General features: G+C 50.5%; 59 protein-coding genes (1 of these 59 cut by a window edge). 38 read left to right on the top strand and 21 right to left on the bottom strand.

The genetic code is table 11. The features are described 5' to 3' along the window. Window positions 1-551: the 5' portion of an arsenical resistance protein ArsH gene (gene arsH / locus RT120_RS18135; protein ID WP_262671742.1), read on the bottom strand. Its footprint begins 148 nt before the window's first position; only the first 551 of its 699 coding nucleotides appear in the window; its start codon is at window positions 549-551; its stop codon lies beyond the left edge, outside the window. A gap of 85 nt (window positions 552-636) precedes the next feature. Between arsH and RT120_RS18130 the strand changes: the two genes are divergently transcribed. The 4 genes from RT120_RS18130 to RT120_RS18115 all read left to right on the top strand — a co-directional run bounded on the left by RT120_RS18130 (window position 637) and on the right by RT120_RS18115 (window position 3437). Continuing rightward, window positions 637-957: a transcriptional regulator gene (locus tag RT120_RS18130; protein ID WP_023479906.1), complete on the top strand. Its 321-nt coding sequence runs from the start codon at window positions 637-639 to the stop codon at window positions 955-957. 42 nt (window positions 958-999) lie between these two features. Continuing rightward, on the top strand, window positions 1000-2289 hold the full coding sequence (locus RT120_RS18125) for an arsenic transporter (RefSeq protein WP_023479682.1): 1290 nt from the start codon (window positions 1000-1002) through the stop codon (window positions 2287-2289). 12 nt (window positions 2290-2301) lie between these two features. Further along, window positions 2302-2727, top strand: a complete 426-nt coding sequence (arsC, locus tag RT120_RS18120) for a glutaredoxin-dependent arsenate reductase (RefSeq protein WP_023479704.1) — start codon at window positions 2302-2304, stop codon at window positions 2725-2727. Between the two features lie 107 nt (window positions 2728-2834). Continuing rightward, window positions 2835-3437, top strand: a complete 603-nt coding sequence (locus tag RT120_RS18115) for a site-specific integrase (RefSeq protein ID WP_023479883.1) — start codon at window positions 2835-2837, stop codon at window positions 3435-3437. A gap of 326 nt (window positions 3438-3763) precedes the next feature. Here RT120_RS18115 and RT120_RS18110 read toward each other — a convergent pair whose 3' ends face one another. Beyond that, complete coding sequence (locus RT120_RS18110) at window positions 3764-3952, bottom strand: hypothetical protein (RefSeq protein WP_023479866.1); 189 nt, start codon at window positions 3950-3952, stop codon at window positions 3764-3766. A 208-nt stretch (window positions 3953-4160) separates the two neighbouring features. Here RT120_RS18110 and RT120_RS18105 point away from each other — a divergent pair, with 208 nt between their 5' ends. After that, window positions 4161-4355 (top strand): hypothetical protein, encoded by a 195-nt coding sequence (locus RT120_RS18105; protein WP_312984808.1) that lies wholly within the window; start codon window positions 4161-4163, stop codon window positions 4353-4355. 638 nt (window positions 4356-4993) lie between these two features. Here RT120_RS18105 and RT120_RS18100 read toward each other — a convergent pair. Continuing rightward, a complete protein-coding gene (locus RT120_RS18100) occupies window positions 4994-5221 on the bottom strand; it encodes a hypothetical protein (protein WP_106995986.1) in 228 nt (75 codons plus the stop codon). 312 nt (window positions 5222-5533) lie between these two features. Beyond that, window positions 5534-5752: a cold shock domain-containing protein gene (locus RT120_RS18095; protein WP_106995985.1), complete on the bottom strand. Its 219-nt coding sequence runs from the start codon at window positions 5750-5752 to the stop codon at window positions 5534-5536. Between the two features lie 280 nt (window positions 5753-6032). On the opposite strand from RT120_RS18095, the gene cspF reads away from it, so the two are divergent. From cspF to RT120_RS18080, 3 genes are all read left to right on the top strand, one after another. Further along, window positions 6033-6245: a cold shock-like protein CspF gene (gene cspF / locus RT120_RS18090; RefSeq protein WP_106995984.1), complete on the top strand. Its 213-nt coding sequence runs from the start codon at window positions 6033-6035 to the stop codon at window positions 6243-6245. Window positions 6246-6320: 75 nt separating this feature from the next. Continuing rightward, window positions 6321-6491, top strand: coding sequence for a YnfU family zinc-binding protein (locus tag RT120_RS18085; protein ID WP_312077865.1), 171 nt, complete (start codon window positions 6321-6323; stop codon window positions 6489-6491). Window positions 6492-6646: 155 nt separating this feature from the next. Beyond that, window positions 6647-15229, top strand: a complete 8583-nt coding sequence (locus RT120_RS18080) for a GH36-type glycosyl hydrolase domain-containing protein (RefSeq protein ID WP_312805869.1) — start codon at window positions 6647-6649, stop codon at window positions 15227-15229. A gap of 19 nt (window positions 15230-15248) precedes the next feature. Here the strand turns inward: RT120_RS18080 and RT120_RS18075 are convergent, their stop codons facing one another. Continuing rightward, window positions 15249-15482 (bottom strand): hypothetical protein, encoded by a 234-nt coding sequence (locus RT120_RS18075; RefSeq protein ID WP_032992301.1) that lies wholly within the window; start codon window positions 15480-15482, stop codon window positions 15249-15251. A gap of 153 nt (window positions 15483-15635) precedes the next feature. Here RT120_RS18075 and RT120_RS21785 point away from each other — a divergent pair, with 153 nt between their 5' ends. From RT120_RS21785 to lpxP, 3 genes are all read left to right on the top strand, one after another. Next, window positions 15636-15812, top strand: coding sequence for a YnfU family zinc-binding protein (locus tag RT120_RS21785; protein ID WP_213076229.1), 177 nt, complete (start codon window positions 15636-15638; stop codon window positions 15810-15812). Between the two features lie 79 nt (window positions 15813-15891). Next, window positions 15892-16164 carry a hypothetical protein gene (locus RT120_RS18070; RefSeq protein ID WP_280713838.1) on the top strand — a complete coding sequence of 91 codons (273 nt, stop codon included), beginning with the start codon at window positions 15892-15894 and terminating at the stop codon, window positions 16162-16164. Between the two features lie 202 nt (window positions 16165-16366). Then, entirely contained in the window at window positions 16367-17275 is a 909-nt protein-coding gene (gene lpxP, locus RT120_RS18065; RefSeq protein ID WP_280713837.1) for a kdo(2)-lipid IV(A) palmitoleoyltransferase, read from the top strand. A 273-nt stretch (window positions 17276-17548) separates the two neighbouring features. Here the strand turns inward: lpxP and RT120_RS18060 are convergent, their stop codons facing one another. From RT120_RS18060 to RT120_RS18030, 7 genes are all read right to left on the bottom strand, one after another. Then, window positions 17549-18613 (bottom strand): alpha/beta fold hydrolase, encoded by a 1065-nt coding sequence (locus tag RT120_RS18060; RefSeq protein WP_312984805.1) that lies wholly within the window; start codon window positions 18611-18613, stop codon window positions 17549-17551. Between the two features lie 107 nt (window positions 18614-18720). Next, window positions 18721-19305 carry a flavodoxin gene (locus tag RT120_RS18055; protein ID WP_180256384.1) on the bottom strand — a complete coding sequence of 195 codons (585 nt, stop codon included), beginning with the start codon at window positions 19303-19305 and terminating at the stop codon, window positions 18721-18723. Window positions 19306-19314: 9 nt separating this feature from the next. Then, entirely contained in the window at window positions 19315-20076 is a 762-nt protein-coding gene (locus RT120_RS18050; RefSeq protein ID WP_312984801.1) for a carboxymuconolactone decarboxylase family protein, read from the bottom strand. Next, the gene (locus tag RT120_RS18045) at window positions 20054-20533 is read right to left on the bottom strand and encodes a cupin domain-containing protein (protein WP_312984800.1); all 480 of its coding nucleotides are present in this window, start codon (window positions 20531-20533) and stop codon (window positions 20054-20056) included. Before RT120_RS18045 ends, RT120_RS18050 begins: the two co-directional genes overlap by 23 nt. A 64-nt stretch (window positions 20534-20597) precedes the next feature. Beyond that, on the bottom strand, window positions 20598-22055 hold the full coding sequence (locus tag RT120_RS18040) for a heavy metal sensor histidine kinase (RefSeq protein ID WP_312984798.1): 1458 nt from the start codon (window positions 22053-22055) through the stop codon (window positions 20598-20600). Between the two features lie 14 nt (window positions 22056-22069). Beyond that, window positions 22070-22750: a heavy metal response regulator transcription factor gene (locus tag RT120_RS18035; RefSeq protein WP_021571249.1), complete on the bottom strand. Its 681-nt coding sequence runs from the start codon at window positions 22748-22750 to the stop codon at window positions 22070-22072. 14 nt (window positions 22751-22764) lie between these two features. Then, complete coding sequence (locus RT120_RS18030; RefSeq protein WP_312984797.1) at window positions 22765-23931, bottom strand: aldo/keto reductase; 1167 nt, start codon at window positions 23929-23931, stop codon at window positions 22765-22767. Window positions 23932-24205: 274 nt separating this feature from the next. On the opposite strand from RT120_RS18030, the gene RT120_RS18025 reads away from it, so the two are divergent. Continuing rightward, window positions 24206-25231 carry an alpha/beta hydrolase gene (locus tag RT120_RS18025; RefSeq protein ID WP_223163989.1) on the top strand — a complete coding sequence of 342 codons (1026 nt, stop codon included), beginning with the start codon at window positions 24206-24208 and terminating at the stop codon, window positions 25229-25231. 259 nt (window positions 25232-25490) lie between these two features. Then, on the top strand, window positions 25491-26171 hold the full coding sequence (locus RT120_RS18020; RefSeq protein ID WP_312984796.1) for a nitroreductase: 681 nt from the start codon (window positions 25491-25493) through the stop codon (window positions 26169-26171). A 7-nt stretch (window positions 26172-26178) separates the two neighbouring features. On the opposite strand, the gene RT120_RS18015 is transcribed toward RT120_RS18020, so the two are convergent. From RT120_RS18015 to RT120_RS17995, 5 genes are all read right to left on the bottom strand, one after another. After that, window positions 26179-27381 (bottom strand): multidrug effflux MFS transporter, encoded by a 1203-nt coding sequence (locus RT120_RS18015; RefSeq protein ID WP_312984795.1) that lies wholly within the window; start codon window positions 27379-27381, stop codon window positions 26179-26181. A 156-nt stretch (window positions 27382-27537) separates the two neighbouring features. Beyond that, window positions 27538-28149, bottom strand: coding sequence for an inovirus Gp2 family protein (locus RT120_RS18010; RefSeq protein WP_312984794.1), 612 nt, complete (start codon window positions 28147-28149; stop codon window positions 27538-27540). Window positions 28150-28476: 327 nt separating this feature from the next. Continuing rightward, on the bottom strand, window positions 28477-28626 hold the full coding sequence (locus RT120_RS21780) for a putative zinc ribbon protein (protein WP_409515069.1): 150 nt from the start codon (window positions 28624-28626) through the stop codon (window positions 28477-28479). A 243-nt stretch (window positions 28627-28869) separates the two neighbouring features. Continuing rightward, a complete protein-coding gene (locus RT120_RS18000; RefSeq protein WP_312984793.1) occupies window positions 28870-29403 on the bottom strand; it encodes a secretoglobin family protein in 534 nt (177 codons plus the stop codon). Window positions 29404-29510: 107 nt separating this feature from the next. After that, on the bottom strand, window positions 29511-29717 hold the full coding sequence (locus RT120_RS17995; RefSeq protein ID WP_312984792.1) for an AlpA family transcriptional regulator: 207 nt from the start codon (window positions 29715-29717) through the stop codon (window positions 29511-29513). Between the two features lie 422 nt (window positions 29718-30139). Between RT120_RS17995 and RT120_RS17990 the strand changes: the two genes are divergently transcribed. The 12 genes from RT120_RS17990 to RT120_RS17935 all read left to right on the top strand — a co-directional run bounded on the left by RT120_RS17990 (window position 30140) and on the right by RT120_RS17935 (window position 37495). After that, on the top strand, window positions 30140-31270 hold the full coding sequence (locus RT120_RS17990; RefSeq protein ID WP_312984791.1) for a hypothetical protein: 1131 nt from the start codon (window positions 30140-30142) through the stop codon (window positions 31268-31270). Window positions 31271-31390: 120 nt separating this feature from the next. Beyond that, window positions 31391-32254: a GTPase family protein gene (locus RT120_RS17985; protein WP_312984789.1), complete on the top strand. Its 864-nt coding sequence runs from the start codon at window positions 31391-31393 to the stop codon at window positions 32252-32254. Between the two features lie 95 nt (window positions 32255-32349). Next, on the top strand, window positions 32350-33183 hold the full coding sequence (locus RT120_RS17980) for a DUF932 domain-containing protein (RefSeq protein WP_312984788.1): 834 nt from the start codon (window positions 32350-32352) through the stop codon (window positions 33181-33183). A gap of 201 nt (window positions 33184-33384) precedes the next feature. Further along, entirely contained in the window at window positions 33385-34089 is a 705-nt protein-coding gene (locus RT120_RS17975; RefSeq protein ID WP_312984786.1) for a WYL domain-containing protein, read from the top strand. Beyond that, on the top strand, window positions 34086-34700 hold the full coding sequence (locus RT120_RS17970) for a hypothetical protein (RefSeq protein WP_312984785.1): 615 nt from the start codon (window positions 34086-34088) through the stop codon (window positions 34698-34700). Before RT120_RS17975 ends, RT120_RS17970 begins: the two co-directional genes overlap by 4 nt. A gap of 88 nt (window positions 34701-34788) precedes the next feature. Continuing rightward, the gene (locus RT120_RS17965; RefSeq protein ID WP_312984784.1) at window positions 34789-35199 is read left to right on the top strand and encodes a hypothetical protein; all 411 of its coding nucleotides are present in this window, start codon (window positions 34789-34791) and stop codon (window positions 35197-35199) included. Between the two features lie 76 nt (window positions 35200-35275). Further along, complete coding sequence (locus tag RT120_RS17960; RefSeq protein WP_312984783.1) at window positions 35276-35512, top strand: DUF905 domain-containing protein; 237 nt, start codon at window positions 35276-35278, stop codon at window positions 35510-35512. A gap of 79 nt (window positions 35513-35591) precedes the next feature. Further along, entirely contained in the window at window positions 35592-36050 is a 459-nt protein-coding gene (locus RT120_RS17955) for an antirestriction protein (RefSeq protein ID WP_312984781.1), read from the top strand. An 8-nt stretch (window positions 36051-36058) separates the two neighbouring features. Continuing rightward, a complete protein-coding gene (gene radC, locus RT120_RS17950) occupies window positions 36059-36541 on the top strand; it encodes a RadC family protein (protein WP_312984779.1) in 483 nt (160 codons plus the stop codon). Between the two features lie 8 nt (window positions 36542-36549). Then, a complete protein-coding gene (locus RT120_RS17945) occupies window positions 36550-36771 on the top strand; it encodes a DUF987 domain-containing protein (protein ID WP_058668641.1) in 222 nt (73 codons plus the stop codon). Between the two features lie 17 nt (window positions 36772-36788). After that, window positions 36789-37106 carry a type IV toxin-antitoxin system YeeU family antitoxin gene (locus RT120_RS17940; protein ID WP_312984774.1) on the top strand — a complete coding sequence of 106 codons (318 nt, stop codon included), beginning with the start codon at window positions 36789-36791 and terminating at the stop codon, window positions 37104-37106. A 20-nt stretch (window positions 37107-37126) separates the two neighbouring features. Further along, complete coding sequence (locus tag RT120_RS17935) at window positions 37127-37495, top strand: TA system toxin CbtA family protein (RefSeq protein ID WP_312984773.1); 369 nt, start codon at window positions 37127-37129, stop codon at window positions 37493-37495. A 429-nt stretch (window positions 37496-37924) separates the two neighbouring features. Here RT120_RS17935 and RT120_RS17930 read toward each other — a convergent pair whose 3' ends face one another. From RT120_RS17930 to RT120_RS17915, 4 genes are all read right to left on the bottom strand, one after another. Next, complete coding sequence (locus RT120_RS17930) at window positions 37925-39103, bottom strand: ROK family protein (RefSeq protein ID WP_312984772.1); 1179 nt, start codon at window positions 39101-39103, stop codon at window positions 37925-37927. A 184-nt stretch (window positions 39104-39287) separates the two neighbouring features. After that, window positions 39288-40316, bottom strand: a complete 1029-nt coding sequence (locus RT120_RS17925; protein ID WP_312984770.1) for an N-acetylglucosamine-6-phosphate deacetylase — start codon at window positions 40314-40316, stop codon at window positions 39288-39290. Window positions 40317-40327: 11 nt separating this feature from the next. Continuing rightward, window positions 40328-41065: a glucosamine-6-phosphate deaminase gene (locus RT120_RS17920; protein WP_312984768.1), complete on the bottom strand. Its 738-nt coding sequence runs from the start codon at window positions 41063-41065 to the stop codon at window positions 40328-40330. A gap of 37 nt (window positions 41066-41102) precedes the next feature. Next, entirely contained in the window at window positions 41103-42440 is a 1338-nt protein-coding gene (locus RT120_RS17915; protein ID WP_312984767.1) for an MFS transporter, read from the bottom strand. 773 nt (window positions 42441-43213) lie between these two features. Between RT120_RS17915 and arnB the strand changes: the two genes are divergently transcribed. From arnB to RT120_RS17850, 13 genes are all read left to right on the top strand, one after another. After that, window positions 43214-44362, top strand: coding sequence for a UDP-4-amino-4-deoxy-L-arabinose aminotransferase (arnB, locus tag RT120_RS17910; RefSeq protein ID WP_312984840.1), 1149 nt, complete (start codon window positions 43214-43216; stop codon window positions 44360-44362). Beyond that, complete coding sequence (gene arnC / locus RT120_RS17905; RefSeq protein ID WP_312984766.1) at window positions 44355-45335, top strand: undecaprenyl-phosphate 4-deoxy-4-formamido-L-arabinose transferase; 981 nt, start codon at window positions 44355-44357, stop codon at window positions 45333-45335. Before arnB ends, arnC begins: the two co-directional genes overlap by 8 nt. Then, a complete protein-coding gene (gene arnA, locus RT120_RS17900) occupies window positions 45335-47317 on the top strand; it encodes a bifunctional UDP-4-amino-4-deoxy-L-arabinose formyltransferase/UDP-glucuronic acid oxidase ArnA (protein WP_312984764.1) in 1983 nt (660 codons plus the stop codon). The genes arnC and arnA overlap by 1 nt, the downstream gene beginning before the upstream one ends. Then, on the top strand, window positions 47314-48213 hold the full coding sequence (arnD, locus tag RT120_RS17895) for a 4-deoxy-4-formamido-L-arabinose-phosphoundecaprenol deformylase (protein ID WP_312984761.1): 900 nt from the start codon (window positions 47314-47316) through the stop codon (window positions 48211-48213). Before arnA ends, arnD begins: the two co-directional genes overlap by 4 nt. Then, entirely contained in the window at window positions 48213-49868 is a 1656-nt protein-coding gene (gene arnT, locus RT120_RS17890) for a lipid IV(A) 4-amino-4-deoxy-L-arabinosyltransferase (RefSeq protein ID WP_312984759.1), read from the top strand. Before arnD ends, arnT begins: the two co-directional genes overlap by 1 nt. Next, window positions 49865-50197, top strand: coding sequence for a 4-amino-4-deoxy-L-arabinose-phosphoundecaprenol flippase subunit ArnE (arnE, locus tag RT120_RS17885; protein WP_312984757.1), 333 nt, complete (start codon window positions 49865-49867; stop codon window positions 50195-50197). Before arnT ends, arnE begins: the two co-directional genes overlap by 4 nt. Then, a complete protein-coding gene (gene arnF, locus RT120_RS17880; protein WP_409515070.1) occupies window positions 50194-50598 on the top strand; it encodes a 4-amino-4-deoxy-L-arabinose-phosphoundecaprenol flippase subunit ArnF in 405 nt (134 codons plus the stop codon). Before arnE ends, arnF begins: the two co-directional genes overlap by 4 nt. A gap of 91 nt (window positions 50599-50689) precedes the next feature. Then, window positions 50690-52834: a hypothetical protein gene (locus tag RT120_RS17875; protein WP_312984752.1), complete on the top strand. Its 2145-nt coding sequence runs from the start codon at window positions 50690-50692 to the stop codon at window positions 52832-52834. Further along, a complete protein-coding gene (locus RT120_RS17870) occupies window positions 52804-53520 on the top strand; it encodes a DUF3142 domain-containing protein (protein ID WP_312984750.1) in 717 nt (238 codons plus the stop codon). Before RT120_RS17875 ends, RT120_RS17870 begins: the two co-directional genes overlap by 31 nt. A gap of 642 nt (window positions 53521-54162) precedes the next feature. After that, complete coding sequence (locus RT120_RS17865; protein ID WP_312984747.1) at window positions 54163-54330, top strand: hypothetical protein; 168 nt, start codon at window positions 54163-54165, stop codon at window positions 54328-54330. Further along, the gene (locus RT120_RS17860; protein ID WP_312984745.1) at window positions 54320-54562 is read left to right on the top strand and encodes a hypothetical protein; all 243 of its coding nucleotides are present in this window, start codon (window positions 54320-54322) and stop codon (window positions 54560-54562) included. Before RT120_RS17865 ends, RT120_RS17860 begins: the two co-directional genes overlap by 11 nt. 108 nt (window positions 54563-54670) lie before the next feature. After that, complete coding sequence (locus RT120_RS17855; protein WP_312984742.1) at window positions 54671-55267, top strand: helix-turn-helix transcriptional regulator; 597 nt, start codon at window positions 54671-54673, stop codon at window positions 55265-55267. Window positions 55268-55314: 47 nt separating this feature from the next. Next, window positions 55315-56010, top strand: a complete 696-nt coding sequence (locus RT120_RS17850; RefSeq protein ID WP_312984740.1) for a DJ-1/PfpI family protein — start codon at window positions 55315-55317, stop codon at window positions 56008-56010. Window positions 56011-56860 lie beyond the last annotated feature (850 nt).

Below are 56860 nucleotides of genomic sequence, written 5' to 3'. Positions count from 1 at the left end.
CATGACGAAGGTTTCATTCGGCCGTTTTCGTCGAACTCTTGCCATGCCCTGGCTACGGAAGACTGGTTGGGTATCGTAAACATCCGCATCCAGCGGCCCAGAATACGCATCTGGTTCACTGCATTGAAGGACTGGGAACCACCGCAGACCTGCATTACCGCAAGTGTTTTGCCCTGCGAAGGACGAACCGCGCCTTCACTTAAGGGTATCCAGTCAATCTGCGCCTTCATAACTGCGCTCATAGCCCCGTGCCGTTCCGGAGAACTCCACACCATCCCGTCACACCATCTGACCAGACCGCGCAGCTCGGTGACTTTAGGGTGCGTGTCCGGCGCATCATCCGGCAGGGGTAAACCGGAGGGGTTAAAGCGTTTTACCTCCGCGCCCATCGCCGTCAGCAGGCGACCAGCTTCTTCCGCGGCAAAACGGCTGTAGGAGCGCTCTCTTACTGAGCCATACAGAATCAGAATCCGTGGTGGCTCCTGCAGGTGCAGACGTTCAGCGATGTGTTGATCAAAGCATTCGGTGTTCAGGGCAGGAAATTGTTCCATTTTTCTCCTCCGGACAGACCAGATGATTTCAAAGTTAATACATATGATTTACCATATGTATATTCTAAAGGGAATGGAGTGACAAATGCTACAACCTGTTCAGCTTTTCAAAATCCTGTCGGATAAAACACGGCTCACCATCGTCATGCTTCTCCGGGAGTCCGGTGAACTGTGCGTCTGCGATATCTGCGCGGCCACCTCTGAATCACAGCCAAAAATCTCGCGACATATGGCTATCCTTCGTGAGGCCGGGCTGGTACTTGACCGTCGTGAAGGCAAATGGATCCACTATCGTCTGTCACCCCACATACCAGCGTGGGCAGCTGAGACAATCACAACGTCCTGGCAGTGTATGCGGGAGGATGTGCGTGAATGGCTGGATAAATCAGCCTGCACCTCCTGCTGAGGCAGGAAGATATTTACATAATCATATATGATGGAGTCTGAGATGCTTCTGGCAGGGAGTATATTTTTACTGACGCTGGTACTGGTGATCTGGCAACCCAGAGGCCTGAGTATTGGCTGGAGCGCGAGTATCGGGGCAGTGCTGGCGCTGGGAACCGGTGTCATCCATGTCGCTGATATTCCCGTTGTCTGGAATATCGTCTGGAACGCGACAACGGCATTTATTGCGGTCATCATCATCAGCCTGCTGCTCGATGAGTCCGGCTTCTTTGAATGGGCCGCACTGCACGTCTCCCGCTGGGGTAACGGACGTGGCCGCCTGCTGTTCACCTGGATAGTCTTGCTCGGTGCCGCTGTTGCTGCGTTGTTTGCCAATGACGGCGCCGCGCTGATCCTGACGCCGATTGTGATTGCGATGCTGCTCGCACTGGGGTTCAGCCAGGGCACGACACTGGCCTTTGTCATGGCTGCAGGGTTTATTGCAGATACGGCCAGCCTGCCGCTCATTGTTTCTAACCTGGTTAATATCGTCTCGGCGGACTTCTTCGGTCTGGGCTTTACGCAGTATGCTTCCGTTATGATCCCCGTGGATGCGGCAGCGATTGCGGCCACGCTGACCATGCTGCATTTCTTCTTCCGCAGGGATATTCCGGCAACGTATGACGTTTCGCTGCTGAAGAAACCAGCTAGTGCGATCAAGGATCCGGCAACCTTCAGGGCGGGCTGGATTGTCCTGTTATTGCTGCTTGTCGGTTTCTTTGTTCTGGAGCCGCTGGGGATCCCGGTCAGTGCGATAGCGGCGGCTGGCGCAGCAGTGCTGTTTGTGGTGGCGAAAAGAGGCCATGCCATCAACACCGGGAAAGTCCTGCGCGGTGCGCCATGGCAGATCGTTATTTTCTCGCTGGGCATGTACCTCGTGGTCTATGGCCTGCGCAATGCAGGGCTCACGGAGTACCTGTCTGGTGTGCTGAATCAGCTGGCAGACAAGGGGTTATGGGCAGCGACGTTCGGCACCGGCTTCCTGACGGCATTTCTCTCATCAGTGATGAACAATATGCCGACGGTGCTGATTGGTGCGCTGTCGATTGACGGGAGTGCGGCGACTGGCGTCGTCAAAGAGGCAATGATTTATGCCAATGTGATTGGCTGCGATTTAGGCCCGAAAATCACCCCGATAGGCAGTCTGGCAACCCTGCTGTGGCTGCATGTGCTTGCCCGGAAAAATATGACGATCACCTGGGGATATTACTTCCGGACCGGCATTGTCATGACTGTGCCGGTGCTGTTTGTCACTCTGGCCGCTCTGGCGTGGCGGCTCTCTGTCACTTTGTAATGAGATACTGATATGAGCAACATTACCATCTATCACAACCCGGCCTGTGGCACCTCACGCAACACGCTGGAGATGATCCGTAACAGCGGCAACGAACCGACGATAATTCATTATCTCGATACGCCACCCACCCGTGATGAGCTGATTAAACTTATTTCAGATATGGGAATTACGGTGCGTGCATTACTGCGTAAGAATGTTGAGCCTTATGAACACCTGGGTCTTGATGAAGAGAAATTTAGTGATGAGCAGTTGATTGATTTCATGCTTCAACATCCGATCCTGATTAATCGGCCGGTTGTCGTTACGCCGCTTGGCACTCGTCTTTGCCGCCCTTCAGAAATAGTGCTGGATATTCTACCGGAAGGCCAGAAAGGAGCGTTTACCAAAGAGGATGGCGAGAAGGTCATTGACGAAACGGGGAAGCGGATTAAGTAATCTGCCCACTTCAAAATATCGGACGCCTGTTTACGCTATGCGGGCATCCGATTTTCGCTCATATGGGACAACCATAATCACATCTCCTAACCCAAAGGAGAATGAGCATGACAACATCCCCTTGGAACAAAGGCCGTATTATTGGCCAGAAACGGCCTCTTCAGATCTCTCATATCTGGGGAATCCGTATCAGACTTGAGATGGAAGGAAAAGTACGCGATTTAGCTCTGTTTAACATGGCTCTGGACAGTAAACTTCGGGGCTGTGATCTGGTTAAGCTAAAAGTTTCTGATGTGGCCTATGGGCACTCTGTTTCGGGCAGAGCGACAGTGCTGCAGCAAAAAACGGGAAGCCCCGTTCAGTTTGAACTGACTAAGGGAACCAGAGAGGCTGTAGCAGCATGGATCAAAATGGCTCATCTACGTAGTAGCGACTATCTGTTCCAGTCCCGCGTCGGTTCTTCACGACATATCTCAACCAGGCAATATAACCGTATTTTTCATGGATGGATTGATAAGCTAGGTCTCGACGAGACTCTGTACAGTACGCATTCTATGCGAAGAACCAAGCCATATCTGATCTATAAAAAAACGAAGAATCTTCGAGTGATCCAGCTATTGTTAGGTCACAAAAAACTTGAAAGTACAGTCCTTTATCTCGGTATTGAAGTGGATGATGCCCTGGAGATATCTGAGTCTATTGAAGTTTAATTTGTGAGGGCTGCAACAGCAGCCCTTTGCCAGAAGCGGAATTTTATTACATCTCTATTGAATTTGTTAATGCTGAGCAGGTCAATACATGCAGGAAGTTCCGGCTGTTTCTTTGAAGTTAACGAACCAAGTAGAGTAAGCGTCGACGCGGAAATCGTCTTTGGAAAAAGCTAAGGCATTGACCAGAATTTTTTGATCAATACATAAAGTTAGGGCGGTTTCGAATGTGTGGTTGTATTCTTTACGAATTGCTCCTGCGGCAAGGTTTCTGGGCGGCGATGAACCAAATACGAACATTAGAAAAGAAAAGACGATATTTACCGTTACTATTTCCCTTCATTTTCAAAGCACAGTAAATCAAAAATTAATTCCATATTGTTACTTTTTAGAATGTCAACATCTTTATATATTTTTTCAGACGCCCCTCCTTCATCTTCCCATTCGTTAATGGAATACTGCCATTCTTCTTGCATCAACCTGACATCTGCGGTTGGGATCTCTAAATAAGTTAGCATAGTCTACTCCGGCATCCTATCTTTATGAGGTTTTAATAGTATAGGGTACCCTACACTGTAACGCCGATTAGGTTTGCATATACTCATTAAATATATAAAAAGCACTGTAAGAAAATAATAATCTAAGTCGTGTTATTTAGCTGCAACTTTTTATTTTCCTAAGGGTGTTGACTATACTTAAATAAATAATTTCAAACCGGAGAGTGCCATGTTTAACCATTCACCTGAAAAGTCTGAAAATGAATTTAAGGAAACAGTAAAAGAATACGCTACTAAAACCGATGGTGCGTTACGTAGTGGGGCTAACAGCATGAAGAATAAAGTTGAGTCATATCCTGCGACAAGTATTCTCATAGCAGTCGGTATAGGCTTCGCTTTAGGTTTTATCTCAGGAAGAAGATGATTATCTTCGAGATGAAATTTAACTGTATCTCCTTACTTCATGAGTGCATTATTTAACAAAAATAAGATAAGTATTGAAAATATTATAGTCATTAAAGAAATCACCAATTTGTAAAAAGTGAAATCCTCCTTAAAAGAAGCACCGAACTCGGAAAGGAAGTAACTAACCATTATAGTTGCCAGACATATTGCTGGACTAAATATATAACAATCTTTCAATAATTCTTACAAAACAAGAAGCATAAAACATCCAGAGAAAAATCCTCTGCTGCATCGCTTGATGCTTATGAATATGATGCCGATGCCTCCCGGTAAGCCTTTGGGTATCCCTATGACCCGCTGCTTCGTTCGTGCATGATGAACATTCCATTAGAAAATTCATCAGGTTAATTTGCCCTGCCGCTCAGAAGGATTCATCATAAGAGGCAAAATAGCATGAAGGGAGGTAGAGGGCCATCTGTATTTTGTCAATGCACATAGTGTGACCTCCTGATTTGACAGCGATTTTTAAAAGAATGTGTTGAAAAAAAAGCCTGCGGTTAGCAGGCTATAAAGTTTTTTTACTTATTTTTTTTGTTTGTATCTTATAAATAGGGTAGGTACGCAATTAAACATGAAGCAGAGAAGGTAATGAAACTGCTATAAATATTTCCTGGCAGCATCGAGTATCTCCTGCGACGTTAACTGCCTGTCAGAAGCCACGTAAACAACACCATGATCGCCGGTTAATGAAGGAAAGCCAGCGGACATAATCCGAAGATGTGCTTCATCACCGTTCGGATATTCTCGTCTGATAGAGGATATACCCTCCAGAACGGTCATGACTTTACAGGGTTCGGCATTAAAGAAAACAAGAATTTTTATCATATGCCACCATGAATCTGTTAATCTTTTCTCTCAGTGATGTTTACTGGTAGATGCCACTAAGGTAAAAATAAAGACGTGATGCTTTCGGAGGCAGCCTCGCCCCTTACGCACTTTATTATTTAACAAGCAGTTAGCTTCTGTTTTGAAATTTTTATGCAGCAGTCCTGCACCTCATCAAATCGGTCAACACATTCATACATATGCAAAAATATGCTGACCTGATATTAGGATTAAACGGCTTTTATCACATTTAATTTATGGGTATGTCTACTCAGGAATAATCCTTGATCGTTGTCGCAGATCCACAAAGATTTATTTATCGCAAAGTATTACGTTTGCAGCAGCAGGACCTTTGTCACCGCTGTGAATGGCGAATTCAACTTTCTGTCCTTCAAATAAAGTTTTAAAGTTGTCGCCGCTAAGCGCAGAAAAATGGACAAAGATATCTTTACTGCCATCAAGAGGAGAGATGAAGCCAAAACCTTTGTCTCCGTTAAACCATTTTACCAGGCCTTTAATTCTTGAGGTCATACTGACTCCCGTTATAAATGATTGTATTGATAGCAAACATATCGTATTAAACGTTTGGACTCAAAAGGAGGGGATATCAGAGATAGCGCCTGGTAATGAGGACTTCCCGAAAAATGTTAAACGTTCGTTTTTACATCGAACTGATGGGATTCATTAAGGCACGGTAAATAATAATAAGCAAATTATATTTTAGCCGTCCAGAGATCCTGCAAGGAAAACAAAAGTGGCAGCGTGCTATTTTCAATGTATACTATTTACGTGTTTTCAATAAGGAATTGACTTGTCCCATAAAATGACCGGAATTGTCAAAAGTTTTGACATTCTCAGCGGTAAAGGCCTCATCATCCCCTCTGATGGCCGAAAAGACGTCCTGCTTCACATTTCAGCCGTTAACTCCCGCGAATCAGAATTACTCATCCCAGGAAGCCGCATAGAATTTTGCCGGATCAACGGTAATAGGGGGCCTGTGGCTGCGAACATTTATCTTTCCTGAATTTCTGTGCCTCAAAATATATAGATTAAAACTTAACCATATGTGATACGGTGAAGCTCATTCATTGAAAGGTTAATGGTCATGTCTGTTATCAATTACGCAATGAAACTCTTCAGCAGTGCGTCTACTGCCACTGCTGCCTGTCCTGTTTGTGGCTTAAAATCAGCACAGCCGTTGTCAAAAATCCGACTCAACCAAGCCATGCTTTGCCCCGGATGTAAAGCTCTGTTTATCTCCCGACGCTAGCTCGACCACAACCGCAGATCAGAGCCCATGTCCTATACTTATGTTAGATTCCGGCAGCTGTTAAATCCCTGATGCCTGACGCCCATCCTGAGAGAACGTTTCTGAACTGATTTCGCAACTGCTCCTGCGTGCTAACGTTGCATCAGAGCAATGCTATGAAAATGAACCCCAAAGTGTGGTTTAACCGCTCCCGTATTCCGAGGAATGCTGCTGAAAACGTAACGTTTTCAGCGAACGATCCTGCCGGTGAAAGTCCTCCGCGGTTAGAACTCTTTTCGACCGCCCAGATGGAGCGCTACGGTCAGAAGCTGGCGCGAACCCATAAATTATCACCGGATAAACATCCTTATTATCTTCTGAAAAGGCTTGGCGACAATGAGGCTATCATCACTCAAAACTGCTATGAGCTTAACGCGGGTAAAAAGACCAGTATCATGCCCGCCGGAGAGTGGTTGCTGGACAATTACTATCTGATTGAAGAACAGATACGCACTGTCCGCCAGCACTTACCAAAAAGCTTTGGTAAAGGACTCCCGTCGCTGATGTCGCCGCTGAATTGCCCACGAATTTACAACATTGCATCAGAGGCTATTGCTCACGGTGATGGCCGCTGGGATGCCGCCAGTCTGACCAGCTATCTCACAGCTTATCAACAGGTGACACCTCTGACATTAGGTGAAGTCTGGGCATTACCGGGAATGCTGCGCCTGGCGCTGATAGAAAATCTCCGTCGTATAAGCGTGGAAGTGGTAAAAGCGCAGCAGGACAGAAATCTGGCCGATACGTGGATAACAAGGATTTTCGAATGCGCCGAGAGTGCGCCTGGTGATTTAATCATGGTAGTTGCCGACATGGCACGCTCCCGGCCTCCTTTAACCAGTGCGTTTGTCGCCGAACTGGTGCGGCGCCTGCAGGGGCATGGTAACGCGCTGTCGTTACCTCTGAACTGGGTTGAACAGAGCCTTCGGGAACAGGGGATCACCTCCGACGTTCTCATACATAACTTTAATCAACAGCTTGCCGCCAGCCAGCTGTCTGTCAGCAACAGCATCGCGGGTCTGCGGTTACTGAGTGAAACGGACTGGGCTGATTTCGCCGAAACGATAAGTGTCGTCGAACAGGCTTTACGTAATGATCCTGCCGGGATCTACCCCCGGATGCACTTCAATACCCGGGATCATTACCGACACGTTGTTGAGGTCCTGGCCAGAGACAGTGGTCTCAGCGAGCCAGAGGTTGCTGACAGAGTACTGCGGCTGTCAGGAAAGAATGCTCCCGATACACCGGAACATCATGTTGGTTATTATCTCGCAGGCGAAGGTCGACAGGCGCTGGAAATTCATCTCCTGGCAGATACTTCAAGTCTCATACGCTTGCGGCACAGTTTCAACAGAATAACCCTGCTGTCATGGCTTGGAAGCCTGGCGTTGTTGACCACCGCAACAACCGCGGCAATTTTGCACGAAACTGCCATGCAGGGCGCACAGTGGCTGTTGATCGCAGTGATACTGCCTTTGATTATCGCTTTAACTCAGTTAATAAGTGATTTACTCAGTGACGCAACCACCCGCTTTCGTGTTCCTCGCCCGTTGCCGGGAATGGATTTTTCAACCGGTATTCCCGCTGACAGCGCCACCCTGTTAGTCATCCCCTGCATGCTGACCAGCCACCAAAGTTTCACTAAGCTCCTTACCAGCCTTGAAGTCTGTTGGCTGGGGAATGAAAACGAAAATCTCAGGTTCGCGCTGCTCACTGACTTCGCTGATTCTGAAAATGAACCCTCGCCAGAAAGTCACATACTGCTGAGACAGGCGATCGCCGATACGCAGGCGCTGAACCGCCGCTATCCCTCCGGGCGGCCACGTTTTTATCTGCTACACCGCCAGCCTGAATGGAACTCCGCTGAAGGAACCTGGATGGGCTATGAACGCAAGCGGGGAAAGCTGGCGTTACTGAACAGCTGGTTACGCCATCCGGGGACACAATTCGTCAGCGTAGCAGACATGCCTACCCACCTTTTACCAGGTCACATTAAATACGTTATTACCCTGGACAGTGATACGTTGCTGCCGCGCGATACGGCACACAAACTGGTCGCGGCAATGGCACATCCGCTGAATACGCCAGTATATGATCCAGTAAGCCAGAGGGTTGTCAAAGGATTCGGCATTCTGCAACCCGGCCTTGCAGAGGAGATACCACGCAACGGTCAGGGGCGTTACGCAGCGCTGCGCAGCAGCATACCGGGCAATAACCCCTATTCGATGATGTCTTCGGATATTTATCAGGATCTGTTTGGGGAAGGATCGTTCGTGGGCAAAGGGATTTACGATGTTGATATTTTTATGCAGGCCACCGCCAACACCTGCCCGGAAAATCTGGTCCTCAGCCATGACCTCCTCGAAGGATGCTATGCCCGTTCGGGTCTGCTGAGTGAGGTGTTGCTCTACGAACAATACCCTAATAATTATTTGTCGGATGTTGCACGGCGTTCACGCTGGATCCGGGGTGACTGGCAACTGCTTAACTGGCTGAAACCACGCGTCAGAAAAGCCGATGGAACCCGAGACAGGAATCCGCTGACCGCGCTTTCTTACTGGAAATTACTTGATAATCTGCGGCGCAGTCTGGTCGCCCCCTCTTTACTGGTATTGCTGTTCTTTACCCTGCTTGGGGTACCCAATCCGGTTTACTGGCTGGGCGTACTTTCACTGATATGGCTATTACCATCCATCCTCTGCATTGCCCATGATCTTCTGCATAAACCTCTGCGTCGCCGCCTGAAGCCGCATCTGTTACTGGTGGGGGCGGGCGCGCTGAAGCGTTTGTCAGGTATCGGGATTAATTTTGCGGTACTGCCACACGAAGCCGGATATTCGTTGAAGGCGATTGCCGTGACGCTATGGCGACTGGGGATCAGCAGGCGTAGCCTCAGCCAGTGGGTCATTCACAGCCACGACAGCAATCAGTCCACACCCGCTTTTGCGCGGTTTTATCAGGCGATGTGGCTGAATGTAGCCTGTGGCGTGACGCTGATAATACTGACCGGACAATTTGCACCACAACTGCTGGGAATTGCGTTGCCGATCGGTATGTTATGGTGTGTGGCACCGCTGCTGATGAGCTGGCTGAGTCGCCAGCCCGTGCGTAAGGTGTTTTCGCCAAATCAGGAACAAAAACAGCTGTTACGCCAGACTGGCCGTGAAATCTGGGCGTTTTTTGAAACCTTTGCCACAGAAAAAGAGAACTGGCTTCCGCCTGATAACTACCAGGAACTACCGCAACCGAAGGTGGCCCATCGCACTTCCCCTACCAATATTGGCCTTTCCCTTATGGCTAACCTGACGGCATGGGACTTTGGCTATCTGCCCGGCGGAGAGGTGCTCCGGCGCGTGTCGCTCACGCTCGACACGCTGGATAAAATGGAGCACTACCGGGGCCATCTCTACAACTGGTATGACACCCGTACGCTGGCCCCCCTCAGCCCACGCTACATCTCGAGTGTTGACAGCGGCAACCTGGCGGGGCATCTGTTGACCCTGCGTGCAGGGCTGTCCGCCATGCGTCATCAGCCTGTTTTAAACAGCCAACAAATACTGGAAGGACTGAACGATACGCTGGGTATTCTGGAAAACCAGTGGGGTCAGAATCCCCCGGACAGCCTGCGGCTGCTGCGCAAACACTACCTGTTCGCGGTGTCGCTCTCTCCGCAGGCATTTTTCAGCGAGCTGAAAAACATGCGCACCCAGAGCAACCATCTGATCACGCAATGTCATCATGGAGCCCCCCTCCAGATGCGCTGGGCAGGACATCTGGAGCATCAGCTGGTTCAGCTTTGCCATGAGTGGTCGCTGCTGCTTGGCTGGTTACCTGCATCCTGGAACAAACAAACGCTGCCGACGCTGAGCGAGCTTGCCCGGGAGACATTTACCGGTAAAGAAACACCCTCTGCATCAGCGACGGGGCAGGCCCGGATGCGACTCAATATTATCACCGAGCTTGAACAGCGGCTGGATGAACATGCCCGGATGGATTTCGCCTTCCTGTACAACGAAGCAACCAGTCTGCTCAGTGTTGGTTATAACTGTGACACAAATACGCCTGACAAGAGCCACTATGATCTCCTGCCGTCTGAAATTCGCCTGACCAGTTTTCTTGCCATTGCGACTAATCAACTTCCTCTTAAAAGCTGGTACGCGCTGGGTCGACTTTTTACCACGATTGATAATGAAACTGCCCTGATGTCGTGGAGCGGATCCATGTTTGAATACCTGATGCCGAATCTTGTAATGCCTACCTGGCCTGGTAGCCTGCTCGATGAGATGAGTCAGTCGGCAGTTATGCGCCAGATCCACTGGGGGAAAGAACGCGGAGTACCCTGGGGGGTTTCAGAGTCTGGTTATCATGCTTTTGATGTTCAGTATAATTATCAGTATCAGGCCTTTGGCGTGCCGGGCCTCGGTCTGCGCAGGGGGCTTGCTGATGACATGGTTGTCGCCCCTTATGCCACATTGCTGGCGTTGATGGTCTCTCCACAGAAAGCCTGTGAGAACCTGTTCAGGCTGCAAAAAAATGGCGCACACGGCGAATATGGTTTTTATGAAGCGCTGGATTATACCCCCTCACGCCTCGCATCTGGTCAGCTCTATGCGGTGGTTCAGTCCTGGATGGCACATCACCAGGGCATGGCATTTCAGGCGTTGGCCCATGTATTGCTTGGGGCCCCCATGACTGAGCGATTTATGTCCAGTACGACCTTCCGTTCAGCGAGTCTGTTGTTACAGGAGCGCGTGCCGGATGCGCTCGATCTCTACAGCCCACGTCGTCATTTTGAATCTCATGAGGGCAGAGTCAAACCCGTTCGCTATGAACCCCGCATTTTCAATGGGGTGGACACGCCAGCTCCGGATATTCAGCTCCTGTCTAACAGTCAATATCATCTGATGTTGACGGTAGGCGGTGGCGGTTACAGTCGCTGGAAAAATATTGCTCTTACACGCTGGCGCAGTGATACCACCCGAGATAACTGGGGAGCATTCTGCTATATCCGCGATATGCAGACGGGCAACGTGTGGAGCAATACCTGGCAGCCGACAGGCAACGCCAGCGAACACGAAGAAGAAGTGATATTCACCGATGCGAGTGCTGAATTCAGACGTACCTTTGGTGGACTCAGCGTCAAAACTCAGATTGTTATCTCCCCGGAAGATGACATTGAACTGCGACGTCTCACACTCATTCATCGTGGACGCCAGCCCCGCTCTCTGGAGCTGACAACCTATGCCGAAGTGGTACTGGCCCCTGATGCCAGCGATCTGGCACACCCGGCATTCAGCAATCTGTTTATTCAGACTGAACTTGAACCTGAGCGTGACGCTATTCTTTGCCACCGGCGCCCGCGCACCCCGGATGAACCGAGTCCCTGCTTGTTTCACATGATGGTGGTGCATGGCGATACACTTCATACCGTCTCATTTGAAACGAATAGGGCAAAATTTCTTGGCCGTGGCAGAAGTCCTGCTGATGCCCTGGCAATAGAGGCTGGAGGAGCGCTTAGTAACACGTCGGGGTCAGTACTGGATCCTGTACTGGCGATACGCCATGCCATCATTATGCAGCCGGGGCAGACGGTCACGATTGATATCATTTATGGCATCAGCGAGACCCGTCAGCAAAGTCTGGCTCTGCTGGAAAAATACCGCGATTACCCTATCGCTGATCGCGTCTTCGAACTGGCCAGGTCTCACAGTCAGGTGGTATTACGTCAGATGAATGCCAGTGAAGATGATGCCACGTTGTTTAATCGTCTCGCCAGTGCAGTGCTTTACCCTGTCCAGGAGCTGCGAGTCGAGGGACAGGCGATCAGCCGCAACCGTCGCGGTCAGTCCGGTCTGTGGGGCTGGGCAATTTCAGGCGATCTGCCGATAGTGCTGCTGAGTATTACCAGCGAAGAAAGTATCGCTGCCGTGACCACTCTGATTCAGGCACACCGGTACTGGAGACAGAAAGGGCTGGAGGTGGATCTGGTGATCCTCAATAACAGTCCCGGCGGTTATCAGCAGGGATTACAAAATCAGATTATGGAGTTAATTTATGCCGGGGCTGAAGCCAGTCTGCTGGATAAAACGGGTGGGCTTTTTGTCCGTAATGGCGAGCATCTCTCCGCTGAAGATAAGTTGCTTTTGATGAGCGTGGCCTGTCTTTATCTTGATGATCGTGCAGGTGGAATTGGTGAGCAGCTTAATCAGCGTATTCATACTCTCAAACCTCCGGCCAGAGCATTCGTACCTCACGCAGTCCGGGAACGTAATCAGCACAAGGAGTGGAATCCCGATGTCGGTCAGTTACAACATTTCAACGGATACGGTGGGTTTTCTCAGGATGGTCGGGAGTATCAGATTGTCCTGCGGGAAAATGCGCTGACACCGGCACCATGGTCAAACGTACTGGCAAATTCCCGTTTTGGCAGTGTGATTTCAGAGGCGGGACAGGCCTATACCTGGTATGAAAATGCGCATGAATACCGGTTGACACCCTGGGAGAACGATCCGGTGAGCGATCGCAGCGGCGAGGCGTTTTATCTGCGCGATGAAGAGAGCGGCGAGTACTGGTCGCCAACGGTTTTGCCTGTTCGCGGACACGGTGATTACCTGACGCGCCATGGTTTTGGTTACAGCGTCTTTGCCCATCGTGAAAGCGGTATAGACAGCGAGTTGACTGTTCTGGTTGCCGAAGACGCGCCGGTTAAACTTGCACTCCTGACGCTCAGTAATACGTCGGGCCGGACACGCAAACTTTCCGTAACTGGCTATGTGGAATGGACGCTGGGTGAATCCCGACCTCGCTCGGCTCCTCACATTGTGACACAGGCAGCCAGTGTTCCTGGCGGCTGCGGGGTACTGGCGAACAACTTTTATGGTGATAACGGCGGTGACCGTACTGCATTTTTTGCCGTCAGCGGTAATGACTGTTCGCTGACTGGTGACCGCCGGGAGTTTATCGGTCGCAACGGCTCGCTGCACGCCCCGTCTGCGATGAAACTGCTCAGGCTATCAGGTAAGACGGGCGCCGGCCAGGATCCCTGCGGGGCGGTGCAATCTGCCGTCAAATTAATCGACGGCGATCAGAGGACCTTTATTTTCATCCTTGGCGCTGCTGAGAATCATGCTCGCGCTCAGGAGACGCTTGCCCATTATATGAACGAAGATGCGGTCCGCCAGGCGCTGAACCGGGTTCATATCCACTGGCACAATATGCTCGATAAAATTGTGGTTAACACCCCCGACACGTCCGTAAATTTACTGGTTAATGGCTGGCTAATGTATCAGACAGTAGCCTGTCGTCTTATGGCCCGCAGTGGTTACTATCAGTCTGGTGGGGCATTTGGTTTTCGCGATCAGCTGCAGGATACGCTGGCACTGAGCCATGCTGCTCCGGATCGAATGCGTGAACAGATAATGCTCTGTGCATCACGGCAATTTATCGAGGGTGACGTGCAGCACTGGTGGCACCCGCCACACGGAAACGGTGTGCGTACCCGCTGTTCCGATGACTACCTGTGGCTTCCTTTTGCTGTTTGCCACTATGTTGAAACGACGGGGGATATGGATGCACTGGAAACACGCATTCCTTATCTTGAGGGACGGCCGCTTCAGCCGGGTGAAGAGTCAGTCTATGACACGCCGGTCATCAGCGGCACCGAAGAGACACTCTGGTTACACTGCGTCAAAGCTCTTCAGTATGGACAGCGGTTCGGGGGGCACGGCCTGCCGCTGATGGGGGCAGGTGACTGGAATGACGGGATGAACCAGGTGGGTATCGAAGGCAAAGGTGAAAGCGTCTGGCTGGGCTTCTTCCTGTACGATATTTTGCAGCGGTTTGCAGCGCTGGCGGAGCGCAGGATGGATGAGAATGTCGCCTCTATGTGCCGTGCACAGGCCCTGCGTCTGCAAAGCAATCTCGAAGCCCATGCCTGGGATGGTGAATGGTACCGGCGCGGGTATTTTGATGATGGTACTCCCCTGGGGTCGAAAGCCTCTCAGGACTGCCGGATCGATGCGATTGCGCAGAGCTGGTCTGTATTGTCCGGGGCCGCAGACCCGGGACGGTGCGCAAAGGCCATGCAGGCGCTGGATAAGCACCTTGTGGATAACGAAGGAGGGCTGATCAAACTGTTAACGCCTCCTTTCGACGGACACGGCCCGAATCCGGGCTACATACAGGGGTACCTGCCCGGCGTGCGGGAAAACGGAGGGCAGTATACGCATGGCGCCATCTGGGCAGTGATGGCCTTTGCCCGAATGGGGAATGCCGAACGAGCCTGGCAACTCTGGTCAATGCTCAACCCTATAAATCACACCCTGAATGCGGACTCGGTCGGGATTTATAAAGCTGAGCCTTATGTCATGAGTGCTGATGTCTACAGCGTCGCTCCCCATACCGGACGTGCAGGGTGGAGCTGGTATACCGGTTCCGCAGGCTGGGCCTGGCGTTTACTTACCGAGGAATTACTGGGGATAAAACGTTCCGGCACTGACTTTAGTGTTCATGCCAGGTTACCGGATGCGTGGTCGTCTTTTTCTATGGCATATCAGTATGGTGAAAGCCATTATCAGATTAGTGTTTCACGCGGCGATGCAGAATATTGCGTGACGCTGGATGGTGTTCTCCTCCCTGATGACAGAATACCGCTGAAGGATGATAGACAAAACCATACGGTTGAGATCATTCAGAACTGACGCTGATCCCGGAGGTGCATTAACGTCTGCCGTTAATGCGCTGATTATCCCTGAGAACGTCAATCGCTGTCTGCATGGCGATTTTGTCATCCCTTTTTTTTTGCCTGCCCTGCATGACCTGAAGGTATTCCAGCAAGGTTCGGGTATTAATCGGTCGGCCCTGTTTACCCACCGCCAGCACGGCTTCGCCAAGAATAATTTTTACTGGCGGTAGCTGGGACGGGTACCAGTCAAGGGTGTCTTCTGATTTCATTATAAATTTCTCATGGAAGGGTATTATATCATAAATCGGACGTTCAATTTTCAATATCTGCTATCGTGATTCAGTCATAAATCAACATAACTTAACCCGGCTGTTTTTAGAGTAAAGCGTATAATAATTAATGTATTCCTCAGAGAGTTATTTATGTCTTATACAAATGGGCTCAGGTATTTTAAAGAAAGACCGGTTCATGTTGCCTGCCCGGTATGCGCACACAGAGCCGATCAGAAAGCAGGTAAACTAAGAAAAGATGCGGTTCTTGAGTGCCCTGCCTGCGGACTGTTGTTCAGACCTTCAGAATGCTGGTGTATCGGCGGCTGATCAGCTTCTGCCACTTAACGTCAGTGATGTCGGGAAATGACAACATTTCTCCTGTACTGCAGTTGTCGAGGGTATGATAATGAAATCTAAAAAATCTGTTTTTATTGAAGGACATATCCTGTCAAACAGCTGTCACGGGCAGGCCGGTCAACCTTTCTGTATTCACCGGGTCAGGTTTAGTAATGGTAAATATGCGATTATTCGGATGGCATCCGGGATATGTTTCAAACCAGGCGAAATTATTCAACGAAACGATTGTGAGTGGTTTTATAAACTTACCAAAATTCGGCTTTTTTCTTTTGAGTACCTTGATGATGATGAATCAAGAAGACAATTCCTTGAGTATCAATGATAAAACCATGGATTTATAACAGAATAAATTTGCTGACTTACAATTCATTCCTGGCTCTTTAAATTCTTTACCAGGCATTGCAAAATTATTTTTTCTGAATTTAGATGGGTTTAAATTGTCTAAAACAAAATGTATCGCTAAAGACAAATTGCCTCATTGTTTTCCTTTTGCGTTATAACCTTCATTAGCATTAAGGAAATTTATGGCACAGACTTTTACTCATAATTTACTTCATCCTCGCCACTGGCTTACCTGGTCTGGTTTGGGTCTGCTGTGGCTTCTCGTTCAACTTCCTTACCCGGTTTTACATATTCTGGGCTCTGGCCTTGGAACAATATCCAGACCCTTTCTGAAACGCCGGGAAGGGATTGCGATTAGAAATATCGAACTGTGCTTTCCCGAGATGACACCGTTTGCCCGGAGCCAGATGGTCAATAAAAACTTTGCTTCTCTCGGGCTGGGACTGATGGAAACAGGAATGGCCTGGTTCTGGAGCGATGCGAGAGTCAAAAAATGGTTTGATGTCGAAGGGCTTGAAAACCTGACCGGTGCGACAAGAGGAGTAATGGTTGTCGGGATTCATTTTATGTCCCTTGAGTTGTGTGGAAGAGTAATGGGGTTATGCCATCCTATGATGGCAACGTATCGCCCACACAATGATCCATTAATGGAATGGGTACAGACAAAAGGGCGTATGCGTTCAAATAAGGCTATGATTAATCGACGTAATTTATCAGGTTTTGTTCATGCGCTAAAAGCAGGTGAAGCCGTTTGGTTTGCACCAGACCAGGATTATGGGTCTAAAGGAAGCGTTTTTGCACCTTTTTTCTCGGTAAAAAAAGCAGCCACGACGAACGGAACGTATGCTCTGTCAAAACTCGCTGGTGCACACTTGATCACACTTAGCATGATTCGACGTAGCGATAAAAAAGGTTATCACATGTATATCAGCAATCCGTTGTCAGGCTATCCAGGGGAAGACAAGGTCGCCGCAGCGGCTTATATGAACAAGATCATCGAGCGTGAAATTCTCCGTGCTCCTGAGCAATACCTGTGGATGCATCGCAGGTTCAAAACGCGTCCTGAAGGCGAAGTCTCTTTATACAAATGAACAACTCTACTTGTCATGAGCCAGAATCTATCTTTCTTGCCACTGCGTATTTGTAAAAATGCGATAAGGAATTTTCGATCGGATTCATGTTAACGATGGCTTGACTGACAGCCAAAGTTAATCAATTGAACCGGTTTGGATTTGAAGGTCCGTTTTTCGCTCACAACGGACAGTCACGTTCAATAATTTACCGCCAGGATTAGGCCTTTTTAATTATATAAAGCTTATATTTGTATTGAGCCTTCATCAATGAAGGCTCAATACTAGCTTTTCCTATTGCAGATCTTTTTCCTTCAGGAATTTACTCACCAGGTCAGCAATCTGCACATTATTTAAATCAGAGAACGGGAAGTGGGTATTCCCTTTGATTCCCACTTCAGGCAGATGCGTCACAGTCACATCCCCGCCATGCTTGTTCACCACATCACGCCACTCGCGAGCCATCGCCAGACGTACGCGCCAGCTGTCCTGCGCGGGCATGGCGACAGGTTTATCCGGTATGTTATCGCCGTAAATAATCAGAATCGGGATTTTGGTCAGTGCCATAAACTGCTCCATCGGCACAGGCTCACCCTTCAGCGTGTCAAACGCGCTTGGCATAGGGGCTGGGAGTTCTTTTTCAGGGAAGACAAAGCTGCTGCCAGGCTCGAAGGCGATAATGGCTTTGACCTTGTTGTTTTTCATCCCCGTGTACCAGCCTGGTCCGCCGCCCTGAGAGTGGGTGAAGAGGATTGCCGGGCCGGATTTATCCACGACGGCGGACATCGCATCAGAGATAACATTGATATCAAACGGCCCGGTATTTGGGGTCATCTGACGGAAATACTGATTCAGTGCTTCTTTGTCGTGAGAGAACTGAACGCCCTTAAAATACTCTGGCCACACGCCAACGCGGAACTGATTGAACCACATCTGTTCATCCGGTTTAGGCGTAACAGTACCTTCTACAGTCGTACGTCCGGCGCTGCCCCGACGTGGCTGATCGACAAGATAGGTTGAGAACCCGCGACGCAGGAAGATGTTCTGGAACCCTTCGCGACCATCCGGGGTACTTTCCCAGGTACGGGAGAACTGACCTGCGCCGTGCAGCATGACGATAGGGTATTTATGCGGATTCTCCGGGATTTGGTAGAACACTGAGGCATGATCGCCATGATAGGTTTGGCCAGCAGAGTCCAGCGGCTTTTTCGCGTCAAATTTTCCTGGTGCGGTGATGATGGTGCCACCAGCAGAAAAGCCTCCTTGTTCCTGAATGACCAGCGGCTCGGCATATACCGACTGAGCCACCAGGCCACCCGCCATCATGCAGATGGCCAGCGTTTTTAAGATTGTCTTCAAGATTACATCCTCTGTTATGTTTGCCGTTCGATCATATCTGAGTTGTCAGCGTTAATTATTTAGCTTCCCTGATTGCCCTTATTTGGCAGACTCATGAATGCGGACGATTAACTGCGTATTGTCTCTAACCAACTGGTGACCGTTTCAGTGGTTCTTCGCTCCTGGTCGCATTCAATAACCAGCGGTTTTTCCCGACGCGCAGTTGGGGCGAGACGGGTAAGGATGTCGTCGCTGTCTCCTTTACCGTAGCCACCGTGAGTAATGAAGGGGATGAGTAATTTGCCCGCAAGGTTGTGACTGCTGAGGAATGCTTGCACTACAGGCGGCACGCTGGTCCCCCAGATCGGAAAGCCTAAATACACGGTCTCGTAACGTGAGATATCTGCAACGCTATTTTTTAATGCCGGTTTTACGCCTCGCTCACGCTCATTTTTCGCCTGTTCAACGGTCTGAAAATAGTCTTCCGGATAAGGCGTAGCTGGTTCGATTTCAAACAGATCGGTATTCAGGCTGCGGTGAATGACGCCCGCAATGACTCGTGTATTTCCGCTGCGGGAAAAGTACGCCACCAGAACACGGCTTTTACCCTGCACGTTTGCGGTTCCGGTGGCTGCCGATGCCAGGGAGACGTTCGCAAGCGTCAGCCCGGCAAGTGCGGTGATTAACATTCTGCGGTTGGGATCATGCTCCATAATCCACTCCTACTTGTTTGCGAGCGCCTGCTGCAGCGCCTTTTCAGCTCGCGTTGCTGCATCACTTTCGCCATGTTCACGCAGAACCTGTGCCAGCTGGCGCAGCTGCGCTGCCGTCAGGCCGACCCGCATGCTGGCTCGCGTATGGGATAACAGCTGGGCTTCAACGCCTGGGGTGGCGGCTAATGCGCCAACCGTTGCCAGTTCGCGGCTTTGCCAGTCGAGGTTATCGCGGGCGAAAATGTCGCCGAAAAGATGCGCTTGCAGGAACTGGTTAATGACCGGGGCAAAATCAAACAGCGGGCCTTGGACGGGAGCGCCTGAGATTTTTGTCTGGTTTGCGGTACCGACACGACGAAGCTCATCCCCGACAGGGATCGGGGCAACCGGTTCTTTACCCTCAACGTCTTTGATACCACGTTGTTTACGTGCTTCGACGACCTTCAACAGTTCATTAAGCGCATTGAGGCTACGCGGGAAGCCCGTATAGGCATAAAGCTGGACGAGAATCTCTTTGGCTTCGTTTATCGTGAGTCCGGCGTCAAGACCCTGATTCAGGGCTGCATTCAGCTTATCCATCTGACTGCTGGCCATCGATGCCGCAATCAACGGGATGGCCTCTTGGCTGGCTGACAGCGTATCTGAAACCGTTTGTTCGTGGTTCATTTCTGAGGCTCCTTTATTGACGGACGCAGCATGTGCCGCGAGACCAAAACCAAAGGTCAGCAGTACCGCTGCCGCTAATGTTTTAATGGGCGTGGTATTGTTCATCTGTCACTTTCTCCATCCAGTTAACGCTTTTGCCATCCACAATCCCAGTTATCGCCAGATGCGTCATCGCGCTGCCGGGGGCCGCCCCGTGCCAGTGTTTGACGCCCGCCGGGCAAGAGACAACGTCACCGGCGCGGATAACCTGCACCGGCTGGCCTTCTTGCTGGGTGAGCCCAACACCCGAGGTCACAATCAGCCGCTGACCTGCCGGATGCGTATGCCAGGCGGAACGAGCGCCGGGTTCAAACGTGACATAAGCCCCGGAAACAGGGATGTCGTTATCCGGTTTGAAGAGAGGATCAACCCTGACACGATCGGTAAAGTTCTCGGCTGGCCCGAACACCGCATTCTGACTTCCTGCGGGGGCGATATGGACAGCGGGATTTTGTTCCGCTGCCCAGGATGAAAATGTGAAGAAGGGCAGTAACAGCCCGAGGTAACGTAAATGTCCGATCATGCAAAGCGTCCTTATCAATGAAGAGGGGATTGCCTGCGATGATTTTATCGGGAGGGTAATGACGTCAGGCTGACGCCCCCCTGACAATTCTGTCAGCTAACCCGGGTCCCGGCTCAGTACCGGATTGAGCATTGTCTGCCGCTTTATCCGCTTGTAGCGCAAAGGTGAGGCCAAAAGTATTGATGCCACCTTCACTACGGGCAAAGACATCTCCCCGGTGCATAATGGCGACGGCACGCACGATCGACAGGCCCAGTCCATGATGGGTATCACTCCTGGCCCGGGAGGTGTCAACGCGATAGAACCGCTCGAAAAGCCGGTGTAAGTGCTCTGGTGCTATTGGATCGCCCGGGTTTGACACTTCAACACAGGCTTGATGACCGGTTTCGCTTAACCGCACCGTAACCGTACTGTTGGAGGGGGAGTGTCTTGCGCTGTTTTCCAGTAAATTGGCCAGTGAACGGTGGAACAGTCGTCGGTCGATGTCCGCGGTGACGTCGCCCTGAACATCGAGAGAGAGCTGTTTTTCAGCAAAAGAGGGTTCCACATACTCCGCTGTTTTTAGGGTTTCTTCGCGCAGGGACACCTGCGTAAGCTGGGAAGCATGTTCACCCGCATGGGCATGGGACAGGAACAGCATGTCGTTAACGATAGACGTCATGCGTTCAAGTTCTTCCAGATTGGAACCCAGTAACTCTTCCAGTTCATCCTGCGAGCGTCGGCGCGAAAGCCCCAGCTGCGTCTGGCCGATCAGATTAGTCAGTGGGGTCCGGAGTTCATGCGCAACATCAGCATTAAAGCTTTCGAGTTGTCGCCAGGCGACCTCTTGCCGTTCCAGCACGCCATTAAAAGATGATGCTAATTGCTGTAATTCGTCAGGTAATGCTTCGGTCTTCAGGCGCTGACCATGGTCCCCGGGAGCGAGTTGCCGGGCCTGTTTACTGAGCGCCCCAACGGGACGAAGACCGATCCTTGAAACGACGTATCCCAGCAAGGCGACAATCACGACGCCCAGTGCGGTAATGATCAGCAATGTCCGCGTGAACGCATCGAGTGTGCCCATGTACGGCGTGGAGTCGATGGCAACCACATAGCGCAGCTCAGGCCTTTCACCGTTGGCGGGGATCGTTTTCACTAACAGAAACAGCGAGCAGGCACCTTCTGATGCACCTGGCACTTTATTAAAGCCTTCCTGTAAAGAAGACCACTGAACACCCACCGGCGGCGTTCCCCCCATGCTAAAGCGTGGGTTATCGCTCACTATCCAGTAGCGAACGCGTTCACCTTCAGAATTGGTTAACACGGTGAATTTATTGGCAAGCAGTGACCAGCCGTCAGCCGAGGTTCGTGCGGTGATCCACGGACTCATTAATGATTCCCGGAACAGCAGTTCGTTGTGCATCTGCTTCTGCAAAGAATCATGCAAAGAGCTTCGGAGCAGGATACCGATAATGGACACAATCAACAGCGCGGATAAGGCAAACATCAGCGCCAGGTGAACGGAGATGGAACGCTTAAGCATGCTTATCCCCTTCATTATTCTGACCGGACTTCAAGGACATACCCCATACCACGAACGGTATGCAGCAGTTTGATATCGAACGGCGCATCCACTTTGGCTCGCAGGCGTTTAATGGCCACTTCAACCACGTTGGCATCGCTGTCAAAGTTCATATCCCATATCTGCTCCGCAATCATCATCTTGGACAGGATCTCCCCCTGATGCCGGGCCAGAAGGCTCAGCAGGGAAAATTCTTTCGCCGTCAGCTCCAGTCGCGTACCGGCGCGAAATACCCGGCGAGCCAGCAGGTCGAGATGCAGATCGTGAATTTGCAGCTGGGTGATGTCCGCGCCATCCGTAGCGCGGCGGCGCACCAGGGCCTGAATACGCGCCACCAGCTCAATAAGAGAAAAGGGCTTAGGGAGATAATCATCTGCGCCAAGGCGAAGACCTTTAACGCGCTCGTCGACCGATCCCCGTGCCGAGAGCATCAGCACCGGCGTCTGTTTGGCTGCTCGCACGCCCTCGAGTACCCGGTAGCCGTCCATCCCCGGCAGCATCACATCCAGTATTATCGCGTCGTAGTCGAACTCCAGCGCGTAATGAAGACCTTCAGCGCCATCTGCAGAGACATCTACCGTAAACCCGGACTCACCCAGCGCACGGGAGAGATAGGTTGACGTTTTTTCTTCATCTTCGACTAACAACAGGCGCATAACGGGACTTCCTCTTAACTTTTCAACGGTGCTTCAACATCAGAATAAACTTGCACAGCATCCGGCAGACGTTGACCCTGGATAGTGATGGCATCCAGTGAGCGGGTGAGCTCGGTCATCTCAGCGGAAGTTAGCGACACGGTGGTAGCCGCTGTGTTTTGCAGCATATGGTCTTTATTGGTGGTGCCAGGGATGGGAACAATCCAGGGTTTACACGCCAGGAGCCATGCCAGCGCAATCTGTCCCGGTGCCGCATTTTTTCGTATTGCCCAGGATTTCAGTAGTTCAACCAGCTGTAAGTTGTGTGGCAAGTTTTCAGGCGAGAAACGCGTTTCTGTCGCGCGGAAATCACCGGCAGCGAACCGGGTATTCTCATCAATCCAGCCCGTTAAAAATTGCACGCCGAGTGGACTCCATGGCACGAACCCAATGCCCAGCTCTTCACACACCGGAAGCACCTGCTTTTCAGGGCCACGCCAGAGCATGGAGTATTCACTTTGTACGGCGGTAACGGGTAATGCTGCATGAGCGCGTCTCAACGTGTTGATGCCCATTTCAGACAGACCCCAGTGCAGGACTTTCCCTTGATCCATTAAATCTTTCACCACACCAGCGACATCTTCGATCGGGATCTGTGGATCAACCCGGTGTTGATACAGTAAGTCAATACGATCGGTACGCAGGCGTTTGAGCATATTGTCGACGACCTGTCGGATATGCTCAGGTCTGCTGTTAAGGCCCGGCAGACGCTTACCCGTCTGTTGGTCAATGTTCCAGCCAAACTTGGTGGCGATAACGATTTTGTCCCTGAACGGGGCGACGCCTTCCCCGAGAATTTTTTCGACTTCAAACGGGCCGTAGGCTTCAGCAGCGTCAAAGAATGTTACCCCTTCATCAAATGCCCGGTGGATAACATTGATCATCTCGGGACGCCAGGGAACGGAGGTGTCGTATTTACGACTCATGTTCTGCACGCCCAGACCGACGGCAGAAACTTCCAGCTTCCCGAGTTTACGCTTGCCAGGAGCAGCATTGCGTTGGCTGGGTTGTCTGGATGAATCGACCTGAGAGGATTGGCTCGCCGCTGATACGTGCGGAATCAGCGAGGCGGCGGCAATACCCGCCCCGGCGACTAATAGCTTGCGCCGCTCTGGCATTGTTGGGGCATTCTGGCTTTTCATTGATCGCTCCGTTTCTCAGAAAATTGAACATGAATCTCATTTAAGCGAGACCATTCTGCCTTTGGATTGCCAACATAAAGCTGACGGTTACCTGACAGCGCTGTCAGAAATGCTTTCCCATCCCAGCCTGTTTCCTGACAAAAATGTTATTTCCCTGTCACGATGCTGACAGCCCTCCCCGCCTAATCTGAGCCTGCAAATTTGATTCCGCGAGCCTGTATAACAAGGCCGACACTCATCGGGAGAGACCATGAAATTCACGCTTATCAGTGCAATGCTACTCACGGCAATGGCTGGGGTGACCTCAGTCAATGCGGCTGATTACAAAAAAAATCCATTCACTCTCGTCTATGACGGAGCCATCACCGAGAACGTCAAAGGTAAGGTCAACATTCATCCGGTGAAATACGATCTGCATGGCATCCAGATTGCTGCGAATGTCTATACCCCTGCTAACTACGATCCCGCCAAAAAATATCCTGCCGTGGTGGTTGCACATCCTAATGGTGGCGTAAAAGAGCAGGTCGCCGGGTTGTATGCCCAGCGTCTCGCCGAGCAGGGCTACATCACGATTACCGCCGACGCGGCTTACCAGGGTGCCAGCGGTGGGATGCCTCGCAGCGTGGATAAACCCGCTAATCGCATTGAGGATATCCACGGCATGGCTGACTACATTAGCCAGTATCCCGGTGTAGATACCGCCCGCCTTGGTCTGCTGGGTATTTGTGGAGGCGGCGGGTATTCACTTGTTGCGGCCGAAACTGACAAGCGGTTCAAATCGATAGCAACCATCAGCATGTTTAATTCAGGCCTTGTGCGCCGCAACGGTATGCAGGATTCACAGCTGGATACTATCCAGCAGCGTCTTCAACAGGCTTCTGACGCGCGTGCTCAGGAAGCTGCCGGAGGAGAAGTGCTTTACTCAGGCGATGCCAACCTGACTGATGAACAGATTGCTAAATTACCTTTTGCCTTATATCGCCAGGGCTACGAGTACTACTGGAAAACCCACGCCCACCCGAACTCCACGTTTAAATACACCACCAGCAGTCTTCTGGATTTGATGAGCTTTGACGTAACGGACCATATCAATCTCATCAATAAACCGCTGCTGATGATTGCCGGTACAAAAGCGGATACGCTCTACATGACTGAGGACGCGTTCGCGAAAGCCACCGGTACGAAGGACAAAGAACTTTTCCTGATCGATGGCGCTACCCATATCGAGACGTATTGGGTGCCCAAATACGTTGACCAGGCAATGCAAAAGTTAGACGTCTTCTTCGATAAAAATATTTAGTTAGCCTCCGATGACGCCCCAGCCGCGCAGGCTGGGGTATGTCCATCAGCTGTAGCCATTTTCCGCTTGCGTGTTCACGCGATAGACCCAGATTAACGAAGTTGCGGTTAAAGATAATTACGCTGCTTAAATAGACGCTATGAATGGAATTCATAGACCTAATCTGGAACCGGGAATGAAAACGATGAGCCTGATGTGACAGGATGGTTCGGGAGAGAGTGAATCATTCACTTCAAATTACTTTCAGGCGGAGAACCAAATGAGTACGCAAGAGCCAACATTTAGTGAGGTAGTAAAAAACAGGTACTCGGCAAGAGCCTTTCTTCCATCTCCTATCCCCAGCGATATCCTCAAAGACATTTTGCTCGAAGCGCAATGCGCACCATCCAACTGCAATACACAACCCTGGTCCCTGCATATCGTTGCAAGAGATAAACTTCGTGAATTAAGCCACGCACTGAAGGAAGATCTGAGGGCCGGGAACTACAGTCTTGATTTTACGTTTGATAAAGAAGCTTATCCCGAGCCATTCAGGCAACGGGCTTCGGAGCAGGGGCGCTCGTACTATCAGGCACTGGGCGTTGCGCGGGGGGATAACTTAAGTCGCTCAGAAGTGGTCGAGCGTAATGTGAGATTTTTCGGCGCGCCTCATGTTGCCTTGCTGTTCATTCCTGCTGTAGGGGACAACGTTCGCGTAGCCTCTGACGCCGGTATGTATGCCCAGACATTCCTGCTTTCCCTGGCAGCTCGCGGTTACGCAGGCGTTCCACAGGCAGTGCTGAGTTATTTTGCCCAAACGGTGCGTAGAATATTAAATGTTCCTGAGGGCTTCAGGCTGCTTTACGGTATTTCTTTTGGGATCCCAGATAAAACGCATCCCTCCCTGAGTTACAGGGAAGGGCGGGTATTTCTGGACGAAAGTGTCGTCTGGCATCAATAACGACGTTTTATTTTTTTATCTGAACGGTCAGTGCCATAAGGGCGCTGGCTGCTGTAAACAACGCAATTATCCAGCCCATCGTCCAGGGTGTGCCATCACTGAACAAGGCAAGAAGCAGTGAAGAGATGATGCCGCTGCCGTATTGTAATGCCCCCATTAGCGCCGATGCGGAGCCAGCCACATTAGGCACTGCGTCCAGAGCGCAAGCCGTGGATGTCGCCGCGATGATGCCATTCATGGAGAAGAATACGAACACAGCGCCGACAATCACGGTAATTCCTCCTACGCCCAGGCCGGTGGTGACCGCCAGCACTATTGCCGCAATAGCGGCAATGAATACGGCATTCCTGAGCAACGCTTCCAGTGGATAGCGGTGAACCAGACGTCTGTTGACCATGCTCACCGCCATCAGTCCAACAATGTTTACTGCAAACAGCCAACCGTAATGCTGCGGGTCAACCCCGAAGTAAGTGATGTACACAAACGGGGAACCGGTGATAAAGGCGTAGGCTGCAACGTAGTAGAACGTCAGGCACAAAGTAAACCGCATGTATCTGGCGTTGGTGAGCAAGGCATAGTAGTTGTGAAAAGCTCTGGTTACGGAGGCTTGCGAGCGTTTTTCGGCAGGTAATGTCTCCGGTAGCCAGAATAAAGACATCAGCATTAATGCTCCGATAATCGCCAGCAGCCAGAAAATGGCATGCCACGAGGTGACTTTAATCATCTGCCCCCCTATCAGGGGCCCGGCAATCGGCGCGATGGCCATAATGATCATCAGAGTCGAAAGCATTTGTGCAGCACGAGTACGGCTAAACAAGTCACGGATCATTGCTCGTGCCAGCATCGGCCCGGTACAGGCACCTAACGCCTGAAAAACACGCCAGAAGACAATTTGCACGATATCCGTTGATAACGCGCAGCCCACCGAGCCGACGATGAATAGACCTAAACCGATAAACAGCGGCAGTCGACGACCATAACGATCGCTAATCGGTCCCCAAATCAGTTGTGCAATGCAAAAACCGATAAGGAACCCTGTGATTGTCAGCTCTGCGTCACCCTGCAAATCTTTGGCCATGACAGGCATAGCTGGAAGATAGATGTCGGTTGATAAAGAGGTCACAGCCATCAGGGCGCTGAGAATGAGTAGAAACGAGAGACCTGTTTTGTTAGCTGTAGTCGACTGTGTTTGTGCCTGTTGATTAAGCATGGTGATCCGTTGGACATAAAGAGATAGGGGGTATGTTAACGGGTTTGTGCTCGCTGATAATCACAGGAGGGAGGATAAGGACTATGAATGGTATTCATTAATTTCTGGAGTTGCCTACCAAGTAATTGTCCTCTTAGATAGATGCCTCAAGAGGTATTAACGCTGACTACAGCCAAAAGATCGCTCTTCACGGCTGTAGGATTTGGTTCTCTCTTTCGCGAAGTAACTCAAGCGAAACGTTAGTTGATCATAAACCTCGCTGTAACCGGGGGAATTAATATCCAGGTAATAAAGTGGATTATCGGGAAAGCGGGCTAGCGTCCCGTGCTCTGGGCTGTGACTAAGCTGTAAAGCACTCAGCCAGGCCTCTCGTATCAGGGACGCCAGGCCCGTCCCGTCTTCTTTGTAACTCCCCAGTCCATTGAACGTATCGTTATTCACGAACAACACCATGTGGTAATGCGATTTCTGATTAATCTCACCCACCTCCCGAACCCAGGCATCTCGCAGGTGGCAGGGATATGTTCGTTTACCCTGCTTCAGCTTACTTCGGTAGCGTGCTGTAATCTTTGCATCAAGGGATTCAATGAAACGAGATATCAGACCTTGCCTAGTATTGGGCATATCATCAGGAAGACGCAGGTCTACCCGAACTGCCATCGTTCGTGCGTGCTCTGCAGTCGCATTATTTATAACGCGTATAATACGTTGTAGGTAAGTGGTGTTGAATGGTGCGTGCCGCCTATCGAGATAGATATTATCAATCATATAATTTTCCTTGGGTAATGAATTACGGGCAGGGCAAAGCCTTACCCGTAATGGGTTGTTAAAGTGGTTACGGATTTAGAGGGGGTAATACCAGCCATTCAGGCTGTCGTGTACGAGTGACCGTATAGGGTGTGATATTGAGATGATATTTTTATATATCAGTTAGTTAATTAATATTACCAACCCGTCGTGGAGTACTAATAATCAATCCAACAGCACTAGCGGCTGGGTGATGAAAAGTGATTGATTTTTACTCCGAAGTTATATCCCCCCATATAATAACTTTCTGGTGTACCAATCAATCCCATGATTGCCTGGTACATATCGCTAAATTCGTATCTCCCGACTGTATATCCCTTTTCTACATTGAGGGCAGCACTTCTCACCGCCATATGACAGACCGCATCTGGTACATTGCCATTGTGTGGTCGTCATGACCGGTGACAGTTGTGCCAGTAGGCACTGTAGCTTCGCCACAGCTGAAGGTTTTACATCGACGGGGTCAGGTAAGGAGACTGCAGCAGCGCTTCCGGTTGTCCACAGGGCATATCATGTTCGAACCACGGGGCTGATGTTCTGGTGGACTGATGGTAAATCAACGGACACCAGCAGTGGTGGCAGAACCATTCGTCATCAACTGAATTAAGCTGGCTGATTGCGCCAATCTCACCTGTTTAACGTTGTGCGATATAACATTTGGGTATCTGCATGATCCGGCCCTCACACTGGCCGGGTGGCACGGATGTAATCATCAGTGAGAGCCTTAAGACCCCGGTACGCACGCTGTTTTATTGCCAGCCATTGCTTCAGAGTGTCAGGAAGCGACAGATGCAGTTCATACCATTCCTTCATATCCTTGCCCGTTACCAGTTCACACCAGCACAGCAATGTCAGCGTCTGGCGTATGCCTGGCCGTGCATGTAAACGGAACAACATCTGCAACTGGTCCGCCAGTCGACTTTTCCCCAATCGGTAACATTCGCTGAGCAGTACTCCGGGCAGAAGGGAATAATCGATGTTCTTGGTCAGACGGGGAATGGTAGTACACGACTCAATAAGCCCGGTGCGGGTTAACGGCAGCAGGCACTGAGGGATCACTACTTCGACTGAATGACCTTCCGGTATCAGGCAGGACGTTATAGTCAGTCGGTGCCACTGCGTTATTTGCTGATGACATAAGCCGTGGAACACATTAATACGAGTAAAATCATCAAGCCAGATCTGATAATGGTTGAGCAAAGGTGAATTGTCCATTTTGATATTCCTTAATACATAAATGACAGGCAGCCGGGAGTCTGCGCGAGGCGCGGTTAAGGCATTACGGTCAGGATTTTTGTTAACGAGTGGAGAAGGGCTTTACGCTAAGTGCGGGATTCTTCGATACGGGCCTGAAGCCAGGCTTCGACTTCACTCTGTAGCCAGCGGGAACTGCGCCCCAGTTTGATGGGTTTTGGAAATACTCCATCTTTAATAAGCTTGTAAAACCACTTATCAGTCAGCCCGGTGAGCCGAGTGATAAAAGTCATATCGACAAACTGGTCTTCGAGAAGGGAAGGCTTGATGTTCATTGCTGGATTCTCCGGTCGCTATATGAATACCGGAGTGGATTGATTAATTACTACTGCCTGCTCCGGCATAGGTACCGGTGATTACGTAAAAAAATGTTTACCGCTCCGCTCTGAAGCTCTCATGACAATGTTGGTTGGGTACGTCTGTGATCTACGAGCTACAACAATCTCATTCTGTCCGACAAAAGAAAGGCTTCCGATGTTTAGGTTTCTCAGAGAAGGATGCTTCCTTTTCCCCTGTGGTTTCTCTATTTGTAAGAGAGAGTGTGGTGTAACTGATTGATATTAATGTCTCATGTTGCTTTTTGATACTACAAATTTACTACGTTTTTTTTGTTTTTTTATATCGTAATTACTATTGTTAGTACACGTTTTGTATATGTAAACTAGGAGCCCATAGCCCCACCCGGGGGGATTTAGTGATGGGGTTTGTTAACGAAGTCAGTCGTGGAAAGAGGAACGTGGTGGAAGAGAAAAAAGCAGATTCGCAAAATACACTGGCTGAAAAGCGGGCGTGGATAAAGAACAAGTTAAAGTGGCTAGAGAAAGAGCCACGCGCTGCCTTTTTTTATTTTTTTTACTTGGGAGCAGTTCTTGAAAAAGCCAGAGCCAACAGCATTGCACCGAGAAATGAACATGAAGCTAACCCACTTTCAGCACGGGCACTCGGCATCAGACCTCTAAATCTGGCTATAGCTCCGCTCGCAGGTGTTCAACAGTCAGAAGAGAAAGTTAAGCTTGGTGGACTTATGCCAGAATTTAATTTTAATGATCCGCAAGAAAAACATGAATCAGGTGCTCCTGATTTGCCTGAAGCATCAGAAGAAATAGAAAAAAATAGCTTGCTGCAGTCATTTCCTGATATGGAAAAAAAACCGGAAAAAGACCTGGATGAACTTCTTAAGGAATTTGCTGGTTCTACCTTAAAAGATAAACCTGCCAGAGGTGTTTCCTTTCCCAGTTTTTCCCAACGTGTAGTGGGTATGGAAAATATTCCCGAGTGCATCATAAATACATTGTCTGAGTTTAATTTAAGGAATGTTGGTGAGTTTATAAAGGAGGTGGGTAAAGCCTGGACCAAAGCTCAGGAAGATTTTCAGCAAGCTTTCTCGTGGATGGATATTAAAAACAAAGAACAGTGCATATGGGTATGGAACACCATGAAAGAAAAAGGCGTATCTCCTCCACTGAATCCGCTTAACAATTTTCAGCGCTGGCATTTTATTTGTGCAACTTTCGATTTATGGCAGGGGTGGACGAATGACCAGATTGATGAGCTAACTAAAAATCAAAAGAAAATAAGTCCACAACGCCTTGATTTAAAAATATCCTCTTGTGAGCCACGAAAGCATAAGGCCGTGTTGATGGATGAGCTGGAAAAAGCATGGGCACTGAAGCTGTTTCGAAAAAAGGAAAAAGAACGTAAAGCAGAGCTGAAGATTCCAGCTAAAATAAAAAAGAAACTCACGAGGCTTTCGGTTATGCATGGGATTTCTGAGTCAGATATATTGGTAGCACTGATTGAAAGTGAGTATGCCAGGAATCATCTGTAGAAAGTAAAGTTTCTTATTTGTTGAAAAAACATTCAGATATATATCATCACGTTGAACATACCCCATTAACGGCAGAACCTCCTGGTTCTGCCGTTTTTGTTTTCAGTCAGAGGACTATTAATGAAAATATCTGAAGGTTTGCAGCCTTTGCAGCAATCGCTTTCTGGCCTACCGCAATGGGCATCAGCGCGTATTCTGCAGCAAATAAATCAGCTTACTCACTATGAGCCAGTGATTGGCATTATGGGTAAGACTGGGGTTGGCAAGAGCAGTTTGTGCAATACACTCTTTGCCGGTGAGGTGTCGCCGGTCAGTGATGTGGCCGCATGTACGCGTGAACCTTTGCGCTTCGACCTGCAACTGGGGAAGCGCTCAATGACCATCGTGGACTTACCTGGCGTTGGTGAAAGTGGTGAACGTGATGCCGAATATGCCGCCCTGTATCGCGCACAGCTTCCCCGTCTCGATCTGGTGCTATGGCTGATCAAGGCTGATGATCGTGCGCTGGCCGTGGATGAGCATTTTTACCATCAGGTGATCGGTGAGCCTTATCGACATAAGGTGCTGTTTGTTATCTGCCAGTCGGATAAGGTCGAACCCACCAACAGTGCCAATATATTATCCCCGGAACAGAAACAAAATATCAGCCGCAAAATCTGCCAGTTACATGAACTCTTCCAGCCTGTAAACCCTGTCTGCGCGGTGTCGGTACGTTTGCAGTGGGGGCTGCGGGTGATGGCTGAACGGATGATCCGTTGCCTGCCACGCGAGGCCAGCAGCCCGGTCGTATCTCAGCTCAGTGCGCCACTGCGTACCGATGTCGTTAATAAAAAAGCGCGTGATGATTTTGGTGAAACGGTCGGCTCGATACTGGATACGGTAAGTTCCATGCCCCTGATACCAGCCCCGGTTCGGACAATAATCCAGGCTGTACGCGATACCGTGGTATCGGCCGCCCGCGCCGTCTGGAATTTCTTCTTCTGAATTATTAGTAGATTAACCAGTTATTTCCTGAGCCCTGTCGCGATTATGCGACAGGGCTTTTTTGTTTTTATTCTTCCATCATGAGGAGTCTGCTTATGACCCGTCTGGCTTCGCGCTTTGGCGCAGCAAATCTTATTCGTCGTGACCGTCCGCTAACCCGCGAAGAACTTTTTCGTGTGGTGCCCAGCGTATTCAGCGAGGACAAGCATGCGTCCCGGAGTGCCCGGTATACCTGGATACCAACAATTACTGTACTTGAAAACCTGCAGCGCGAAGGCTTTCAGCCGTTCTTTGCCTGCCAGACCCGGGTGCGTGACCCTGGGCGTCGCGAGCATACAAAGCATATGTTACGCCTGCGCCGGGAGGGACAAATTACTGGCAAGCAGGTCCCGGAAATCATTCTGCTCAATTCTCATGACGGCACCAGCTCGTATCAGATGTTACCGGGATTATTCCGTGCGGTATGCCAGAACGGGCTCGTCTGCGGCGAGTCGTTTGGTGAGGTGCGGGTACCGCACAAAGGGGATGTGTTGAGTCAGGTGATTGAGGGGGCTTATGAAGTCCTGGGGATTTTTGACCGTGTGGAAGAGAAGCGGGATGCCATGCAGTCTCTGATGCTGTCGCCACCAGCACAACAGGCTCTGGCTCAGGCTGCACTGACGTACCGTTTCGGTGAGGACCACCAGCCGGTGACAGCACCTCAGGTGCTTTCCCCCCGCCGCTGGCAGGATGAGAGCAATGACCTGTGGACTACATACCAGCGTATTCAGGAGAACCTGATTAAGGGTGGGCTCAGTGGCCGGAGTGCAAAAGGCGGGCGAACGCATACCCGTGCCGTGCGCGGCATTGACGGCGACGTTAAGCTCAACCGGGCGCTATGGGTGATGGCGGAAGCTATGCTCTCCGGATTTGAGGCAAACGGATGTTAGCTCCGGCAGCATACGGACACCCCCTGTCCGTTCGTTGATCGATTTCCAGGCAGTCTTTCCTTGATAAGGCTACGGAACCGCATTCTGATTGCATTCAGCATGCAGAAAAAATACCGCTTCCGCTGTCCGTATCCTGTCCGACCCTCTCGTTACACTAATCACTTAATTTTCAGTCCATTAACAGGGTGGAGAACGCCTCTCATGTCTCAGTCTGAGCGCCGCCATGAGCGCCTTGCGGTCCGGCTGTCGCTGATTATCAGCCGTCTTGTGGCGGGAGAAACGCTGGTCATACAGACACTGGCCGCCGAATTTGGCGTGTCAGTGCGCACATTGCGTCGGGATTTTCGCGAGCGTCTGGCCTATCTCGATCTGGAATTCCGTAACGGGCAATGTCGTCTGCTGTCCGGCAGCCGTCAGAGGGAGCTGACGGTGCAGACCTTTGTCCGTCAGTCCGGTGTGGAGGCGCTTTTTCCGGATATAGACAACCAACTGGTCAACTCTCTGTTGAGCGCCAGCGAGTCTCCCTGCCTTATCTGGCACAGCACCAACGTCAGGATGCAAGCACGCCCTGAAGTGTTTACGCGACTGATTCGCGCCATCACAGAACACCGTCGGGTAACGCTACTGGCAGAGGGTCATCGTTGCACTGGTCTGGCTCCCTATCGACTGGTGTGCAGCGACGGCTGCTGGTACCTGACCGGTGAACATGAGGGACATATAACGGTTTTCACGCTGGGTGATATTCACACAGTCACATTCAACCCTGCGCTTTTTGTCCCGGATACACAGGTACGTAACCTGTTGTCACACCCAGATTTTCTTCGGGTTTTACCTCACTTTCAAACTTTCCGTTCACTTTTCGTTGTCGGTGACGACGGTTTTTCACCCTTTAAGGAGCAAAGATGAAATTACTCACTGCAACCACGCTGGCGCTCAGCCTGTGCGTCGGAACAGTTTTGCCAGTAGCCGCTGAAAATATCGTGGGTACGGTTAAGGCCTGGCAGTACATGCAGGCAGATGGCTGGAAATCAGCTGATGGTCTGGACAACCATACCCTTAGCAACGCGCTGTATGGTGCCAGAGTGATCGATAATTATCCCTGGACCCGGCAATTCCTGCTACGTCAGGGATACAATGGAGGCTATTTTCTGGCCGATAAAAATACTAAAACGGTACACAAACTGGCGCTCAAAACAGCCAGTGGTTCTTCCTCCGATTTGACATCTGTCTACCAGGGTGAGGGAAAGGCATGTGGTTTCGTTCTGATTGATACACAGGCTGCATTGCTTGACGAGGCACAGCAGCGAGCGAGTGGAACTGATGACCCGGCAGAGACAGTGCGAGTAGCCCGGACAAAATTTCAACCAAACACCCTGATGGTCGTGCCTGATAACTGCGTCAATCCCAAACAACAGGCCGCGCTGGAGGCTAAGCGTTCTCAAAAAGACAGGGAGCTGCAGCAATGGGTGGCAAAGCAGAGTATGGCTGAACTCTGCCGCCGAACCGGTAACTGTTGAGGATCTGGTTACAGATGTTTTAACCGCGCCAGATGGCTTGCAGGTATATCTGGTTCAATCCGGTTCGCATTTATTCAGGAAGAAGACCATGCTAAAAATAGCGACCTCTGTTATCCCGGCTTTAATTCTCTCGCTCGCGGCTTTCAGCGCCGGTGCCGCGCAGCTTCCGGAAAGTCTGATGGATAAAGACAATCCCGGCCAGGAATACTGGTGCCGGGGTAATGACATTAACACTACCGTCTGTTCATTGACTGATGTCAGTAATGACCGTAAGTTTGCCCTGATTCAGGACCTGCCCGGTCCAGCCTGCGAAGATTTAAGCTTCGGTGTTATTGACCTGGTATTTAACACCGGACTTAACATTCCTTATGACGGCGGTGACTGCAAAGGGGATGTGAAGGCCGGGTTTGTGCGAGGCACAAAAGATAATGCCCTGTATGTGAAGATTGTCCGGGGCAGCAAAACTTTGCGCCTGTATAAGGTACAGACGGGTTTCTGACTGAACCCGCACCACAATACTCTCTCAAAGCCCCCGACGCGTCTGCGTCGGGGGCTTTGTTTTTAAGATTATCAAAATGTCTGGATTTCAATTACTGCCGCCGGGACCTTTCACCCGACAGCAGGCCGAAGTGGTTACCCGCCGGTATTGCAACATCAGTATTGAAGACGACCTGGGTAGCCACTTCCACCTGGTGGTTCGCGGCTCTGAAGGTCGAATGGTCTGGCGGGCGTGGAGCTTTGAAACGGATGCCGGTGAAGGACTTAACCGCTATATCCGGCAGTATGGAATCCTCAGAGCATCCTCCTGCTGACCACACCCATTCATCATTGCTTCATATCCCCCATACGCCAGCTATCGTCGCTGGCGTTTTTTATTGACGGAGAATATCCATGACGACAGAAACTCAACGCGAATTGATGCCCGCTAATGAACCTCAATTTGACCTTACTGCAACACCAGTACCTGACGAACAGCGCATCCGCTTCTGGCCACAGCACTTTGGCGCTATCCCGCAGTGGATAACGCTGGAACCCCGTATTTTCGCCTGGATGGACCGCTTCTGTGATGAGTACAGCGCTGGTATCTGGTCCTTTTACACGCTCAGCAATGGCGGCGCGTTTATGGCTCCTGATGCTGACATTGATGATAAATGGCATCTGTTTAACAGCATGAACGGTAATGGTGCGCAAATGAGCGCGGAAGCCGCAGGTATCACTATCTGCCTGATTGAATACAGCCATCACGCCTGTCGCACCGAATGTGATGCCATGACTGAGCACTATTACCGCCTGCGGGATTACGCCCTGCAGCACCCTGAATCCAGCGTCATTCTGAGCATTATTGATTGAGGATACACATGATGGAACAGTCACTTACCCCAGCGGTGTCGGTACTCCCACTAGCCGCGCAACGCACGGTAAAACGCGCCTTAACGCTGCTTGACCGCCACCTGCGTGAAACAGGCGTGGCATTCACCTCCACTCAGGCTGCCCGTGACTGGCTGAAACTGAAAATGGCGGGACTGGAGCGTGAAGAGTTTATGGTGTTGTATCTGAACCAGCAGAACCAGTTGATTGCCCACGAAACCCTGTTTGCCGGTTCTATTAGTAGCACCGAGGTACATCCCCGTGAGGTGGTCAAACGCGCCCTGTACTTCAATGCAGCAGCAGTGATACTGGCGCATAACCATCCCTCCGGTGACATCACACCCAGCCAAGCTGATAAGACCATCACACAGCGTCTGGTGCAGGCGCTTCAGCTCGTTGATATCCGTGTGCCTGATCATCTCATCGTCGGTGGCACGCAGATATTGTCTTTCGCCGAACACGGTCTGCTTTGAGGCAATACATGAAAATTATCAGTAAACGCCGGGCGATGACGATTTACCGTCAGCATCCGGCTTCCCGCATTTTTCGCTACTGCACCGGCAGATACCAGTGGCACGGCAGTGTCTGTCATTACACCGGTCTTGTAGTTCCTGACATTCCCGGTGTGCTGGCGATATACGCCGAACGCCGCCAGGACCGCAACGGGCCTTATGCCTGTCTGATGACTATCACCCTGAACTGACAATAAAGAGGTTATAAATGAAAAACACCACATGGGGCCTACAGCGGGATATCACGCCGCGCCTGGGAGCACGTCTGGTGCAGGAGGGCAACCGACTGCACTATCTGGCTGACCGGGCAAGTATCACCGGTAAGTTTAGTGATACCGAATGCCTGAAGTTGGATTTCGCATTCCCGCATTTTATCAGTCAGATGGAATCAATGCTGACTACTGGTGAAATGAACCCTCGCCATGCCCACTGTGTCACCCTGTACCACAACGGTTTTACCTGCGAAGCCGATACTCTTGGTAGTTGCGGCTACGTATATATCGCTGTTTATCCCACTCAAAGCTAACTAATTTCACGAGAGCAAGCATGAAAACTCTACCTGCTACAATTTCGCGGGCGGCGAAGCCCTGTCTGTCTCCAGTGGCTGTCTGGCAAATGTTACTGGCACGCCTGCTGGAAAAACACTATGGTCTGACCCTGAACGATACGCCGTTCTTTGATGAATCCGTTATACAGGAACATATCGATGCCGGTATCACTCTGGCTAATGCCGTTAACTTTCTGGTAGAAAAGAATGAGTTAATTCGTATCGATCGCAATGGATTTACCTTACAGGAACGAACGCCATATTTGACTGTGACAGATATCCTTCATGCCAGGAGAGCATGCGGATTAATGAACGGTTGTTCGTATCGGGAAGTAAGTAATATTGTTCTTAGCCGATCGCGGCAGTGAGGAGGGCTCCAAGAGCAGCGAAGATTTGCACAGTCTGTGAAGAAATTGGTGATATTGGCGACTCGGTGAAAGGCTCATCGAGTCCCATGAAAAACAAGGTGGGGGCACAAAAGGGGGCATTTATAAAAATGAAACAAGGAAATATCTATAATTATCAATGGTTATATAGGTTGTGTTATGTTCCTATTATCGCACCATTTCTAAGCCTTTCCAGGTTTACCAAAACTCGTTAAAAGCCCTTATCCTGCGGGTTACAGTCCGTTTCTTAATCTCCCATTAGCTACCGGACTCAAGTTACAGCACGGGCCTAAGTGGGGCATTTTGTGTGCTGTAGTAGGAGATGCCCCAATGAAGCTTTCCGCATGGCAGGATCATGCCGCCAAAGCCAGAGGAAAGCCTAAAAGCGGGCAGATAAGTGTTGCCTTATCTTTAGTCCAACAATAATGCTGCAAGACCCTGCTCAAGTATCGGCAGGGCCGCACCATAAATACCGAGATCGCGGCTCACCTGGCTAACGGTCAATGATTGAATTTCCTGACTAAAGAAACGATTTTTTTGTTCGAACCGCTCACGGAAAGACTGCCATATCCGTTGGTTTTGGACGAACGGGCCGGATACTACCAGCCTGTCCGGAAAAAATACGCGACAGACATTTGAAGCGGCCGTCGACATATGCTCCACGGCTTGCTGTATCGCGTCATTATCTGTTATGTCCTTGTCTTTCAGCACTTGCGCGATATGTTCTTCTTCGTCACCCGCCCGAAAATCTTCACCCAGGATAGGGGTGCCAATTGACCACAACGCCGTTAGTGTCTCCAGGCATCCCGTTTGCCCACAATGGCAGGAGGTACCCTGATCGGTTACTCGCCAGTGCCCGATTTCACCAAACGCGCTTCCCCCTTCCACAATTCTGTCACTGGACTGGCCAAACGCGAAACCCACACCATACCCCCAGTGCAGTAGCAGAGTGCTTTGACGCTGAAGAAGCATATGAATGCGAAGCTCATTGTCCAGGGTGCGCGACAGAGAAATGGGGTGTTTTTCTCCGCTAAAAAGATGCTGAATATCCAGGTTATGCATTTTTGGCCAACGCGAGGTGTGGATCCAGCGGTGAGTGGTGCGATCAAATACCCCACCAAGCGAAAAAACGATACCGGCTAAATCTGCTCCCGCAGGAAGAGCCCTCATCACCGTTTGATAGAGCCGCAGAAAAATCGCACCCAGAGCCTCGTTATCACTCTCAGGTGACGCTTCCGCTTTTTCGTGACCAATGATCTCTGCTGACAGGTTGACCATAAACACATGCACTGACTGGCTTATCACCTGAAAGACAAGGGTTACCAAACGTTCAGCACAGGCATGCAATGTCCGCAACGGTCGCCCGCGACCTGCGCGGGCACTGATTTCCTCAGTCAGTAAACGTCTTTCCAGTAAGTCGGCCACATGGTCTGAGATAGTCGTGGATCGAATCGACAACGTCCGGGTCGCTTCACTCCGGGAATGAACTTGTCCCCTGAGAACAGCAAGAAACACTCGCTCCCTGTCGTCGAGAACGGCACGGGTAACGGGTAAATGAGCCAGAAAATCCGAGACAGGAGTCTTATCCATGCGCATCCATACAGTGACGTATCAGGGCCGGGCCGGAATATACACGGCATTTTCCTGTGAGAAGGCAGGCCCCATAAGCAGATAATATGAAAGAGTATCCTGAAAGCCGGGGCCTCTGGCAACCCCGGCGGGGTGATGATGAATGTACAGGAGCAGGGAAGAGGGACCTGGTACCTCCGCTTCGTCAGCGGTAATGCCTGGTGAGGCTGTGCCCTAAACGGCATTGTGTGACATGATAATTTTCATCCCAGATGACCTCACTGTTACAAAGCGCCCGCTGATGGTATGCCAGTGATTTTTGCATCAATTGATGCGGGCGTGTACTCGCCATCTCAACAGCTTCCTGGAAGCTGGCAAGTTCCCATTTCACCAGATTACGAATCGCCTGATCGAGTGTCAGGCTGGAACCGGCCAGGTTTGCGGCACCGGGCAGGCGCACCATCCCTTCACGGGTACATTCAACCTGTATACCTGCAAAAGTATGTATGCCCGGATGTTCGCAGGCGGCGGCGCTCATTGCATCTGTCACCAGAATAGAACGGGCCGGCGTTTTAGCGCGCAGCAGGTTTTTCAGTGCAAAGGGGGGAATATGCACACCGTCTGCGATAAAACTTGCCTGAAGCTGGTCACAGCTGAGCTGAGCCTGGAGCGTGTTATCCAGCTTAGGCAATGTCTGAGGAATACCGTTTCCCAGATGTGTGCAAAGACTGACGCCCGCAGTCGCTGCCGCCTCAAGTTGCGAATAATTGATACTGGAATGCCCTGCGGCAACACATTTTCCCCTTTGTCTCAGCGCATGAATAAAAACGAAGTTCTCATCCCGCTCGGGCGCGCAGGTAACAAGTAAAACAGGGCGCAATATTTCCTTATCAATATCATCAATTAACCGGATGTCCGGCGGCAGCATCGCTTCAGGGGGATGACAGCCAGCATATCCCTCGGCAGGATTCAGAAAGGGTCCTTCCAGATGATAACCCGGGATCATCAGTGCCCCGAGCTGGCTCTGCGCAACTGCCCTGTCGAGCGCCCTGAACCGGCGCAAAAGCTGCGGGACTGGCGCGGTGATAAGCGTAGGTAAGCAGCTTGTCACCCCGGTCTTGAGCATGGCTTCTAACGCCACATCCAGCCTGTCGGCGTCAATATTTTCATCATTGAAATCAACGCCAGCAAAGCCATTTACCTGCAGATCAAACAAACCCGAAGTGGCTTTCATCGTGCATCCTTTCATTCAGATAAGAGTGAGGCTGATTCAGTATCCAGAAACACCCGGCAGTCAGGATGCTGCTGTACGATAGACGCCGGCACTGCATTCGTAACCGGTCCTTCCAGCGCCATCTTGACGGCCTGGGCTTTGCGTCGGTCAGGAATACTCAGGATCAATACGCCGGACTGCATGATCTGATGAATACTCATCGAAATGGCCTGTAGCGGGACGTCGTCCAGGGTACTGAACCATTTTTCACCCAGTTGCTGCTGCCGGCAGGCTTCATCCAGATTCACCTTCAGAAAGGGTACCGTGGTAGTAAAGTCCGCAGGCGGATCGTTAAAGGCCAGATGCGCATTTTCACCAATACCGGCAAAGCAGACGTCAATTTCTTGCTCGCCAATGAGCTTGTTCAGCCGTTCAATTTCGCGATCAATATTGTTCGCAGAGCCATTCACCCCCACGAAGCGATACAGAGAGGGCAGTTTATCCACCACGCGTTCATGCAAATAGCGCCGGAAGCTTGCCCTGTGATCGTCTGGCAAACCAATATACTCATCCAGATGGAAAATCGTTACCCGGGACCAGTCGATATCGGCGCAGATAAGATTTTCAAGCATTTCAAATTGACTGGCGCCAGTGGCAAGAATAATGGCAATGCGCGCTTTGTTCGCCAGGGCATGTTGTATGGCCATAATCCCGCTTTGCGCTGCAAGTGTGCCAAGCTCATATTTATTTTCAGAAATGGTAATTTTCATTTTAACCTCACAGACGTGAACTGTTTCTCCGGGAACATTACGCGTGTTGCTTTAAGCCTTTCGCCATTTGCACGGCAATGAGCGTCAGCAGGCTGCAAAACATCAGGTAATAAATCAGGTAGGTGGGTTCCCCATTACCAAATGTGATCAGCGCAGCGGCGATGACAGGGGTGGAGCCGGCAAAGATAACGCTGTTCAGTTCACGCGACAGGGCAATACCTGAATAGCGATACTGGGTGGGAAACAGGTTCGCCAGAAATGCGCCCTGCGCACCCGATGTCGCACCATGTCCGATGCCATAGGCAATACACATCCCCAGCGTTGCCAACATCAGACTGCCACTACCCAGAAGCCAGAACAGGGGGAAGGCGAATGCAGCAAGGAATATTGCACCAAATGAAAATACTGCCGTTGTGCCGAACCTGTCCGTCATTTTTCCCATAACAGGGGTCATCACGGTATTCACGGACACCGCAACCATCAGAGCCATCAGCCCTTCCGATCTTTCCATGCCTAACGTACTGGTCAAATAGCTGATACTGAATACGCTTAGAACATATCCGTTTGCCTGATGGCCGGCCAGACTGAAGAAACCGCAAATCAAATTTAAAGGACTGTTTACAATCAGCGCCTTGAGGGGGACGGCCTGCGTTTTCCTGTTACGCTCCGCTTTTTCAACTGACTTCACATATTCCGGCGTTTCATCCAGATGCTTACGGATATAGATGGCCACAACAAACAGCACGATAGAAAACAAGAACGGCACCCGCCATCCCCAACTCATGAAGGCTTCATCCGGTAGTTGGGTGACCAGAAAAAAGGCCAGTGAGGATAAAAGTATGGCTACACCCGTTGAGGCATTGATTAACGAAGTGTAAAAACCTCGCTCCTTCATGGGCACATATTCTGCTACAAACGTCTGTGCCCCGGCCAGTTCAGCGCCTGATCCAAACCCCTGCATTAAGCGAATCACCACCAGCGCAACCGTCGCCCAGATGCCGATATGGTGATAAGTGGGCAACAACCCGAGCGCCAGTGTCGCGACGCCCATGAGCATTACGGCGAAAATCAACGCAGGCTTACGTCCGTACCGATCGCCGATGTGTGCAATGATCACGCCACCCAATGGGCGGGAAACAAACCCTACCGCAAAGGTCAAAAATGCCGCCATCGTCGCGATAGTCGGTGACAGGTTTGGAAAATAGAGCTTATTAATAATCAGACCCGCAGCGGCACCGTACAGGGAATAGTCATACCACTCAATGATGGTGCCGGAGACGCTGGCGAACATGACTTTGCGAATCGTTTTTTTGCTGGCCTTCTGTTCTTCGGGTATTTCCAGCACGCCGTCTTTAGTTAAGTTAGCTTCACTCATTGCTTCCCCTCTGGATTTTAACCATTTGTTTTAAAAGACTTAGTCTGTTTATGGGTACAGCGGATAAGCGGACATCAAACTCGCGTAAGATCAACGTAACACCACTTTGGCTATTTTTGAACGCACTCGTTCAAAAATAAGGCGCAAATGTGATGGGCGTCATAACTGCGCGGCTAAACTGCCATAAGAGGAAAGGACGAACAGGCAACATTTCTATAATCAAAGGGATCTGAATGTGATTCCATGCAAATGGCATGATCCTCAGGCCGGATACTTTCAACGGAACGCCACGAAACGCATTTCCTGCGTTCAGAGGAACCACACTCTTTTAATGAGTCCAGGAGAAAAGCAGAACGCTTTTATGATCCTGGGGTGATAGTCATTAAGTAATCATTAAAAGTGAAACCATTATTAAACATAGGATTTTGTATAGAGTGGAGCCTTTCACTTTGATTGAAAAAGATGCGTTTCAATTTTGCATTGTTTGACGTTTTATAGGTGTAACGTTTGTCTTCAATAATAAACCAGTCCTAAACAACACCTCTTTAAATCAACAAGAATTCGCGAGATGTTTTTAAATATAACCTAATGAACTGCTTGTTATTTTTACCAAAAGAGTGTGTTTTTAAACAACGGCGGCAGCGGCTTTTTAGTGGGCCATTTTATATGATTATGCCTCGTTGTAATTCCATTAAACTTTCACAGGGCAACATATAACCTTATATATTACTGCTAAAAGAAATGTATTAATGAAAATTGATGCTAACGGTTATTTGTCGGATTTTTTGCCCTTTTCAAAGCCCTTTACCGGTGAGGAAGAAATCAGGGCAATCACCGATGTTATTCATTCAGGCTGGATAACCACAGGCCCTGTTAGTCAGGAGCTTGAACAGTCGATCCGCATGCTTACCGGTAGCCACAATGCGATTGCGGTAAGTTCAGCGACAGCCGGAATGCATATTACCCTGATGGCACTCGGCATTGGACCGGGCGATGAAGTGATCACCCCTTCCATGACGTGGGTTTCAACCATAAATATGATTGTGTTGCTTGGCGCTACGCCCGTCATGGTGGATGTCGACCGGGACACTCTGATGGTCACTGCGCAAACGATAGAAGCCAGTATCACACCACGCACCAGAGCCATCGTTCCGGTCCACTATGCTGGCGCTCCAGCTGATATTGATGCTATCCGTCAGGTTGGCGAACGTCATGGTATCCCTGTGATTGAAGATGCCGCCCATGCAATAGGCACGTATTACAAGGGAGAGCATATTGGCCGTGGTGGTACAGCCATCTTCTCATTTCATGCCATAAAAAACGTGACCAGTGCAGAAGGCGGAATGATTGTCACTGATGACGATACGCTGGCCGATCGTCTGCGTAGCCTGAAATTTCACGGGCTTGGTATTGACGCCTATGACCGCCAGACGCATGGCCGGGTACCTCAGGCAGAGGTCATGACGCCTGGCTTTAAATACAACCTTGCTGATATTAATGCAGCGCTTGCGCTGGTACAGCTTGGCAAGCTGAGTGGCGCAAATGCCCGTCGGGCGGTTATTGCCTGGCGTTATCTAAATGAGCTTGCCGGTACGCCATTCCAGCCATTAAATCTTCCCGCCTGGGACCATTTTCATGCATGGCATCTGTTTATTATCCGCGTTGATGAGGCGCGCTGCGGAATATCCCGTGACGCGCTGATGGATGCGCTGAAATTACGTGGTATCGGGACCGGGCTGCATTTTCGCGCTGTTCATACCCAGAAATATTACCGTGAGCGTTTCCCCGGACTTTCATTACCGAACACCGAGTGGAACAGCGAACGCATCTGCTCGCTGCCGCTTTTCCCAGGGATGACTCAGGATGATGTGACTCGGGTTATCACTGCGCTGCGGGATATTGCGGGAGAACATTATGCTTAATCCTTCTCCGGTCAATAAAATCTCCGTGGTTATCCCGGTTTATAACGAGCAGGAAAGCCTTGGCGAACTGATTCGCCGGACTCAACTCGCCTGTAATCTCACCGGGAAATATTTCGAAATTTTACTGGTAGATGACGGAAGCAGCGACGAATCGGCCAGCCTCATTATTAATGAGGCACAAAAGCCGGACAGTTGCGTTGTCGCTATCTTACTGAACCGTAATTATGGTCAGCATTCTGCCATCATGGCGGGTTTCAGCTATGTGACCGGCGATCTGGTTATTACGCTTGATGCCGACCTGCAAAATCCGCCTGAAGAGATCCCGCGTCTGGTTGCTAAAGCGGAAGAAGGATTTGATGTGGTCGGGACAAAGCGTCTGAATCGTAAGGATAACGGGTTCAGAATAATGGGTTCGCGATCGGTCAACTGGTTAATCAAGCGCACCACGGGTAAGCCGATGGCGGATTACGGGTGCATGCTCCGGGCTTATCGTGGCCATATTGTCGAGGCCATGTTGAATTGCCATGAGCGAAGCACCTTTATCCCTGTTCTGGCTAATACCTTTGCTCGCCATACCGTGGATATTCCGGTCCAGCACGCCGAACGCGCCTTCGGTGAGTCCAAATACAATTTCCTGCGTCTGATAAACCTGATGTATGACTTGATTACGTGCCTGACAACAACGCCCCTGCGTCTGTTAAGTGTATTTGGCAGTGTTATCGCCTTATCGGGATTTTTCATTTCACTGTTACTGGTGGTGTTACGTCTGACTCTGGGGCCGCAATGGGCAGCAGAGGGGGTTTTTATGCTTTTTGCCGTGCTGTTTATGTTTATTGGCGCACAGTTTATTGGAATGGGGCTTCTGGGCGAATATATCGGGCGAATATATAACGATGTTCGCGCCCGTCCCCGCTATTACGTTCAACGTGTTGTCAGCCGTACTATAGATAAAGTTTCTGGAGAAGCGGAATAATGAAAGCTATTGTCTTTGCCTATCATGATATGGGTTGCACAGGTATTCGCGCGTTGCTGGATGCCGGATATGAAATTGCTGCGATTTATACTCATCCTGATAATCCTCAGGAAAATATCTTTTTTGATTCAGTAGCCCGCCTTGCGGCTGAAACGGGTATTCCTGTTTATGCGCCTGAAGATGTTAATCATCCATTATGGGTTGAACGTATTAAAGCCATTAAACCGGACGTTATTTTCTCATTCTATTACCGTAATCTGTTAAGCACGGAGATCCTCGATATTGCACCGCACGGCGCGTTTAACCTTCATGGTTCATTGCTTCCGAAATACCGCGGGTGCGCGCCGCTGAACTGGGCGCTGGCTCAGGGCGAAACCGAAACAGGGGTAACGCTGCATCAGATGGTTAAAAAAGCGGATGCCGGCGCTATCGTGGGTCAGATGCCTGTGGCGATCGATCCTGAAGATATGGCGTTGTCATTGCACAATAAATTATGCAATGCCGCGCAACAGCTGTTGCGCCATTACCTTCCCGGAATAAAAGAAGGGTACTGGAAAGCAAAAGAACAGGACGAGAGTCAGGCAACCACTATGCGCCGTCGTGTTCCTGAAGACGGGCGCCTGGTCTGGACGCAGAGTGCTGAAAAGCTGCATAACCTGGTTCGTGCGGTTTCGTCACCCTGGCCCGGCGCATTCGGTTTTGCAGGCAACAACAAGTTTTTAGTCTGGAAATCCCAGATACGAACTGATTTCCCGGAGGCAAACAGCGGCACCGTACTAAGCACTGACCCCCTGGTGATCGCCTGTGGCGAACAGGCGCTGGAAGTGACCGCGGGGCAGACCGAAAACGGCGTATATATGCAGGGGGCGCAACTGGCGCAAACGCTGGGACTGGTCGAAGAGGCAATACTTGGCGCTTTTCCTGATGTCGTTAAGCGTTACCGGACGCGGGTGTTAATTCTTGGGGTCAACGGTTTTATCGGCAATCATCTGACTGAGCGTCTTTTGCGCGATGATAAATACGAAGTCTACGGTATGGATATCAGTTCAGATGCCGTTTCACGCTTTACTGGCTCCCCTCGTTTTCATTTTGTGGAAGGCGATATCAGCATTCACAGCGAATGGATTGAATATCACATCAAAAAATGTGATGTCATTTTACCACTGGTCGCCATTGCTACGCCTATTGAGTACACCCGTAATCCCCTGCGGGTATTCGAACTGGACTTCGAAGAAAATCTCAAAATTGTGCGCGACTGCGTGAAGTACAAAAAGCGTATTATCTTCCCATCCACGTCTGAAGTGTATGGCATGAGTAGCGATACGGTTTTCGATGAGGACAATTCCAACCTGACTGTGGGTCCTATCAATAAACAACGCTGGATCTACTCTGTCTCCAAACAGCTTCTGGATCGTGTGATCTGGGCCTATGGCGAAAAAGAAGGGTTACGGTTTACGCTGTTTCGCCCCTTCAACTGGATGGGGCCGCGCCTTGATACGCTGAATGCTGCCCGCATCGGCAGTTCGCGTGCCATTACGCAACTTATTCTCAACCTGGTAGAAGGATCGCCCATCAAGCTGGTTGATGGCGGGCAACAGAAGCGTTGCTTTACGGATATCAGTGACGGTATTGAAGCCCTGTTTCGCATTATTGAAAACAAGGAGGGTTGCTGCGATCGGCAAATCATCAACATCGGCAATCCAGACAACGAGGCCAGTATCAGAGAGCTGGCAGAGATGCTGCTTGAGAGCTTTGAACGTCATCCGTTGCGACATTGTTTCCCGCCTTTTGCCGGCTTCCGGGAAGTGGAAAGCAGCAGCTATTATGGTAAGGGCTATCAGGATGTGGCGCATCGCAAGCCCGGTATTCGTAATGCCCGACGCCTGTTAGCCTGGAAACCGGAAATTTCCATGCGCCAGACTATCGATGAAACGCTGGATTTCTTCCTGCGCACGGTCGAAGTGCCGGACAATGCCTTATGAAGAAAGTGGGACTGCGTATTGATGTTGATACCTGGCGCGGCACCCGACAGGGAATGCCCCGATTGCTCGATATCCTTGAGCAATACGACGTGCGCGCCAGCGTATTTTTCAGTGTGGGACCCGATAATATGGGTCGCCATTTATGGCGACTTCTGAAGCCTGCATTCTTAATCAAAATGTTGCGCACCCGGGCTGCAAAGCTCTATGGCTGGGATATCTTGCTTGCCGGCACCTTCTGGCCCGGTCGTCGTATTGGCGCCGGTAACCATGACATTATCCGCCGCACAGCGATCCGCCATGAAGTGGGTCTGCACGCCTGGGACCACTTTGCCTGGCAAACTTTTGCAGGATCATGGGAAATCGAGCAACTGTATGCAGATATCAACCGGGGCGTGACCGAACTGGAAGCGATCACCGGAAGGTCTGTAGCTTGCTCAGCAGCGGCGGGATGGCGGGCTGACGAGGACGTTTTACGGGCTAAAGAGATTTTTGGTTTTCGTTATAACAGCGACTGCCGTGGAGAGTGTCCCTTTATTCCGCTCTTTGCAGACGGCAAATCCGGGGCGGTGCAGATCCCGGTTTCTCTCCCCACCTGGGATGAAGTGGTGGGCAGAGAAACCAACGCCACAGACTTCAACCGATATTTACTCGATAAAATCCATTCTCACAACGGCATACCGGTTTATACCCTTCACGCAGAAGTTGAAGGTATCGCGGAAGCCGCAACGTTTGAGGCATTACTGGAACTGGCCCGGCATGAGTCGGTCCAGTTTTGCCCGCTTGGTGAACTTATCCCTCAGGACCCGACGACGTTGCCTCAGGGCAGGGTTGTCCGTGGCCGAATAGCAGGCAGGGAAGGGTGGCTCGGTTGTCAGGAAAAGGTGAGAAATAAATAATGAAAAGCGCCAACGCCTTCTTATTAATGCTGATGGGTTATGTCCTGTATTATCTGGTTCCGCTAAATGCCAGAGCGCTCTGGCAACCGGATGAAACCCGTTACGCTGAAATCAGTCGGGAAATGCTCGCTTCAGGTGACTGGATCGTGCCGCATTTCTTCGGCTTACGCTATTTTGAAAAACCCGTCGCAGGTTACTGGATAAATAATATTGGCCAGTGGCTTTTTGGGCATAATAACTTTGCCGTACGCTTTGGTTCAGTATTATCCGTTACCTTGAGTGCGTTACTGATTGCCTGGCTGGCATGGCGGATGTGGGGTGATAAACGCACTGCGCTACTGGCTCCTGTCATCTACCTCACCTCATTTCTCGTCTATGGTGTTGGCACCTATGCCGTTCTGGATCCGATGGTGACACTGTGGCTTACTGCGGCAATGTGTCTTTTCTGGATGGCCACTCAGGCAACCACGAACGGAAAAAAGATACTGAGTTATGCATTACTGGGGGTAGCCTGCGGTTTCGGGGTGATGACAAAAGGCTTTCTTGCGCTGGCTATACCGGTCATCGCGGCGCTTCCCTGGATTATTTTTGCCAGACGATGGAAAGACGTTCTGACATTCGGTGGGCTGGCGATCGTGACTGCCACGCTGACGGTGCTGCCCTGGGGGATCGCCATTGCCCAACGCGAGCCGGATTTCTGGCACTATTTTTTCTGGGTGGAGCATATCCAGCGTTTCGCCAATGAAGACGCGCAGCATAAGGCCCCTTTCTGGTATTACCTTCCTCTGTTTTTAGCAGGGTTTTTACCGTGGCTTGGCCTCCTGCCTGGCGCACTTCACTCAGGATGGAAAAATCGTCATGACCATCCGGCGTTGTTCTATCTGCTTTGCTGGACCCTTATGCCCTTGCTGTTCTTCAGTATTGCGAAAGGCAAGTTACCCACTTACATACTGCCTTGTTTTGCACCGCTGGCTTTGTTGACAGCCCGGTATGGCTTACAAGTTTGCTCCACGGCGGTATACCGTATCAATGCCCGAATTAATATGGCGTTTGGCATTCTGGCTGCACTTTTTGTTCTGCTGGTACTTGCGCCGTGGAGTATTGCCAGTCGCCCGCTTTTTGCGCCATTTGAAATTTTCACGCTGGGTTTCGGCCTGTTAATCTTTCTGCTCTGGGCGGCTTTTGGCTATCTGAGCTATCGTGAACCGGAAAGACGCTGGACGCTGGCGGCGCTCTGTCCGCTTGGGATGGCGCTGCTGATATCCCATGCTATTCCTGAAAGCGTTATTGATACCAAACAGCCGCAGTATTTTATCAAAACCCTTCGCGCGTCATTAACGGGCAGTAAATATATTCTGGCGAACAGCCCGGGCATTGCAGCCTCCATCGCATGGGAATTAAAGCGAACCGATATCTCCTTTTACGATCGGGCCGGAGAAATGAAATATGGGCTTCAGTATCCTGATGCTGCCGGGCGTTTTATCAGGGAAGCCGATTTCCCCGGCTGGCTAAAAGCGTTTAATCACAACGGAGACGTTGCGCTGATCTTACTGCTTTCTGAAAACGAAAATCTGGATTTTAAAACGCTTCCAAAGCCAGATTACATGCTGATGGAAGGCCGGCTGACATTGCTTTGCTATAAGCAGAAAAAATGAATATTTCCGGAATCATTCTGACCAGTTTACTGACCTGCACAGGGCAGACCCTGCAAAAAAAAGCAGCGCTTGCTGTTACACGGTGGGCAATAATCCTCTGGTTTGGCTTGTCCATCATTTCATTAACCCTGGGGATGGGCGTGTGGCTATGGGTATTACAAAGCACGCCGGTCAGTCTGGCCTATCCCATGCTGGCGCTTAATTTTTTCTGGGTCACCCTGGCAGCAAAATTAATCTGGAAAGAAAGGATCACCACGGGACACTGGGTTGGTATTCTATTTATTCTCAGCGGGGTCGTCTTATTGACAGGAGCGTCACCGTGGGAATGATCAACGTATTGTGCAGTGTTTTTTTGGTGAGTCTGGCTCAGCTTTTACTAAAATTCGCCTCGATAAACCTTCACACAGGATCCTTATCGGACGTTTTACTGCGCCCGGACGCTTTATTTGCCGCGCCTGTCTTTGCGCTCCTCGGGGGGCTTATATGCTACGCGGTGTCTATGCTCTTCTGGTTTTTCGCTCTTCGCCGGGTTCCTCTGGGAAAGGCCTATGCGGTTCTGAGCCTGAGTTATCCTGCCGTATGGCTGGCGGCACAGTTTATACCGGCCATCGCTGAACCTTTTTTATGGCGAAGCCTTGTGGGCGTAGTACTGATAGTGTCGGGTGTGGTGATTATTTTTTCGGACGGTTCGGGAATAAAAAGTAGGCCTTCTGCGTTAAAAAACCGCTGAGATTTCAGCAGCAGCGGTTTTTTATCGGGTTGCTGCTGGCCGCATTCCCTTATATAAAAACCCCATCCTACAAAATCTACAGGAACCCTTTATGGTCAGGAAGATCCCGCAATCGCTGTTGGTCTACGCCGCTATGCTGGCGAGTACTTCTGCTTACGCTTCATTTGATATGGAAGATTGCGCCTGGAGCGCGGACAATTGTCTGCTAAAGGGCGTACCGGTTTTAACGCCGGGCAATGATTCGCGCGACAACCTGCTGCGCCTGCTCAGCGAGGCCAAATCTTTCGCGTTGCCCGTCCAGTCTATGCCTGCAGATATCACCCGTTCCCGCGATTATTATTTTGCTTATCATCCACAGTGGGACGAGGCCGCCGCGCAACCTCCCGCAGCAGCGCCGCAAAGCGAAAACCCGCGTCTTGCGGAGCAGGTCGCCGCGCTGCAACTCGATCCCGCCAGCCTGAGCGGCCATGCTGACGAACTGGAAAACCGCTTTGTCTCAAATAATCTTGCGAGCGTAAGCCAGTTCTTTGCCGGGCTGCTGGCTGACAGCGCGCTGACGTCCGAGCAGCGTCGCGGGCTGGCGCAGGTGCGCGTGGCGATTTTCGCGGGCGCGACGCCCGAACAGGCCATCGCGGCGCTGGCCGGGCTACCGTCTAATGCGCCGTCATCGCCCTGGAAAACCTACCTCACGGCGGCGGCGCGCTTTTATGGTGGCGACTACCCCAATGCAGAACAAGATTTCAGCACACTCACCCAAAGCGACCGCCCGTGGCTGGCAGAAACCGCGCAGTATATGTTGATCCGCACGGCACTCAACAAAAGCAGCCAGAACAGCGTGGGCGAATATGGCGATTTTGACATCGCGCGCATCGATCGCGAGGACGCCGCCCAGGCGCGAACGGCGGCGCAGGCCTATCTGCAACGCTTTCCTCAGGGACAGTATGCCGACTCCGCGCGCGGCCTGTTGCGACGCATCAATTGGTATCAGCAAGACTGGCCGCAGTTGGCGGAGCGCTATGAACAGATTTTTCAGCAGGCCGCCAGCCCGCAAGCGTTACGCGACCTGGTGACAGAGTACGACAACGTCTATGGCATGCAATTCCTCGCCAACCCGGTGCACGAGGCGTTTCCACAGGCGTCGCAGGTGAGTTATATCGAATTGCTGCGGGCGCTGCGCCTCAAGAGTGATAACAAACCCACGCTGACCCAGCAGATGCTCGACAATACCAGGCCGGTATTTGAAAAAAGCGGAAAACTGCCGCTATGGCGCAATCTCCAGCTTAATTTATGGTTGGCGACAGAAAACTATGCCGCGCTGCTCAGGGAGGTCACGCCAGCAAAACAGCTCCCGGCTCACGATCTGCTCGCCTTCAGCGAGCAGGTAATGTACGGCGAAGGGCTGATGGGGCAGAAGCAGTGGCCTGCGGCGCGTGATTTCTGGCGACAACTGCTTAAGCTCAGCCAGGATAATGAACAGCAGCAGTATCTCCAGGCCAAACTGGCCGCCACGCTGGTGTACAACGACGAAATCTCCGCCGTCTTTGCCCCTGAAAGCCAGGTGACAAACCTGCGCTTTCGCTCCAGGGTGTTGAAAGCGGCGGCTTCGCCTGAGCTGTTGCGCCAGCAGGCGCAAAACGGGCCAAACAACGAGGTGCGCACCATCGCTCTGCATACCCTGTTGGTGCGGGATCTCACTGAACAACGACTGGCTGACTGGTTAAATGACAGGACGCTTATCAACGCCATCACCCCGCCGGTGGTTGGCGAGGCGTTTGACGATGTCAATCTCAGCGCCTTTGACTGGAACGGCAAAGGCACCGAACCGGGATATGTGTGCAGAAGCCTCGACGAAACCGTGCAGACGCTGAACAAAAAAGCGGACGACGCCCACGCGTTGAACTGCCTGGGCGAGTTCTTCCGCACCACGCAAACGCATGTCGATCTGTGGAAAGACAGCGCGGGCAACGATGTGCTGGAAGCGGCTATCGCCCGCGAGAAACCGTTCGGCCAGTTCGACCGCCAACATTATTATCAGCACGTTATCGCCTCGACAGGCGCGGAACCGGAAGATAAGAGCTATGCGCTGTATCGCGCCATTATGTGTTACGCGCCGTCCGGCATGAACGAATGCGGCGGCACCGAGGTGGATAAAACGCAGCGCAAGCGCTGGTTCAGTCAATTAAAAACGCAATATCCGGGCAGCCCGTGGGCGCAAAAACTCAAATACTACTGGTAATGGCGCTGCTGGCCGGGCAGGCGCGGGCGGCGGACATTGTCACGGCCCGCGACCATCCGGCCTTTTGGCTCTGGTCAGGCGTAAAAGCCAGTAACGAATTGCGCGACGCGCAAACCGTCTATCTGCATCAGGGCGAAGTGCTGCAACGCGCAGGTGTGGTGGAATTTCAGCGGCTGGGGCTGCCGGTCAGCCACCTGACGTTCCCGTCCATCTGGCTGACGGTGCGCTTTACTACCCTGGACGTGCCGGAAACAATCGCACCGCGGCTGGTGCGGCTTATGCAGCGCTGGCAAGCGGCGGGAAACCAGGTGGTGGGATTGCAGGTCGATTTTGATGCCGCCACGCACCAGCTTGACGACTACGCGCGCTTTTTGCGGCAGTTGCGCCAACAACTGCCGCCGCAGTTCGCACTGGGCGTGACGGGGTTGCTGGACTGGGCGAAGACCGGCGATGTGGCGACGCTCAATGCCTTACCGGTGGATGAACTGGTGGTGCAAAGCTACCAGGGCCGAAGTACCGTGGCGAATTATCAGGATTATCTGCCCGCGCTGACCCGGCTGCGCATCCCGTTCAAACTCGGGTTGGTGCAACATGGCAAGCGCGACGCACAGGCTGAAGCCCGGTTGCAAACCTCGCCGTGGTATCGTGGCACCGTGGTATTTATGCTCAACCCGGCTGGACGTTGAATATTGATTACGTTTCGCGCTGACGCTGCAAACGGAACGCGATTCTCCGTGACAGCACCCGCCATTATTTCCTCATGTCATTAACCCGCTGATGGCATTACGCTTAATGGCGTAATTTGCCACGACTTTTTCTATACCAGATTAAATATCGAAAACCGTACAAATTAAATACTGGTTCTTTTCTGCAACAATTGTTCTAAATTCCGAAAGTCATTGGATTAAAAATAAAAAAAAGACTGCTTTTAACCCGTGCGTTTTATTTTTAACGCTCGGTGTGTTTGTTTAACTATTATTTATCATTTAACACTTACAATTATTTTCATAAAGATGGGGGAGGGTGTTTTAATGTCTCTGCCACGGAGAGTCAGTGCTCTGGAATTTAAAAGGTTCTTCAAGGCTGCATGGGTGAGGAATTGAAGACGCTCACGGCTTCAGGATTACCTGCTCTTTTTTCTATTATTTCACTACAACCTGAGTAGGCAGAGTTTTTCCTGAGTGTTGAATTGTTTTATGTTATTAGCGCGGTCGGTTATTTCTGCGCTAAAGAGCATGGAACTTTATTAATTGAAAATATCGTGTCCTCCACCTGGTAATCATTATGGCGGATTAATTGCGCACGCCCGATTATTTTGAGCAAAAAATATGGATCAACTACATTCTCCCCCTGTATTTCGTCAGCCAGGCGGTCTTCATCGTCGCACCCGTCTGGTCAGCCTGGTCACCTGGCTGAATATCACCGTTCAACGGGTCTTCCCGGTTGCGATCGCGTTCATGCCCGCCATCACGCGCGCGGCGGAGCGTGGCCCGTGAGCCGGTCGATGGAGTCCCTGGTGATTATGTTTCTTTTGGTAAAGCTGGAACAGGGCAACGTGCAGATAAAATTGGGTTCTTTGCTAAAGAAGGCGAGGCGGGGGATCACATCAAAAAGGTGGAATCACTCTTTATTATGGCTGGCCCGACAGAAAACAATGGGTTTTCCGTTGCCGCCTTTATGGATAAGCAAATAACTGCACTCTCCTTTACCTGTCGCCGTTCACAGTAATAGCGATATGACGGGGCGACAGGGACGCCGCCGACAGTATTTTAGCAACCGCAGGAAACAGCGCGATTTAATAAAGGCTGTTTCCTGAAATAATTCTAAGGAACGATGATGAGCAACGTTAGCGTATTATTATATGAACCGGACAGGTACGCTCGGGCAGGTCTTGAAAAAATCGCAGAGGCGTTAAAAATTAATCATCTGCCTGTGACTATTTTTGATTATGCGCACCTGTCTGCATTTACCGCGTTGCCGGAAAATGCGGTGCGGATCCTGTGTACTGATACGCTGTTTATCGCAGAAGGCCGCGAGTGGCTGACCTCAGTAATTAAGTTAAATAAAACCCACCCCAATATTAAACTGCTTTGCCTGTGCCGCCATCGCCTGAGCGAACGAGTGCTTCAGACTGCGATTTTGACCGGCTGCAGAGTGCAGGTGATCCCCGTGCAATCTTTTGCGAAAGCGCATACGCAACTAAATACCTGTTTTAGCGAACCCGATAACGACATACCGGAAGGACGATTAACCGCAAGGGAGCGCAAGGTGCTCAGACTGCTGCTCATTGGAATGAGCGTGTGCAACATCAGTATTATTATGAATATTTCACAAAAGACCGTGTATTCATTAAAACTGCGCGCCATGAAACGGTTCGGTATTAATCATCTTAATCGCCTTTACTATTTAAGGGATGCGGTCCGGGTCATCTGAATATCGACTTTAAAATGTTTATTATCTTCAGCGGAGTTATCAATTACATGTTTTTCAAAAAAATGGCGTTTATTTTCTCTTTTGCAGCATGCATATACAGTTTTAGCAGCGTGGCACATCCTATTGATACCGATGATGCCGCAACAAAAACGGTCGGCATTGTTATTTTTCCGGGATTTGAGTTATTAGATGTTTTTGGCCCTGCCGAAATGTTTGGCGCATTGCCGGAGAAAATGAAACTGGTACTGATTGGCACCACGACAGGCAATATCCCCTCTAATCAGGGGCCAGCCGTAAAGGTAGATACCGATATTGCGCATGCGCCCCACGTGGATATTTTACTTATTCCCGGCGGGCAGGGGGTACGAACAGAAATAGCCAACCCGGCCCTGCTGCAATGGCTGAAAAAAACGGCCTCTGGTACGCAATATGTTTTATCGGTCTGCACCGGCTCGGCGTTGTTAGCGAAAGCAGGCTTGCTGGATAATCACCGTGCCACTTCCAATAAAAGTGTTTTCGACTGGGTTGCCAGCCAGGGACCAAAAGTTAACTGGGTTAGAAAGGCACGTTGGGTTGAAGATGGGAAATTTATTACCTCATCAGGCGTATCTGCAGGTATCGACATGAGCCTATTCTTTATTAATAAACTGTACGGGCCGCAGGTGTTAAAAGAAGTCGAAAATTATACCGAATACACGTATAAGGCCGATGCCTCAGACGACAAATTCAGCGATCTTTATTGACCTTCTCATCAATAAACAGGCAGGCTCCGGTCAGGGAGCCTGCGGAGCAAAAGGATGTACTGGCTTAGTCTCACCGAGCGCCTGGCGCGGCAAAAGATTCTCTGGTATGAAGACAAACTTGCAGATATCGATATTTCTTGCCCGATGACAATGCCTTAGCTAAGCCAACCACACCGCCCCATGCCCTTGGGGCATCTTGGCAAGCCGCCCTGGTAGACTCTCAGCACGATAATAAATGAACGATATTCCACCACCTCTTCGTATGCGCGCGTTCTTGCTGTTGCATATTTGTGTTTCCTTTCAGGGGGAGTGGAATAGAGTTACTGAAGGATTGATTCTTTGTCGTGGTAAGTCAGGATGTCTTTAAATGACGTCAAGGGGAAGTGCGTTCATTTTTATACAAGCTCATTTATGAATTCAGCCACTCATTATCGAATATCATACGTGCAAATAATGTTACATAATTTTTGGTAATGCTTTCAGGTTAAATAAATCATATAGTGAATTGTATTTCAGGCTTAATTATGGCTAGTGTGGCTGTTTCTTGTTCATTTGCATTTTCTTAATTTATGAGAATAAAGTCTGATTTAATATAAATACGTAATTGCCATCCCTCGCTGACCCGCCTATGCCTGCAAAGTATAGCCATGGCTGGTCTTAATTAGTGATTGCTGATATTGATTGTTCCGTTTAGTCCGCTTTACGTTACGTTGAATTAAGCGTTAAAATTAAATCCTATTTTAAATGATGACATACAGCCCGCATAAGGGATTAATTAATTCAGGAGATAAATAAATATGTCTGAATCATTTCAGAACGAGATACCGCGTGCGCGCGTAAATATAAAACT

It is taken from the genome of Atlantibacter sp., from assembly GCF_032062175.1.
GTDB lineage: Bacteria > Pseudomonadota > Gammaproteobacteria > Enterobacterales > Enterobacteriaceae > Atlantibacter.
This window is presented reverse-complemented; position numbering and strand designations above follow the sequence as displayed.

What these genes read in the sequence shown, in the direction of transcription:
- RT120_RS18130 (WP_023479906.1), top strand. Translation starts at nt 637, where the DNA reads ATGCTACAACCTGTTCAGCTTTTCAAAATCCTGTCGGATAAAACACGG.
- RT120_RS18125 (WP_023479682.1), top strand. Translation starts at nt 1,000, where the DNA reads ATGCTTCTGGCAGGGAGTATATTTTTACTGACGCTGGTACTGGTGATC.
- arsC (WP_023479704.1), top strand. Translation starts at nt 2,302, where the DNA reads ATGAGCAACATTACCATCTATCACAACCCGGCCTGTGGCACCTCACGC.
- RT120_RS18115 (WP_023479883.1), top strand. Translation starts at nt 2,835, where the DNA reads ATGACAACATCCCCTTGGAACAAAGGCCGTATTATTGGCCAGAAACGG.
- RT120_RS18110 (WP_023479866.1), bottom strand. Translation starts at nt 3,952, where the DNA reads ATGCTAACTTATTTAGAGATCCCAACCGCAGATGTCAGGTTGATGCAA.
- RT120_RS18105 (WP_312984808.1), top strand. Translation starts at nt 4,161, where the DNA reads ATGTTTAACCATTCACCTGAAAAGTCTGAAAATGAATTTAAGGAAACA.
- RT120_RS18100 (WP_106995986.1), bottom strand. Translation starts at nt 5,221, where the DNA reads ATGATAAAAATTCTTGTTTTCTTTAATGCCGAACCCTGTAAAGTCATG.
- RT120_RS18095 (WP_106995985.1), bottom strand. Translation starts at nt 5,752, where the DNA reads ATGACCTCAAGAATTAAAGGCCTGGTAAAATGGTTTAACGGAGACAAA.
- RT120_RS18085 (WP_312077865.1), top strand. Translation starts at nt 6,321, where the DNA reads ATGGTCATGTCTGTTATCAATTACGCAATGAAACTCTTCAGCAGTGCG.
- RT120_RS18080 (WP_312805869.1), top strand. Translation starts at nt 6,647, where the DNA reads ATGAAAATGAACCCCAAAGTGTGGTTTAACCGCTCCCGTATTCCGAGG.
- RT120_RS18075 (WP_032992301.1), bottom strand. Translation starts at nt 15,482, where the DNA reads ATGAAATCAGAAGACACCCTTGACTGGTACCCGTCCCAGCTACCGCCA.
- RT120_RS21785 (WP_213076229.1), top strand. Translation starts at nt 15,636, where the DNA reads ATGTCTTATACAAATGGGCTCAGGTATTTTAAAGAAAGACCGGTTCAT.
- RT120_RS18070 (WP_280713838.1), top strand. Translation starts at nt 15,892, where the DNA reads ATGAAATCTAAAAAATCTGTTTTTATTGAAGGACATATCCTGTCAAAC.
- lpxP (WP_280713837.1), top strand. Translation starts at nt 16,367, where the DNA reads ATGGCACAGACTTTTACTCATAATTTACTTCATCCTCGCCACTGGCTT.
- RT120_RS18055 (WP_180256384.1), bottom strand. Translation starts at nt 19,305, where the DNA reads ATGGAGCATGATCCCAACCGCAGAATGTTAATCACCGCACTTGCCGGG.
- RT120_RS18050 (WP_312984801.1), bottom strand. Translation starts at nt 20,076, where the DNA reads ATGAACAATACCACGCCCATTAAAACATTAGCGGCAGCGGTACTGCTG.
- RT120_RS18045 (WP_312984800.1), bottom strand. Translation starts at nt 20,533, where the DNA reads ATGATCGGACATTTACGTTACCTCGGGCTGTTACTGCCCTTCTTCACA.
- RT120_RS18040 (WP_312984798.1), bottom strand. Translation starts at nt 22,055, where the DNA reads ATGCTTAAGCGTTCCATCTCCGTTCACCTGGCGCTGATGTTTGCCTTA.
- RT120_RS18035 (WP_021571249.1), bottom strand. Translation starts at nt 22,750, where the DNA reads ATGCGCCTGTTGTTAGTCGAAGATGAAGAAAAAACGTCAACCTATCTC.
- RT120_RS18030 (WP_312984797.1), bottom strand. Translation starts at nt 23,931, where the DNA reads ATGAAAAGCCAGAATGCCCCAACAATGCCAGAGCGGCGCAAGCTATTA.
- RT120_RS18025 (WP_223163989.1), top strand. Translation starts at nt 24,206, where the DNA reads ATGCTACTCACGGCAATGGCTGGGGTGACCTCAGTCAATGCGGCTGAT.
- RT120_RS18020 (WP_312984796.1), top strand. Translation starts at nt 25,491, where the DNA reads ATGAGTACGCAAGAGCCAACATTTAGTGAGGTAGTAAAAAACAGGTAC.
- RT120_RS18015 (WP_312984795.1), bottom strand. Translation starts at nt 27,381, where the DNA reads ATGCTTAATCAACAGGCACAAACACAGTCGACTACAGCTAACAAAACA.
- RT120_RS18010 (WP_312984794.1), bottom strand. Translation starts at nt 28,149, where the DNA reads ATGATTGATAATATCTATCTCGATAGGCGGCACGCACCATTCAACACC.
- RT120_RS18000 (WP_312984793.1), bottom strand. Translation starts at nt 29,403, where the DNA reads ATGGACAATTCACCTTTGCTCAACCATTATCAGATCTGGCTTGATGAT.
- RT120_RS17995 (WP_312984792.1), bottom strand. Translation starts at nt 29,717, where the DNA reads ATGAACATCAAGCCTTCCCTTCTCGAAGACCAGTTTGTCGATATGACT.
- RT120_RS17990 (WP_312984791.1), top strand. Translation starts at nt 30,140, where the DNA reads ATGGGGTTTGTTAACGAAGTCAGTCGTGGAAAGAGGAACGTGGTGGAA.
- RT120_RS17985 (WP_312984789.1), top strand. Translation starts at nt 31,391, where the DNA reads ATGAAAATATCTGAAGGTTTGCAGCCTTTGCAGCAATCGCTTTCTGGC.
- RT120_RS17980 (WP_312984788.1), top strand. Translation starts at nt 32,350, where the DNA reads ATGACCCGTCTGGCTTCGCGCTTTGGCGCAGCAAATCTTATTCGTCGT.
- RT120_RS17975 (WP_312984786.1), top strand. Translation starts at nt 33,385, where the DNA reads ATGTCTCAGTCTGAGCGCCGCCATGAGCGCCTTGCGGTCCGGCTGTCG.
- RT120_RS17970 (WP_312984785.1), top strand. Translation starts at nt 34,086, where the DNA reads ATGAAATTACTCACTGCAACCACGCTGGCGCTCAGCCTGTGCGTCGGA.
- RT120_RS17965 (WP_312984784.1), top strand. Translation starts at nt 34,789, where the DNA reads ATGCTAAAAATAGCGACCTCTGTTATCCCGGCTTTAATTCTCTCGCTC.
- RT120_RS17960 (WP_312984783.1), top strand. Translation starts at nt 35,276, where the DNA reads ATGTCTGGATTTCAATTACTGCCGCCGGGACCTTTCACCCGACAGCAG.
- RT120_RS17955 (WP_312984781.1), top strand. Translation starts at nt 35,592, where the DNA reads ATGACGACAGAAACTCAACGCGAATTGATGCCCGCTAATGAACCTCAA.
- radC (WP_312984779.1), top strand. Translation starts at nt 36,059, where the DNA reads ATGATGGAACAGTCACTTACCCCAGCGGTGTCGGTACTCCCACTAGCC.
- RT120_RS17945 (WP_058668641.1), top strand. Translation starts at nt 36,550, where the DNA reads ATGAAAATTATCAGTAAACGCCGGGCGATGACGATTTACCGTCAGCAT.
- RT120_RS17940 (WP_312984774.1), top strand. Translation starts at nt 36,789, where the DNA reads ATGAAAAACACCACATGGGGCCTACAGCGGGATATCACGCCGCGCCTG.
- RT120_RS17935 (WP_312984773.1), top strand. Translation starts at nt 37,127, where the DNA reads ATGAAAACTCTACCTGCTACAATTTCGCGGGCGGCGAAGCCCTGTCTG.
- RT120_RS17930 (WP_312984772.1), bottom strand. Translation starts at nt 39,103, where the DNA reads ATGGATAAGACTCCTGTCTCGGATTTTCTGGCTCATTTACCCGTTACC.
- RT120_RS17925 (WP_312984770.1), bottom strand. Translation starts at nt 40,316, where the DNA reads ATGAAAGCCACTTCGGGTTTGTTTGATCTGCAGGTAAATGGCTTTGCT.
- RT120_RS17920 (WP_312984768.1), bottom strand. Translation starts at nt 41,065, where the DNA reads ATGAAAATTACCATTTCTGAAAATAAATATGAGCTTGGCACACTTGCA.
- RT120_RS17915 (WP_312984767.1), bottom strand. Translation starts at nt 42,440, where the DNA reads ATGAGTGAAGCTAACTTAACTAAAGACGGCGTGCTGGAAATACCCGAA.
- arnC (WP_312984766.1), top strand. Translation starts at nt 44,355, where the DNA reads ATGCTTAATCCTTCTCCGGTCAATAAAATCTCCGTGGTTATCCCGGTT.
- arnA (WP_312984764.1), top strand. Translation starts at nt 45,335, where the DNA reads ATGAAAGCTATTGTCTTTGCCTATCATGATATGGGTTGCACAGGTATT.
- arnD (WP_312984761.1), top strand. Translation starts at nt 47,314, where the DNA reads ATGAAGAAAGTGGGACTGCGTATTGATGTTGATACCTGGCGCGGCACC.
- arnT (WP_312984759.1), top strand. Translation starts at nt 48,213, where the DNA reads ATGAAAAGCGCCAACGCCTTCTTATTAATGCTGATGGGTTATGTCCTG.
- arnE (WP_312984757.1), top strand. Translation starts at nt 49,865, where the DNA reads ATGAATATTTCCGGAATCATTCTGACCAGTTTACTGACCTGCACAGGG.
- arnF (WP_409515070.1), top strand. Translation starts at nt 50,194, where the DNA reads ATGATCAACGTATTGTGCAGTGTTTTTTTGGTGAGTCTGGCTCAGCTT.
- RT120_RS17875 (WP_312984752.1), top strand. Translation starts at nt 50,690, where the DNA reads ATGGTCAGGAAGATCCCGCAATCGCTGTTGGTCTACGCCGCTATGCTG.
- RT120_RS17865 (WP_312984747.1), top strand. Translation starts at nt 54,163, where the DNA reads ATGGATCAACTACATTCTCCCCCTGTATTTCGTCAGCCAGGCGGTCTT.
- RT120_RS17855 (WP_312984742.1), top strand. Translation starts at nt 54,671, where the DNA reads ATGAGCAACGTTAGCGTATTATTATATGAACCGGACAGGTACGCTCGG.
- RT120_RS17850 (WP_312984740.1), top strand. Translation starts at nt 55,315, where the DNA reads ATGTTTTTCAAAAAAATGGCGTTTATTTTCTCTTTTGCAGCATGCATA.